Source organism: Marisediminicola sp. LYQ85, assembly GCF_046600695.1.
Classification (GTDB): domain Bacteria; phylum Actinomycetota; class Actinomycetes; order Actinomycetales; family Microbacteriaceae; genus Marisediminicola.
Map to the genome: position 1 here is coordinate 1,709,110 of NZ_JBKIWO010000001.1, position 46,084 is coordinate 1,755,193.

General features: G+C 68.2%; 40 protein-coding genes (1 of these 40 cut by a window edge). 25 read left to right on the forward strand and 15 right to left on the reverse strand.

The genetic code is table 11. The features are described 5' to 3' along the window. Together ACLHG5_RS08070 and ACLHG5_RS08075 are read right to left on the reverse strand one after the other, a co-directional pair. Positions 1-626, reverse strand: the start of a protein-coding gene (locus ACLHG5_RS08070; protein ID WP_411318367.1) for a dihydroxyacetone kinase family protein. The gene continues 1,147 nt to the left of window position 1, outside the view; 626 of the gene's 1,773 nt are visible here — the first part of the coding sequence; it begins with the start codon at positions 624-626; its stop codon lies beyond the left edge, outside the window. Positions 627-713: 87 nt separating this feature from the next. After that, the gene (locus ACLHG5_RS08075) at positions 714-2,102 is read right to left on the reverse strand and encodes an MFS transporter (RefSeq protein ID WP_411314698.1); all 1,389 of its coding nucleotides are present in this window, start codon (positions 2,100-2,102) and stop codon (positions 714-716) included. Positions 2,103-2,281: 179 nt separating this feature from the next. On the opposite strand from ACLHG5_RS08075, the gene ACLHG5_RS08080 reads away from it, so the two are divergent. Then, positions 2,282-3,034 carry a FadR/GntR family transcriptional regulator gene (locus ACLHG5_RS08080; protein WP_411318368.1) on the forward strand — a complete coding sequence of 251 codons (753 nt, stop codon included), beginning with the start codon at positions 2,282-2,284 and terminating at the stop codon, positions 3,032-3,034. A gap of 119 nt (positions 3,035-3,153) precedes the next feature. Here ACLHG5_RS08080 and ACLHG5_RS08085 read toward each other — a convergent pair whose 3' ends face one another. Together ACLHG5_RS08085 and ACLHG5_RS08090 are read right to left on the reverse strand one after the other, a co-directional pair. Further along, positions 3,154-4,038 carry an NAD-dependent epimerase/dehydratase family protein gene (locus tag ACLHG5_RS08085; RefSeq protein ID WP_411314696.1) on the reverse strand — a complete coding sequence of 295 codons (885 nt, stop codon included), beginning with the start codon at positions 4,036-4,038 and terminating at the stop codon, positions 3,154-3,156. Positions 4,039-4,096: 58 nt separating this feature from the next. Further along, the gene (locus tag ACLHG5_RS08090; RefSeq protein ID WP_411314695.1) at positions 4,097-5,755 is read right to left on the reverse strand and encodes a dipeptide ABC transporter ATP-binding protein; all 1,659 of its coding nucleotides are present in this window, start codon (positions 5,753-5,755) and stop codon (positions 4,097-4,099) included. Between the two features lie 175 nt (positions 5,756-5,930). Between ACLHG5_RS08090 and ACLHG5_RS08095 the strand changes: the two genes are divergently transcribed. The 7 genes from ACLHG5_RS08095 to ACLHG5_RS08125 are packed head-to-tail and all read left to right on the forward strand — an operon-like array spanning position 5,931 to position 13,793. After that, positions 5,931-7,139 (forward strand): dipeptidase, encoded by a 1,209-nt coding sequence (locus ACLHG5_RS08095; RefSeq protein ID WP_411314694.1) that lies wholly within the window; start codon positions 5,931-5,933, stop codon positions 7,137-7,139. Then, complete coding sequence (locus ACLHG5_RS08100; RefSeq protein ID WP_411314693.1) at positions 7,139-8,758, forward strand: ABC transporter substrate-binding protein; 1,620 nt, start codon at positions 7,139-7,141, stop codon at positions 8,756-8,758. Before ACLHG5_RS08095 ends, ACLHG5_RS08100 begins: the two co-directional genes overlap by 1 nt. A 33-nt stretch (positions 8,759-8,791) precedes the next feature. Next, positions 8,792-9,754: an ABC transporter permease gene (locus ACLHG5_RS08105; RefSeq protein ID WP_411314692.1), complete on the forward strand. Its 963-nt coding sequence runs from the start codon at positions 8,792-8,794 to the stop codon at positions 9,752-9,754. Continuing rightward, positions 9,751-10,653, forward strand: coding sequence for an ABC transporter permease (locus ACLHG5_RS08110; protein ID WP_411314691.1), 903 nt, complete (start codon positions 9,751-9,753; stop codon positions 10,651-10,653). The genes ACLHG5_RS08105 and ACLHG5_RS08110 overlap by 4 nt, the downstream gene beginning before the upstream one ends. Then, a complete protein-coding gene (locus ACLHG5_RS08115; protein ID WP_411314690.1) occupies positions 10,643-11,845 on the forward strand; it encodes a M24 family metallopeptidase in 1,203 nt (400 codons plus the stop codon). The genes ACLHG5_RS08110 and ACLHG5_RS08115 overlap by 11 nt, the downstream gene beginning before the upstream one ends. A gap of 44 nt (positions 11,846-11,889) precedes the next feature. Beyond that, positions 11,890-12,783: an alpha/beta fold hydrolase gene (locus tag ACLHG5_RS08120; protein ID WP_411314689.1), complete on the forward strand. Its 894-nt coding sequence runs from the start codon at positions 11,890-11,892 to the stop codon at positions 12,781-12,783. Beyond that, positions 12,732-13,793, forward strand: a complete 1,062-nt coding sequence (locus ACLHG5_RS08125) for an Lrp/AsnC family transcriptional regulator (RefSeq protein WP_411318369.1) — start codon at positions 12,732-12,734, stop codon at positions 13,791-13,793. The genes ACLHG5_RS08120 and ACLHG5_RS08125 overlap by 52 nt, the downstream gene beginning before the upstream one ends. Here the strand turns inward: ACLHG5_RS08125 and ACLHG5_RS08130 are convergent. Continuing rightward, on the reverse strand, positions 13,784-15,058 hold the full coding sequence (locus ACLHG5_RS08130; protein WP_411314687.1) for an ABC transporter permease: 1,275 nt from the start codon (positions 15,056-15,058) through the stop codon (positions 13,784-13,786). The two genes, ACLHG5_RS08125 and ACLHG5_RS08130, sit on opposite strands and share 10 nt — an antisense overlap. A gap of 26 nt (positions 15,059-15,084) precedes the next feature. Beyond that, on the reverse strand, positions 15,085-15,786 hold the full coding sequence (locus tag ACLHG5_RS08135; RefSeq protein WP_411318370.1) for an ABC transporter ATP-binding protein: 702 nt from the start codon (positions 15,784-15,786) through the stop codon (positions 15,085-15,087). Between the two features lie 199 nt (positions 15,787-15,985). Between ACLHG5_RS08135 and ACLHG5_RS08140 the strand changes: the two genes are divergently transcribed. Together ACLHG5_RS08140 and ACLHG5_RS08145 are read left to right on the forward strand one after the other, a co-directional pair. Next, the gene (locus ACLHG5_RS08140; protein WP_411318371.1) at positions 15,986-17,176 is read left to right on the forward strand and encodes a sensor histidine kinase; all 1,191 of its coding nucleotides are present in this window, start codon (positions 15,986-15,988) and stop codon (positions 17,174-17,176) included. Further along, positions 17,173-17,838: a response regulator transcription factor gene (locus ACLHG5_RS08145; RefSeq protein ID WP_411318372.1), complete on the forward strand. Its 666-nt coding sequence runs from the start codon at positions 17,173-17,175 to the stop codon at positions 17,836-17,838. The genes ACLHG5_RS08140 and ACLHG5_RS08145 overlap by 4 nt, the downstream gene beginning before the upstream one ends. Here ACLHG5_RS08145 and ACLHG5_RS08150 read toward each other — a convergent pair. The 6 genes from ACLHG5_RS08150 to ACLHG5_RS08175 are packed head-to-tail and all read right to left on the reverse strand — an operon-like array spanning position 17,805 to position 25,586. Further along, complete coding sequence (locus ACLHG5_RS08150; protein WP_411318373.1) at positions 17,805-18,539, reverse strand: response regulator; 735 nt, start codon at positions 18,537-18,539, stop codon at positions 17,805-17,807. The two genes, ACLHG5_RS08145 and ACLHG5_RS08150, sit on opposite strands and share 34 nt — an antisense overlap. Beyond that, positions 18,539-21,079, reverse strand: coding sequence for an ATP-binding protein (locus ACLHG5_RS08155; RefSeq protein ID WP_411318374.1), 2,541 nt, complete (start codon positions 21,077-21,079; stop codon positions 18,539-18,541). Before ACLHG5_RS08155 ends, ACLHG5_RS08150 begins: the two co-directional genes overlap by 1 nt. A gap of 8 nt (positions 21,080-21,087) precedes the next feature. Beyond that, on the reverse strand, positions 21,088-21,690 hold the full coding sequence (gene kdpC / locus ACLHG5_RS08160) for a potassium-transporting ATPase subunit KdpC (protein ID WP_411318375.1): 603 nt from the start codon (positions 21,688-21,690) through the stop codon (positions 21,088-21,090). A 31-nt stretch (positions 21,691-21,721) separates the two neighbouring features. Then, on the reverse strand, positions 21,722-23,818 hold the full coding sequence (gene kdpB, locus ACLHG5_RS08165) for a potassium-transporting ATPase subunit KdpB (RefSeq protein ID WP_411318376.1): 2,097 nt from the start codon (positions 23,816-23,818) through the stop codon (positions 21,722-21,724). A 3-nt stretch (positions 23,819-23,821) separates the two neighbouring features. Beyond that, positions 23,822-25,495 carry a potassium-transporting ATPase subunit KdpA gene (gene kdpA / locus ACLHG5_RS08170; protein WP_411318377.1) on the reverse strand — a complete coding sequence of 558 codons (1,674 nt, stop codon included), beginning with the start codon at positions 25,493-25,495 and terminating at the stop codon, positions 23,822-23,824. Between the two features lies 1 nt (position 25,496). Next, positions 25,497-25,586 (reverse strand): potassium-transporting ATPase subunit F, encoded by a 90-nt coding sequence (locus ACLHG5_RS08175; RefSeq protein ID WP_411314679.1) that lies wholly within the window; start codon positions 25,584-25,586, stop codon positions 25,497-25,499. A gap of 288 nt (positions 25,587-25,874) precedes the next feature. Here ACLHG5_RS08175 and ACLHG5_RS08180 point away from each other — a divergent pair, with 288 nt between their 5' ends. The 6 genes from ACLHG5_RS08180 to ACLHG5_RS08205 all read left to right on the forward strand — a co-directional run bounded on the left by ACLHG5_RS08180 (position 25,875) and on the right by ACLHG5_RS08205 (position 32,648). Then, complete coding sequence (locus tag ACLHG5_RS08180; RefSeq protein ID WP_411318378.1) at positions 25,875-26,177, forward strand: putative quinol monooxygenase; 303 nt, start codon at positions 25,875-25,877, stop codon at positions 26,175-26,177. A 61-nt stretch (positions 26,178-26,238) separates the two neighbouring features. Beyond that, positions 26,239-28,515 carry a 4-alpha-glucanotransferase gene (gene malQ / locus ACLHG5_RS08185; protein ID WP_411318379.1) on the forward strand — a complete coding sequence of 759 codons (2,277 nt, stop codon included), beginning with the start codon at positions 26,239-26,241 and terminating at the stop codon, positions 28,513-28,515. Positions 28,516-28,699: 184 nt separating this feature from the next. Next, positions 28,700-29,917, forward strand: coding sequence for a hypothetical protein (locus ACLHG5_RS08190; RefSeq protein ID WP_411318380.1), 1,218 nt, complete (start codon positions 28,700-28,702; stop codon positions 29,915-29,917). A 125-nt stretch (positions 29,918-30,042) separates the two neighbouring features. Next, positions 30,043-30,936 carry a DUF808 domain-containing protein gene (locus tag ACLHG5_RS08195; RefSeq protein WP_411318381.1) on the forward strand — a complete coding sequence of 298 codons (894 nt, stop codon included), beginning with the start codon at positions 30,043-30,045 and terminating at the stop codon, positions 30,934-30,936. A 30-nt stretch (positions 30,937-30,966) separates the two neighbouring features. Beyond that, entirely contained in the window at positions 30,967-31,836 is an 870-nt protein-coding gene (locus ACLHG5_RS08200; RefSeq protein WP_411318382.1) for a potassium channel family protein, read from the forward strand. After that, the gene (locus ACLHG5_RS08205; protein WP_411318383.1) at positions 31,833-32,648 is read left to right on the forward strand and encodes a hypothetical protein; all 816 of its coding nucleotides are present in this window, start codon (positions 31,833-31,835) and stop codon (positions 32,646-32,648) included. The genes ACLHG5_RS08200 and ACLHG5_RS08205 overlap by 4 nt, the downstream gene beginning before the upstream one ends. A gap of 19 nt (positions 32,649-32,667) precedes the next feature. Here the strand turns inward: ACLHG5_RS08205 and ACLHG5_RS08210 are convergent, their stop codons facing one another. Next, a complete protein-coding gene (locus tag ACLHG5_RS08210; RefSeq protein ID WP_411318384.1) occupies positions 32,668-33,984 on the reverse strand; it encodes a DUF222 domain-containing protein in 1,317 nt (438 codons plus the stop codon). A 300-nt stretch (positions 33,985-34,284) separates the two neighbouring features. Between ACLHG5_RS08210 and ACLHG5_RS08215 the strand changes: the two genes are divergently transcribed. The 7 genes from ACLHG5_RS08215 to ACLHG5_RS08245 all read left to right on the forward strand — a co-directional run bounded on the left by ACLHG5_RS08215 (position 34,285) and on the right by ACLHG5_RS08245 (position 42,457). Continuing rightward, positions 34,285-36,303: a glycoside hydrolase family 127 protein gene (locus ACLHG5_RS08215; RefSeq protein ID WP_411318385.1), complete on the forward strand. Its 2,019-nt coding sequence runs from the start codon at positions 34,285-34,287 to the stop codon at positions 36,301-36,303. Between the two features lie 32 nt (positions 36,304-36,335). Continuing rightward, a complete protein-coding gene (locus ACLHG5_RS08220; RefSeq protein ID WP_411318386.1) occupies positions 36,336-37,622 on the forward strand; it encodes an ABC transporter substrate-binding protein in 1,287 nt (428 codons plus the stop codon). Further along, positions 37,619-38,569: a carbohydrate ABC transporter permease gene (locus ACLHG5_RS08225; RefSeq protein WP_411317481.1), complete on the forward strand. Its 951-nt coding sequence runs from the start codon at positions 37,619-37,621 to the stop codon at positions 38,567-38,569. The genes ACLHG5_RS08220 and ACLHG5_RS08225 overlap by 4 nt, the downstream gene beginning before the upstream one ends. Continuing rightward, positions 38,566-39,465 (forward strand): carbohydrate ABC transporter permease, encoded by a 900-nt coding sequence (locus ACLHG5_RS08230; protein WP_411317480.1) that lies wholly within the window; start codon positions 38,566-38,568, stop codon positions 39,463-39,465. The genes ACLHG5_RS08225 and ACLHG5_RS08230 overlap by 4 nt, the downstream gene beginning before the upstream one ends. A gap of 156 nt (positions 39,466-39,621) precedes the next feature. Next, positions 39,622-40,662, forward strand: coding sequence for a LacI family DNA-binding transcriptional regulator (locus ACLHG5_RS08235; protein ID WP_411318387.1), 1,041 nt, complete (start codon positions 39,622-39,624; stop codon positions 40,660-40,662). Positions 40,663-40,697: 35 nt separating this feature from the next. Further along, positions 40,698-41,459: an SDR family NAD(P)-dependent oxidoreductase gene (locus ACLHG5_RS08240; RefSeq protein ID WP_411318388.1), complete on the forward strand. Its 762-nt coding sequence runs from the start codon at positions 40,698-40,700 to the stop codon at positions 41,457-41,459. Continuing rightward, on the forward strand, positions 41,459-42,457 hold the full coding sequence (locus ACLHG5_RS08245) for an acetamidase/formamidase family protein (protein ID WP_411317477.1): 999 nt from the start codon (positions 41,459-41,461) through the stop codon (positions 42,455-42,457). Before ACLHG5_RS08240 ends, ACLHG5_RS08245 begins: the two co-directional genes overlap by 1 nt. Here the strand turns inward: ACLHG5_RS08245 and ACLHG5_RS08250 are convergent. Continuing rightward, positions 42,454-43,074, reverse strand: coding sequence for a TetR/AcrR family transcriptional regulator (locus tag ACLHG5_RS08250; protein ID WP_411318389.1), 621 nt, complete (start codon positions 43,072-43,074; stop codon positions 42,454-42,456). The two genes, ACLHG5_RS08245 and ACLHG5_RS08250, sit on opposite strands and share 4 nt — an antisense overlap. Positions 43,075-43,154: 80 nt before the next feature. On the opposite strand from ACLHG5_RS08250, the gene ACLHG5_RS08255 reads away from it, so the two are divergent. Continuing rightward, a complete protein-coding gene (locus ACLHG5_RS08255; RefSeq protein WP_411317475.1) occupies positions 43,155-43,559 on the forward strand; it encodes a DUF1304 domain-containing protein in 405 nt (134 codons plus the stop codon). A gap of 60 nt (positions 43,560-43,619) precedes the next feature. Further along, positions 43,620-44,597 carry a zinc-binding dehydrogenase gene (locus ACLHG5_RS08260; protein ID WP_411318390.1) on the forward strand — a complete coding sequence of 326 codons (978 nt, stop codon included), beginning with the start codon at positions 43,620-43,622 and terminating at the stop codon, positions 44,595-44,597. Positions 44,598-44,787: 190 nt separating this feature from the next. Here ACLHG5_RS08260 and ACLHG5_RS08265 read toward each other — a convergent pair. Next, a partial coding sequence (locus tag ACLHG5_RS08265; RefSeq protein ID WP_411318391.1) for a DUF222 domain-containing protein occupies positions 44,788-46,084 on the reverse strand: 1,297 nt, incomplete at its 5' end.

A 46,084-nucleotide genomic window follows, 5' to 3' on the forward strand; every position in this document is an offset into this window, starting at 1 on the left:
CGCCCCTCAGGCACCGTGAAAAGCGGTTCGCTCGAGCCGGGGAGCGAACACCCGGAGAACGCGACGCCGAAACTGCGGGTGTGCTCGTTGGCCTTGGCCGCGACGCGTGCGACCTCGTCGAGCGACCAGCCCGCCTCGGAGGCGGCCGCGGCGACCTTGAAGACGGTGAGGTCACCGGCGATCCCGCGACGCTTGTGCTTCTCCTCTGCGGGAGCGCTCGAGATGTCGTCGGTCACAACGACCGTGCGGGTCTCGATGCCCTCGGCGACGAGCCGCGCCTGGGCCGCGTCGAAGTTGAGCACGTCGCCCGCGTAGTTGCCGTAGCTCAGAAGCACACCGGCGCCGTTGTGCGCCGACTTGGCGACCGATCGCACCTGCTGCCACGACGGAGACGCGAAGAGGTTGCCGAGAGCGGCGCCGTGGGCGAGCCCCTGGCCGACGAGCCCCCCGAATGCCGGGTAGTGACCCGACCCGCCTCCGATCACGAGCGCGACGGTGTTCGGCGTCGACCGCGTCGCGCGGACCACACCGCCGTGCACGCGGCGCACCCAGCGCGCGCTCGCGGCGACGAAGCCGTCGATCATCTCGTCGGCGAAGTCGTTCGGATCGTTGTAGAGGCGTGTCATGAGGTCTCCTGAGGGGCGAAGTGGTCGGTGTCAGCCACAGCTCGGGGGCGCAGGCGCTGCGCCCCCCGGCCGCGTGGTTCGGCTGACTCAGTCGAGCCCGGCGCTCGCCGTGAGGGTTTTCGCCTCGGCGCTGTCGACGAAGCCCTCGGGCTTCTTCATGCGGCTGAGCACGACCATGAGCACCGCGGACAGGAGCATGAAGAAGCCGACGATGAACATCGGCACCTCGTAGTTGCCCGTCCAGTCGGTCACCGCGCCCGTGATGTACGGCGCACTGAATCCGGCGAGGTTGCCGATCGTGTTGATGAGCGCGATGCCCGCGGCTGCGGCCGCTCCCGTGAGGAACTGGGTCGGGAGCGTCCAGAAGTTGGGCAGCGCGGCGAAGATCGCCATGGCCGTGATCGCGATGACGGCGATCGTGGCGGCCGGGGATCCCGCGAAGAGAGCGAGAGGGATGCTGAGCCCACCGACGACGGCCGGCCCGACGATGTGCCAGGTCTTGAGTCCGCGTCGGGTGGCGTCGCGCGACCAGAAGTAGAGCGCGATCGCGGCGGGCACGTAGGGGATCGCCGTGATGAAGCCGCGCTCGATGACGGTGAACTCGGTGCCGTACTGCTCCTGGAACCCCCCGATGATCGTGGGGAGGAAGAACGCGAGAGCGTAGAGGCCGTAGACGAAGCCGAAGTAGATGAGGCTGAGCATCCAGACCCGGCCGTTGCCGAAGACCTTCCACACGCTCGGGTGCTTGCCGTTGACAGCCGACCCCGTCTTCGTCGCCGCTTCGCGCTGCAGCGCTCCCGTGAGCCAGACCTGTTCCTCGTGGGTGAGCCACTTGGCGTCTGCGGGCTTGTCTTTCAGGTAGAACCACGCGATGACACCCACGACGATCGCGGGGATCGCGACTCCGGCGAACATGAAGCGCCAGCCCGCGAGGCCGAAGATGCCGTCGAAGCTGATGAGCCAGCCGGCGAGGGGCGCACCGATCACGGTCGTGAGCGGCTGTGCCAGGTAGAAGAGGGCCAGGATCTTGCTGCGGTGCGCCGCGGGAACCCAGAGGCTCAAGAAGAGGATGGCGCCGGGGAAGAAGCCGGCCTCCATGACGCCGAGCAGGAAGCGCAGGGCGACGAGCTGCTCGAAGTTCTGCACCCACGTGAAGAGCAGCGCGACGATGCCCCACGAGACCATGATGCGGGCGAGCCACTTGCGCGCACCGAAGCGGTGCAGGGCGAGGTTCGACGGCACCTCGAGCAGGATGTAGCCGATGAAGAAGACGCCGGATGCGAAACCGAACTGCGCGGCCGACAGGGCGAGGTCGGCCTCCATGCCGTTGGGGGCGGCGAACCCGATCGCGGTGCGATCGAGGTAGTTGATGAAGAACATGAGTGCCACGAACGGCACGAGGCGGATGGCGACCTTGCGGATCGCGGATTTCTCGACGGCGCTCTGCGCCTCCGCCGAACGGGGTGGGGTGTCCACATCGACTCCTAGGTGATCTAACGACGTTGTTGGATGGCGCCCCGCCGACGATGCGGTGGAGTGCGCGAGATTCATCGTGCCGACTTCGTTAGCGGTTGTCAACCGGTTGACCAGTACTGGCGACGCTTGGGCGCCCCGTGCCGCGCGGCCGATGCGCACCGCCTCGTTAGGCTGGGTGCGTGCCCGCCTACCCCGACGACGATCCGATGAACCTGCGGCTCGAGCTCGAGGTCGTCCCCCAGGGGACCGCCGTCGGCGAAGTCGTCAAACAGCTCATCGGCCTCCTGACCGCCGGCGAACTGACCCCGGGCTCGAGACTCCCCCCGGAACGCCTCCTCGCCGAGCAGCTCGGCGTCGGCCGTTCGGCCGTCCGGGAGGCCCTCGCGGCCCTCGAGATCCTCGGCATCGTGTCGGTGCGCCCCGGCTCGGGCACCTACCTGCGCGACAACACCTCGGAGCTGCTCCCGACCACCCTGAGCTGGGGCATGATGCTCAACGCCGCGCGCACGCGAGAGCTCATCGAGGTGCGCAGCGGTCTCGAGATGCACGCGGCGACTTTCGCCGCCGAACGAGCCGGAGACGACGACATCGCGAAGATGCGCGGATTCGTCGAGGTCATGCGCGACAGCATCGACGACATCGACACCTTTCTCCAGGCCGACATCCGCTTCCACCTGCAGATCGCCATCAGCGCCGACAACGTGGTGCTGCGCGACCTGCTGCAGAGCACGCGGTCTCTGCTGCGACTGTGGGTCGAGCGCGGACTGAGCGAACGGGATCAGGCCGAAGCCGCCTATCGCGAGCACCTCGCGGTGTTCGAGGCGATCGAAGCGCGCGACCCCGCGGCGGCGTTCACCGCGATGCGCGACCACATGGCCACCGCGGGGCACCGACTCGAGAGCGCGAGCGCCGCACCGCAGACTCCGCGCTAGCGCGGAGTGGGAGCTCCCCCGGCGCCGGTCGAGCCGCCCGACTTGCCGTACCTCTTGCGCACGAAGGGCAGGACCTTGCGGATGACCATCCAGGCGATCGGAATGAATCGGAACATCGTTTACTCTCCCAGAGTCTTGCCGTCGGCGCCGAGATAGTCGCGCCACGAGCGTTTCGGAGTCCAGCCGAGCAGTCGCCGGGCTTTCGCGGTGGAGATGCCCGAGGCATCCGGTCGGTCGATCTCGCGCAACTCGATCTGGTCGCCGTAGTTCTTGGCGAGCATCTCGGCGAAGTCGTGCCCGCCGACATTGTCGGGCGACGCGATGTAGAAGAGTTCGTGGCCCGCGAGGTCGGACTCGGTCGCGAGCACGATGGCGTCGGCGAGGTCGTAGACGTCGATGTAGCTCCAGAGTCCGGGGCTCGGCTTCGACTCCTCGGTGATCTGCGGGCCGAGGTTGTGCTCGTAGTTGCCCTCGAACTGCACCCAGCTCGGGCGGATCGAGATCGTGCGCATGTCCGACCTCTCGGTCGCGGCGACCATGAGCTGCTCGCCGAAGTGCTTCGAGAGGGCGTAGGGGTCTTGCGGGTGCACGGGGTGGTTCTCGTCGATCGGGGCGTACTCGGGCAAGAAGTCGCGCTCGGCGAAGAAGAAACCGGGCACGGTCTCGCTCGAGATGTAGACGAATCGTGAGACGCCCGCACGCACGGCGGCCTCGAGAACGTTGAAGGTCGCCATGAGGTTGGTCTGGAACACGACGTGGGGCGCGTTGCCGGTGGGCTCGGGGATCGCGGCGATGTGCACGACGGCGTCGACGTCGCGCACGACCGCGTAGGCCTGGCCCGCGTCGGTGAGGTCGGCTTGCGTGTACTTCGGGTCGCTCGCGGGTTTGCGGTCGAAGTTGGGGCGCGAGAGGTCGGTCGTGCGCACCTCGTGGCCCGCGTCGACCATCGCCAGGGTCACGGCACGACCGACCTTGCCGTGGGCGCCGGTGATGAGGACCTTCATTGTGTCTCCTAGGGATCGTGGCACCCGCCGACGGATCCGATCGGAGTCGAAGGATCGGTCAGGCCGCGGTGACCCCAGTCAACTTACCCCGCTCCGCCCGGGTCATCGGGGGGATCGACGACAACAGCTCGCGCGTGTATGCGTGATTCGGCCTTTCGAAGATCTGCTCGACGTCGCCGACCTCCACGGCCGACCCGTGGTACATGACCATCACGCGATGGGCGAGGTTGCGCACGACCGAAAGATCGTGCGAGATGAAGAGGATGCTGAGCCCGAGACGCTCCTGGATGCCGACGAGGAGGTCGATGACCTGGGCCTGAATGGTGACGTCGAGCGCGGAGACGGGCTCGTCGCACACGAGCACGTCGGGGTCTCGCATGAGCGACCGTGCGATCCCGATGCGCTGGCGCTGACCACCGGAGAACTGGTGGGGGAAGCGGTCCATCATGTCGGGCTGCAACCCGACGAGCTCGAGCAGTTCGGCGACCCGGTCGCGACGGGATGCCGCCGTGCCGACCCGTCCGACGGCGTGGGGCTCGGCGATGACATCCTTGACCCGCATTCGCGGATCGAGCGACGTGTAGGGGTCTTGGAACACCATCTGCACTCCCGCTTGAGCGCTCGGGCGCCGCCCGCGGGTGCGGCGCGTGACGTCGCGCCCCCGATACATCACGGTGCCCTCGTCGGCGGACTCGAGGCCCACGATCATGCGCGCGAGCGTGGACTTCCCGCTGCCCGACTCCCCCACGATCCCCACCGTCTCCCCGCGCTTGAGGGTCAGGTCGACCCCGTCGACGGCGCGCACGGCGTTGCGGCGCAGGAGCGGGCCGGTCGTGAAGACGCGAGTGAGCCCCGTGACGTCGAGAACCGGGGCATCCGCGTCGAGCTCGGGAGGGAGCACTCGCGCACGTTCGGGCTTCGGGGCCGAACCGAGCAATTGTTGGGTGTAGGGCTGGGTGGGGAAGGCGAAGATCTGGTCGGCGTCGCCGTGCTCGACGACGCGCCCGCGATGCATGACCACGAGTCGGTCGGCGACCTCGGTCACGACCCCGATGTCGTGGGTGATGAGGAGCACTCCCATGTCGAGACGCTGCCTGAGGTCGTGCAGCAACCGGAGGATCTGCGCTTGCACGGTCACGTCGAGCGCCGTCGTCGGCTCGTCGGCGATGAGGAGTCTCGGTTGCAGTGCGATGGCCATGGCGATGAGGATGCGCTGACGCATCCCGCCCGAGAACTGGTGCGGGTAGTCGTCGACGCGCGCGGCCGGTGACGCGATGCCGACGAGGTCGAGCAGTTCGATGGCCGACGCTCGCGCACTCTTGCGGCTCGCACCGCGGTGCACACGGAAGATCTCGCCGATCTGATCTCCGATGGTGAGCACGGGGTTGAGCGACGAGAGCGCGTCTTGCAGCACCATGCTCATGCTGTCGCCGCGGAGCCTGCGCCGCTCTTCGGCGTTGAGGGAGAGCAGCGACACGTCACCGAGGTCGAGTCGATCCGCTGTCACGATCGCGGCGTCGTCCTGGATTCCCATGATGGCGCGCGCCGTCACGGTCTTGCCCGAGCCCGATTCGCCGAGCAGGGCGACGAGCTCTCCGGCCCGCACGTCGAGGTCGAGACCGGAGACGGTTGCGAGGGGGCCGGAGGTGCTCTCGAAGGCGATGTCGAGACCACGCACGGTCAATACGCGTGCGGACTCGGGGGTTGATGCGTCCATGCGTCCATCTTGCCGCCTCCATCGCGCCGGAATGTTTCATGCAAATAAACTTTGTGCCGAATTGACCCATTCTGATTGACATATCTGCCGAACAAAGAGGATTCTCAGTTCAGCAAGAGGATCCGGCGGGCGCCTGCCCGCCGCCCCACACGTGCATGACTGAACGGAGAACCCCGTGCTCGAACCAGCGGAGCGCTACACCGGCTACACGGCATACGACTACTTGGAGAAAGGCACCGACTACCGCGCCTTCGAGTACGCGAAACAACTCGGCAGAGTTCCGGAGTACTCCGGACTCGATTTGACCCCCGAGCAGGCCGAGAGGTCGGCGCGACTGCTCGAGAACGAGACCGTGATCTCGCTGCACGAGCACGTGCAGGTGTTCCCCCAAGACATGGGTCAGCTGCGCGACCACATCCGCCAGGGTCGCGAACCCACCGGATACGAGGGGCTGTCGCGGTCGGGCCTCACCGCGGTCTTCGACAACGGGATGGACGGCACGTGCTGCATCTCGAGCGACGCGGGCTGGAAGTACCAGGACGTGCTCCACGACCTCGGCGTGCGCATGGCCGACCTCGCCCACCAGGACTTCGTCATCAAAGGCGAGACGCTCAAAGACATCGAGTACGCCAAAGAGACGGGTCGCATCGCCCACGTCTTCGCACTCGAGGCCGCGACCCCCATCGAGAACGAGGTCGACCGCCTCGACGTTCTCTACGGGTTCGGCGTGCGTCAGATGGGCATCGCCTACTCCGAGGCCAACTACCTCGGGAGCGGGCTCAAGGAGCGCGGCGACGGCGGCCTCACCTACTTCGGCGAGCGCGCTGTCGCCCGCATGAACAAGCTCGGAATCGCGATCGACATCTCGCACTCGGGCGACCGCACGTGTGTCGACGTCATCAAGGCGTCGAAGAAGCCCGTCTTCATCACGCACGCCGGCGCCCGCGGGCTGTGGCCGACCAATCGCATGAAGACCGACGAGACGATCATCGAGTGCGCCAAGCGCGGAGGGGTCATCGGCATCGAAGCCGCGCCCCACACGACGCTCTCGCCCGCGCACCCCAAGCACTCGCTCGAGTCGGTCATGGACCACTTCTCGTACTGCGTCGACCTCGTCGGCATCGAGCACGTGAGCTTCGGGCCCGACACCCTCTACGGAGACCACGTCGGCCTGCACCACGCTTTCTCGGCGCAACTCTCGATCGGCCAGGCCCACGGCCACGTCGACTACGAGGAGGTCGACTACGTCGACGGCGTCGAGAACCCCACCGAAGCCATGGGGAACATCATCAGCTGGCTCGTCAAGCACGACTATTCCGACGACGAAATCCGCGCCGTCGTCGGTGGCAACACGGTGCGGGTCCTAGAGGAGGTTTGGGTCTGATGCGTCAGAGAAGAGTCATCGTCGCCGGCATGGCGACAGCAGCAGTACTGGCATTGAGCGCGTGCGCTCCGCAAGCGCCGGAGAGGTCGGGTGAGTCGACCCCCGAGGCGGGGAACGACACCCTCACGATCGCGACGACGACGGATGTCGTGAACTACAACCCGCTCATCGGCAACAGCCGGAGCGACTACTGGATCACCAACCTCATGTACCCCCACCTGCTGAGCATCGGCGACGACGGCTCGAAGGAGCCGGAGCTCGCGACCGAGTGGGGTTACGTCGACGACACGACGGGGTACTACGAGATCCGCGACGACATGACCTGGAGCGACGGTGAGGCTCTCGACGCCGACGACGTCGCCTACACGATGAACGCCGTCAAGCAGGATGCCCCCGCCGGAACGTTCTACGGGCAGATGGCCAACTTCGAGTCCGCCGAAGCCGTCTCCGACACGCGCATCGAGATCGAGCTCACGCAACCGGATTCGTCGATCGTCGAGGAGATCGGCTTCTGGGGCAACGTCGTGCCGCAGCACGTCTTCGAACCCGGTGGTTCTGTCGCCGAGTTCGCCAACGACGGGTCGGACGGCGGCTGGGTCAGCGCCGGACCGTTCCTCCTGACAGACGCACAAGCGGGCCAGTCGTACACTCTCGAGCGCACCGAGGACTATCCACTCGTCGAGGGCGGAACCCCGATACCCGCTCAAGTGGTCTATCGAGTGTTCCCCGACGTCAACACCGAGATCCTCGCGTTGCAGAGCGGCGAGGTCGACGCGATCGCCAACTCGCTCCCGCCCGCCCAGGTCGAGCAGCTCGAGAACACCGACGGCATCGAGATCGTCGAGGTCACCGGACTCGGGTACGCCCACATGACCTACAACATGACCAATCCCGACCTCGCGAAGACGGATGTGCGCCGGGCTCTCGCCCACGCCGCCGACTACGAGGCCATCCGCAACGTCGTATTGCAGGGCCAGGCCGTGTCGACGGGGTCGAGCCCCCTCATGCCGGTGCTCGCCGACTACTACGACGAGTCCATCACCGAGTACGAGTACGACCCCGAGATGTCACGCGAGCTCATGGAGTCCGCGGGATACGAGGCCGACTCGAGCGGCATGTTCCCTGTGTCGTTCCGACTCATCTACTCGTTGCAGGACCCCGTGACGAGCCAGTGGGCTCAGCTCGTGCAAGACGGCGCCGCCGAAGCCGGGATCACGATCGAGTTGCAGGGCACGGAGCGCAACACCTACCTGGCTCAGACCAACGAGGGTGACTACGACATCTACGCCGGCAACTTCGCGATCATGGACGACCCGGTGACGAACTTCGCGCTGTCCTACCTCCCCGACGGGGCGATCAACTACACCTACGTCGACGACGATGAGCTCAATGCTCTCATCGCCGAGGCGGCGGAGACGTTCGACGAGGAGGAGAAGATCGCGATCATGCGCGAGGCCGCCGCGATCGTGCACGAGGAGGTCTACGACAACATCATGTACACGCAGAACCTCTACGTGGCGCACAGTTCGGAGTGGGCCGGATTCATCTCCAAGCCGAGCGAACTGCTGTCGATCGTCAACCCCGTGTCGCTCGCGAACGCCTACCGCGTCGCCGAGTAGCCGGTCGCCGAGAGATAGAGAGAGGCCGCCCGCGTGTCTATAGCCCTGTTCGTTCTCCGCCGTCTCGGCAGGGGGGTGTTCACGATCCTCTTCGCAGTGACCGTGACCTTCCTCCTGCTGCGGCTCCTCCCCGGAGACCCCGCCCTGGCCATCGCGAGCCCGAGCATGACAGACGAGACGCGGGCGGCCATTCTCACCCAGTACGGCCTCGACCAGCCGATCATCGTGCAATACGGCCTCTACCTGTGGCAACTGCTGCAGGGCAACCTCGGAACATCGTTCACCCAGTCGATTCCCGTCGTCGACGTGCTGCTGCAGAGACTGCCCTGGACCCTCCTGCTCACGGTGAGCGCACTCGTGCTGACCGTCGTCATCGGCATCCCCCTCGGCGTGATCGCGGCCTCCCACAAGAACCGCTTCCTCGACCGCTTCGTGCAGGTGTTCGGAGTCACGGGGCAATCGCTCTTCGTTCCGAGCGTCGGTGTGGTGCTCCTGCTCGTCTTCGGTCTCAACCTCGGGTGGTTTCCGATCGGCGGAGCCTTCAGCGACGGGGTCTACGGAATGGAGTGGTACGCCTCCGTGCTCTCCCACCTCGTGCTCCCCGCGCTCTCCCTCACCCTCATCCAGCTCGGGAGCTATGTGCTCACGATGCGCGGCACCCTCATCGACGCTCTCGGTGACGACTACGTCACCCTCGCGAAAGCGAACGGGCTCTCGCCCCGCCGCATCCTCTGGAAGCACGCCCTGCGCAACGCCCTCCTCCCCGCGACGACCCTCATCGGACTCCAGCTCGGTTTCGTCGTCGGCGGGGCCGTGCTCACCGAGACGGTGTTCGCCTACCCGGGCATCGGTCGCGGCATCTACGAAGCGGTGACGCAACTCGACTTCCCCGTGCTCCAGGGCGCGTTCCTCCTCCTCGCCATCACCGTCGTGATCGTCAACATGCTCACCGACATCGCCTACGGATTCCTCGACCCGAGAGTCAAGACCTCATGACCGCTCCCCTGCCCGAGTCCGAGCTCAACCCGACCTTCGTCGAGTCCGCGGGAACGAACGGTCGGCGGGCGAGCCGCGCCACGTGGCACGCGTTCCGCAAACAGCCGCTCGGCATGATCTCGCTCGTCATCCTCGGGGCGCTCGTGCTCGTCGCGATCTTCGCGCCGCTGCTCGCGCCCTACCCCGCGAGCTACGGCACCGAGGTGCTGCGGCCCCCGTCGTTCGACAACATCTTCGGCACCGACTCGCTCGGCCGCGACGTGTACGCCGAAGTCGTCTGGGGCACGCAGCAGTCCGTGCTCGTCGCCGCGGCGGCGTCGGCGATCGCGATCGTCTTCGGCACCCTCGTGGCCGTGATCGGCGCCTACGTCTCCCGCCTCGATACCGTCATCAGCGTCATCGTCGACCTCACGCTCTCGCTCCCGGTTCTGCCGCTCATGATCCTCGTCGCGGCCCTCGCCGGACCGAGCACGTCGACGATCATCCTCGTCGTCGCGGCGTTCTCCTGGCCCGAGGTCACGAGGCTCGTGCGCTCTCAAGCCCTCACGGTCGTCAAACTCCCCTACATCGACGCCGCGCGACTCATGACGCGCAATCACGCCTGGATCCTCGGCCGCCACGTGATCCCCGCGGTCACGCCCGTGATCGTCGTCTCCGTCGTCGTGACCGCCTCGCGCGCCGTGCTCTCCGCGGCGGGCCTCGCCTTCCTCGGGCTCGGCGACCCGACGACGTGGTCGTGGGGTCGCATCCTCTACGAAGCGCAGACCTCCGGGGCGATGGTCTCGGCGTGGTGGCTCACCCTCTTCCCCTCGCTCGCGATCCTCGCCCTCGTGCTCTCGGCGACCCTCCTCTCGATCAGCTACAACGACGCCAGAAACCCGCGGAACCATGACCGCTGATGCCCTCACCGAGGCGCCGTTCGACCCGCGACTCTCGGTCGCGACCTACGACGCGATCCAGCGCCGCGTGATCGACCGTCTGGGCGACGAGAGCCTCCCCGCGATCGTGACCGACGACCCCGAAGACGTCTCCTACCTCACGGGCTTCTTCCACCACCCCGGCGAACGCCCCGTCGCCGTGCTGCAGACCGCCGACGGGCGCACGATCCTCCTCGTTCCCGAGCTCGAACGCCAGCACGCCGAGGAGCAGCATTCGCGCGCCGAGATCGTCGCGTTCGCCGAGTACCCCGGTCTGGAGAACCCTTTCGCACCCCTCGCCCGAGCGTCGACGGCGCTGCGCGGACGGGTCGGTGTGACGACATCCATCACCCTCCACCGCCTCGCGATGCTGCGCTCCGCGTTCCCCGACGTGGAGTGGGTGCCGACCGACCTGATCGGACGAGCGCGCCATGTGAAGTTCGCCGAGGAGGTCGCCCAGCATCGCGAGGCCGCGCGCATCACCGACCTCATGCTCACCTCGGGAGTCGAACTCGTGGCCGACGCGGTGTCGGCGGGAGGCGCTCTTCCGTCGGAGGCCGAACTCGCGAGCCATGTCGGCCGCATCGGTGTCGGCACGATGTATTCCGAGCACGCGGATGTCGTCGTCATCTCGTTTCTCGCGGGCGGCCTCGTCTACGCCGGGGCGAACTCGGCGATCCCGCACGGCCTCCCGTCGGGATACCGTCTTCGCGACGGCGACACCTTCATGCTGTCGCTCGGCGCCGCGGTCGGCGGACGTTTCGTGGAGGGCGAGCGCACGTTCGTGCTCGGTGAGCCGACCCCCGACCAGCGCCGCTACCACGACACCGTGCGGCTCGCGCAAGCCGAAGGGTCTCGCGCGATCGCCCCGGGAGTCGCGTGCGCGGCGAGCAACGAGAGGTGCCTCGACGTCATCCGTGACGCCGGGCTCGCGCAGTATCTGCGACACCGTCAGGGGCACGGCATCGGTCTCGGGATGCACGAGCCCCCGTGGCTCGAAGCCGGCGACCCGACCCCGCTCGAGGCGGGGATGATCGTGTCGAACGAGCCGGGCATCTACATCCCGGGGCACGCGGGCTACCGCATCAGCGACAGCATGCTCGTGACCGACGAGGGCTCCGAGCCCCTCACGTCCTACCCGCGATCGCTCGAGGATTGCGTCATCCCCCTCTGATCGACGATCACTCTCCCGTTCGAACCGCGACACGAAGGAACACCATGACCGACGAGACCGTCTCCCCCGAATTCGCCGCCGCGACCACCACGGCCCAGCGCGTCACCATCAACGGCAACGAGCTCGCGGTCGAGGTGCTCGGCCCCGAGGGTGCGCCCGTGATCCTCACGCACCACGGGGCGCCGGGCCTCGGATCGCGAGCGGAACCGCGCGCGAGCTTCGGCCGCCTCGCCGACCAGTACCGCGTCGTCGTCTTCGACGCGCGCGGGAGCGGTGCGAGCGAGGGGTCGGGCGTCTTCAGCCACGAGCAGTGGGCCGCCGACATCGACGGTCTCCGCGAGTGGATCGGTGCCGAGACGGTCATCATGGCCGGCGGGTCTTACGGCGGCTTCATGGCCATGGAATACGCGATCCGCTACCCGGATCGCGTGAGCGCTGTCGTCTTGCGCGACACCTCGGCCGACAACGGCAACGCGCATCTCGCGCGGGAGAACGCTCTCGCGAGTGACCGCGTGACGATCGACATGGAGAAGTTCGACCGCATCGACGAGGGTCGGGTGCGTGACGACGCCGACCTCGAGGACTGCTGGCGGGAGATCCTGCCGCTCTACGACTTCCACTACGACCCCGAGGCGACCGAGCGCAAGGTCAAGGCGACCCCCTACCGGTTCGAGGCGCACAACTACGCCTTCTCGGTGAACCTCCCCGCCTACGACCTCAAGCCGCAGTTGCCGAGCATCACGGTGCCGACGCTCATCACTGTCGGACGCACCGACTGGATCACGCCGGTATCGTGCAGTCAGACCATTGCGGACCTCATCCCCGACTCGCAGCTCGTCATCTTCGAGGAGTCGGGGCACTCTCCGCAGATCGAGGAGGCCGAGAAGTGGACAGCGACGGTTCGGTCGTTCCTGAACACGGTGGTTCCCCCGCGGTGAATCCCGCCATCCTCGAGAGGCTCTCCGACCTCGACAAGCGCATCGTCGTCGCCCTGCAGGGCGACGGTCGGGCGAGCTGGCGCGCCGTCGCCGACACGGTCGGTGCTCCGGTGACCACGGTCGTGCGCCGCGGCCAACAACTCCTCGCCGATGGGGTCGTGCGTGTCGCCGTCGTTCCGGCTCTCGCCGCCGACGGCCGCTACGACTCGTTCCTCGTGCGCATCAACACCAAGCCCGGCGAGCACATCGCGGTCGCCGCGGCCCTCGTCGACAACCCCGACGTGCGATTCGTGACCCTCGTCACGGGTTCCTACGACGTCATCGCCGAGCTCATCGTGCGCGGCGGTGCCACGCGATATCCGCGCATCATCGGCGAACTGCAGTCCATCCAGGGAGTCGAGCGATGGCGCAGCGACCTCATCCTGCACGTCTACAAGGTGAGCTTCGACTGGGGGCGCCAGCTCTACGGCGGGCACTTCGAGGTCGATGCCGACCGCGAGGTGGGCACCGCGGCCGAACTCGAGGATTGCGCGCCCGAGCACTTCGATGAGGCCGACCGCAGCATCCTCTCGGCGCTTCGCGACGACGGTCGGGAGACCTTCCAGAACATCGCCGACCGGGTGGGCTTGAACGAGTCGAGCGTGCGCAGGCGATACGACCGGATGAGGGCCGCACGCTGCGTCGACGTGCTGACCCTCATCCCCTCCGCCGCGCTCGGTATGGAAGCCGAGACCCTCCTCACCGTGACCGTGCACCCGTCGCGGCTCGAGGAGGTAGCCCGCGAGCTCGCGCGATATCCGGCGGTGCGATACCTCGCCGCCCTGCTCGATGAGAACGCCCTGCTGTGCGAGGTCATCGCGCCCTCGGCGACGGAGCTGCACACCTTCATCACCGAGTCGCTCGCCCACCTCGACGGCGTCTCGGGATGGACCGCGAGCATGGAACTGCTCTACCTCAAGCGTGGCTTCGTCGAGACGCCGTGGTGGCGGTCACAGCTCGGCTACTCGTAGCGCAGCGACTCCACGGGGTCGGCTTTCGCGGCCCGCGCCGCAGGCAGGGTGCCCGCGATGAACGCGATCGCCATGACGAGCAGGATGATCGCGGCGATCGACACGGGGTCGAACGCGATGAGCGTGAGCCCCGGCAGGTCGGCGAGGAGGGTGTCGGCGAGCGCGGCACTGATGCCGGAGCCCGCGAGCATCGCGAGACCGATGCCGATGGCACTGCCGAGGAACCCGAGGAACGCGGCTTCGAGGCTGAATAGCGCGAACACCCTCCCTGACCCCATCCCCATCGCCTTCATGAGTCCGATCTCTCGCGTGCGCTCCTGCACCGACATGTAGAGGGTATTGACGATGCCGAAAGCCGCGGCGAGCAGGGCGATGATGGCGAACGCGTTGAGCACGAGCACGATGCCGTCGATCACGGTCGTGACGATGCCGAGCTGGTCGGCGATCGTCGTGCCGGTGTAGCCCTCGTCGGCGAGGCGGTCCTGAAGTGCCTCGACCTCGGTTTCGGTCGCGTCGGGGTCGAGCCACACGGTCGCCGAGGAGTAGCGGTCGGCCTGGTCTGTCGTGAGCCCGGTGCTCTGCGCGTCGAAGAGGGCGTCGGTCAACGCGTCGTTGGTGAGGATGCTCGACCCCGTCGGGCTCACGAGAGCCTCCTCGGTGACGCCGACGACGGTGGCCTCGAGAGTGTGCCGGGTGCGTTCGGCATCCGTTATCGCGACGGACACGGTCTCCCCGAGCGCGGCGTCGGCGGAGTCGAACCCGAGCGGCTCGACGTAGGCGACGGGGAGCGCGACCTCGAAGTCGGTCGCTGCACTATCGGGTTCGTCGCCCGCGGCGAAGACCGCGGTCTGGCCGGGGATGAGACTGCCGACACTCGCCTCGTATGCCGTGCCGTCGCCGAAGCGGATGTAGTCGGGCGTGATGGTGCGCGCCGCGTCGACGTCGAGCACCCCCTCGATGCCCTCGAGTTCGTCGATGTCGTCGGATGTCAGGGCGATCACGGTCTGACCACCGACCCCGGTTGCGACGGCGTCGGGGTCGTACTCGACGGGCCCCGAGTCCCCCGTGCCGGGGAGGCCGGCACCGTCGTCGTTCGGCTTGGTGACCGACATCGCGTCGGATGCTCCGACCCCCGAGACGGTGTCGTCGATGTAGGCGTTGATCCCCGTTCCCAGTCCGCTCGTGAGGGCGAGGGTGAAGGCGCCGACGAAGATCGCGAGGATCGTGAGAATGGTGCGGGTCTTGGATCGGAAGGTGTTCGCCACGGCCGATCCGACGAGCGCCGAGGTTTTCACTCGGCGACCTCCCGAGCCGAATCCTCGACGATGAGCCCGTCGCGAATGAGGATGCGGCGATCGCACCGCGCCGCGAGGTCTTCGTCGTGGGTCACGACGATGAGCGTGATGCCGTGCTCCCGATTGAGCCCGAAGAGGATGTCTTCGACCACGGCGCCCGTGGCGGTGTCGAGGTTTCCCGTGGGCTCGTCGGCGAAGATGATGCGCGGGTTGTTGACGAGGGCGCGCGCGATGACGGCGCGCTGTTTCTGACCGCCCGACAGGTTGGCGGCCTTGTTGCCCGCCTTGTCGGCGAGTTCGAGCTGCTCGAGGGCGGCGAGCCCGCGTCGTTTGCGCTCGCTCGACCCCACACCGGCGATCGTGAGCGGGAGCACGACGTTGTCGAGCACCGAGGTGTTGCCGGTGAGGAAGAACTGCTGGAAGACGAAGCCGGAGGTCTTGTTGCGCGTCTTGTTGAGGCGTGACCCGCGCAGGGTCGCCGCGTCGGTGCCTTCGAGGGCGATCGAGCCCGAACCGGGAACGTCGAGCAGGGCGAGCAAGTGCATGAGGGTGGATTTGCCCGACCCGCTCTTGCCGACGATCGCGACGCTCTCGCCCTCGCGGATGTCGAAACTCACCCCCTTGAGCGCGTCGAAACGGTTCTGGCCGGTGCCGTACGACTTGCGCACGTCTCTCACCGAGAGGATCGGGGTGGTCATGGTGCTCCTGGGTCGGGGTTGCTGAACGGGGTCGCTCACGGGGCTCGCTGCCGGGGTGGCTGAGCGACTCCTCCAGCGTCGCCGCGACGTCGGTCGCAGACATCCCCCATCGGCAGACACCCGACTACCGCGGTTGCGGTACATCGGATTGCCGCGCTGGGGTGACCCGCGGGCGCGCGCGAGCCGACAGACTGGAAATGTGATCCGTCCGCCCTCCGAGACCGCCGCCCCGGCGAGCACGCACCACCGCGTTCCCCGGTGGCTGCCCGACCTCGTGCTCGGCGTCGTGATCGTCGCGACGGCGTTCCTCCCCGCGCCGGTGCTCGAGTTCCGCACGAACGGCGCGACCGTCGCGCTCGTGCTGTCATCCGTTCTGCTGCTGCCGTGGCGCACGCGGTGGCCGGTGCCCGTGCTCGCCGTCCTCCTCGCGCTCTTCGCGGTCACCGCGATGCTCGGCACCCTCTCACCGGGGATCGGTCTCGCGATCGCCGCCGCCGTCTTCCGCCTCGCCGATCGCGGTCCGCGTCGCCGCGCGTTCATCGCCGCGGGCTTCGTCGTCGTCTCGGTCATTCTGCTGAGCCTCCCGTCGTCGATCAGCAGCGTCTTCGAACCGAGGGTGCTGCAGTTCGGTCTCGTGGTCGCCCTCGCCGCCGTCGCGGGCGACGGTGCGCGATCGCGGCGCGACTACATCACGGCCATCACGGAGCGCGCCGAACGCGCTGAACGCACGAGGGAAGCCGAGGCGCAGCGCCGCGTCAGCGAGGAGCGCTTGCGCATCGCGCGAGACCTGCACGACGCCGTCGCGCACCAGATCGCGGTCATCAGTTTGAACGCCGGCGTCGCGTCGTCGAGCATCGACAGCCGGCCGGAGAAGGCCAAGGAGGCCCTCGTCACGATCCGCGGGGCAGCGCGCACCGTTCTCGGGGAGATAGGCGACCTCCTCGGGGTGCTCCGCACCGACGACACGACGAGCGGTGGCGACGCGTCTCCGCAACCGGGCCTCGACCGACTCGACGACCTCGTCGAGCAGTTCGCGCGCGTGGGCCTCGACGTGCACACGCGCACCGAGGGTGACCTCTCGGCGGTGTCGGGCACCCCGGCATCCGTCGGCTACCGGGTGCTGCAGGAGGCCCTCACGAACGCCCACAAGCACGGCTCCGAGCACCGCGCCCACGTGCTCGTCGAGGTGACCGACGCTGCCCTCGCCCTCACGGTGACCAACCCGAGCGACGCGTCGACGTCACGGGAGAGCGTCGAGAGCTCGGGGCTCGGGCTTGTCGGCCTCCGCGAGCGTGTCGCCGCGGCGAGGGGAACCGTCGACGCCGCGCCCTCGGCCGGCGGATGGAAGCTCGCCGCCCGGATACCCCTCGGCCCGGGTGGGGAACGATGACGCGCGTGCTCGTGGTCGACGATCAGGCCCTCATCCGGCAGGCGGTGACCGACATCCTCTCCGGCGAAGCCGACATCGAGGTCGTCGGCGACGCCGTGAACGGGCGCCGAGCTGTCGAGCTCGCGACCGAACTGCGTCCCGACGTCGTCGTCATGGACATCCGCATGCCCGATCTCGACGGCATCGCGGCGACCGCCGAGATCTGCGCCGACCCCGCGCTCGGCGACGTGCGCGTGCTCATCCTCACGACCTTCGAAGAAGACGAGTATCTCGTCGGCGCCCTGCGCGCCGGGGCGAGCGGGTTCGTCGGAAAGGGTGCCGAGCCCGATGAGATAGTGCGGGCCGTGCGCGCCGTGCACGCGGGAGAGGCACTGCTCTCGCCGGTTGCGACGCGCGCGCTCATCGACCGTTTCGTGCAGACGAGGCCCGACGCCGTGGCGATGGACAGCCCCGGGCTCGCTTCCCTCACCGATCGCGAGCGCGAGGTGCTCCTCCTCGTCGCGCGCGGTCGCTCCAACGCCTACATCGCGAGCGACCTCGTCATCTCCCCGCACACGGCGAAGACGCACGTGAATCGCATCATGACGAAGCTCCACGCCCACGACCGGGCCCAGCTCGTCATCGTGGCCTACGAGTCGGGACTACTGACCCCCGGGGCCTGACCGTCGACGACCGCCGGCTCGAGCTGGAAGCGGTACCCCATCCCCGACTCGGTGAGGAGGTAGCGCGGGTTCGCCGGGTCGGGTTCGATCTTCTTGCGCAATTGCGCGATGTAGAGGCGCAGGTAGCCCGTGTCGGTGATGTGCTCCGACCCCCAGATGTCCGTGAGAAGCGTCTGCCGGGTCACGAGCCTGCCGGCGTTGCGGACGAGGATGTCGAGCACCTCCCACTCGGTGGGGGTGAGCCTCACGAGCTCCGGTCCACTCGGTGCCGCCCGCGTGATACTCCGTGCGGCGAGGTCGATCGTGATGTCGGAGATGCGGATGACCGGCGACTCCTCCTGGCTCGCGATGCGCCTCGTGAGGGCCCGGATGCGCGCGAGGAGTTCGTCGATCGAGAACGGCTTGGTCACGTAGTCGTCGGCACCCGCGTCGAGGGCGTCGACTTTGTCTGCCGCCCCCGTGCGCCCCGACACGACGAGGATCGGCGCCGTCGACCACCCGCGCACCCCCTCGATGACCTCGATGCCGCTGAGCTCGGGCATCCCGAGGTCGAGCACGAGGACGTCGGGGTGATGCTCGATCGCGGCGTTGACGGCTTCGACCCCGTTGGTGGCCGTGACGACCTCGTATCCGCGCGCGCCGAGGGTGACGCGCAGGGCGCGGAGCATCTGGGGGTCGTCATCGGCGACGAGGATCCTCATCACGAGCGCGGCACCGCTCGCGCGTCAGCGCCGGGCATGTCAGCGACCCGACCCTCGGCCTTCGCAACCTCGGCCATCGGCAGCGCGACGACCATAGTGAGCCCACCGCCCGGGGTGTCTTCGGCCTCGAGGGTGCCGCCCATCCCCTCGGTGAAACCCTTCGCGATCGCGAGCCCGAGGCCGAGACCCGTGAGGTTGTCGGTGTCGCCGAGTCTCTGGAAGGCCGCGAAGATCTCGTCGCGGCGTTCGGGGGCGACGCCGGGGCCGTGGTCGGCGATGCGGATCTCGACGATGCCCCCGAACGCGCTCGTCGAGATGCGCACGCGGGTTCCGGGCGGGGCGTAGCGGCGGGCGTTGTCGAGCAGGTTCACCACCACGCGCGTGAGCAGACCGGGGTCGGCGAGCATCGGCGGGAGGTCTGCTCCGAGGTGCAGCGCGACATCCGCCGGCCCGATTCCGAGCTCGTCGAACGCGGGCAGAATGACGTCTTCAGCGTCGATCGCGGTCACGGCGACCGCGAGCACGCCCGCCTCCACGCGACTCACGTCGAGCAGGTCGGTGATGAGCGACGCGAGGGTGGCGAGGCTCTCTTCGGCCGTGGCGAGCAGTTCTTCGCGGTCGGCGTCCGACCAGCGGATGTCGGGCGACCGCACCCCGCTCACGGCCGCGGTCGCGGCGGCGAGCGGCCTCCGCAGGTCGTGGCTCAGCGCCGACAGGAGGGCACTGCGCATGCGGTCGGTCTTGGTGAGCGGTCCCACTTCGCGCGCGGTCTGCAGGAGGTAACCGTGCTCGATGGCCGCCTCGATCTGCGTCGCGATCACGGTGAGCAAGCGCCGTTCGGATGCCGCGAGGTCGGCGCCGTGCAGTTCGAGAACCGCCCGCTCGCCCACGGGCACGGCCGTCGCGGTGTCGTCGGGCGTCGGCTCCCCGTCTTTGTGCGTCGTGGTGCCGTCGACGACGAGCCGCACCCCGGTGAGTCCGAACGCTTCGCGCGTGCGGCTCACGAGCGCCTGCAGCGCCCCCTCGCCGCGCAGCACGCTCCCCGACACGGTCGCGAGCAGCTCCGACTCGGCGGCGGCACGTCTGGCGGTGCGCGAGCGCCGCGCCGCCTGGTCGACGACGTAACTGACGAGCACGGCGTTGACGAGGTAGAGCCCGAGCGCGAACAGGTGCAGAGGGTCGGCGATCGTCACCGTGTAGAGCGGTGCGACGAAGAAGAAGTCGAGGGTGAGACCCGAGAGCAGGGCAGCGAAGAGCGCGGGCCAGATGCCCCCGACGAGGGCGACGATGATCACGAGCAACTGGTAGCTCAGCACGTCGCTCGTGATCGTCTCCTCGCTCCGCAGCGCGGTGAGCGCGAGCGTGACGAGGGGGCCTCCGACGAGGGCGAGCACGAAGCCCGCGATGCGCCGCTTCATCGTGAGCGCGCCGCCCAGGCGAGGCAGCGAGAACCGCCCTCCCGCCGCCTCGTGATTGACGATGTGCACGTCGATCGAGCCGGCCTCGCGCGTGACGGTCGACCCGATTCCGGGGCCTGTGAGGGCGGCCACGAGTCGGCTGCGCCTGCTCACGCCGATCACGAGCTGAGTCGCGTCGACGCTGCGCGCGAAGTCGACGAGGGCGCGCGGAACGTCGCTCCCGACCACCTGGTGAAAGCTCCCGCCGAGTTTCTCGACGAGCGCGCGCTGCTGGGCGAGGGCTTCGGGTCGCGCGACGCGCAAGCCGTCCTGGCTCGTCACGTGCACCGCGAGCAGCTCGCCGCCGCCCGATCGCGCGGCGATGCGGGCACCTCGGCGCAGGAGCGTCTCACCCTCCGGACCACCGGTGAGCGTCACGACGACTCTCTCGCGGGCCTCCCACGCGCTGTCGATGCCGTGGTCGGTGCGGTAGACCTTGAGGGCGCTGTCGACCTCGTCGGCGAGCCACAGCAGCGCGAGTTCGCGCAGCGCAGTCAGATTGCCGAGCCTGAAGTAGTTCGAGAGCGCCGCGTCGATGCGCTCGGCGGGGTAGACCCGGCCGCCCGCGAGCCGGTCGCGCAACGCTTCGGGAGCGAGGTCGACGACCTCGATCTGTTCGGCCGACCTCAGCACGTGGTCGGGGATCGTCTCCCGCTGCGGCGCCCCCGTGATCTTCTGCACGACGTCGTTGAGCGACTCGATGTGCTGGATGTTGACGGTCGAGATCACGTCGATGCCGGCATCCAGGATCGTCTGCACGTCTTGCCAGCGCTTCTCGTGCGCGGTGCCCGGAGCGTTCGTGTGGGCGAGCTCGTCGACGAGCGCGAGGTCGGGGCGACGTGCGAGCACGGCGTCGACATCCATCTCGGTGAGCTCGACACCGCGGTGGGTCACGACCGCGCGCGGCACGATCTCGAGACCCTCCGTCATCGCGGTCGTGGCGGCGCGACCGTGGGTCTCCACGACCGCGACAACGACGTCGGTGCCCTCATCGCGAAGGCGCCCACCCTCTTCGAGCATCGTGTAGGTCTTGCCCACACCGGGTGCCGCCCCCAGAAGCACCCGCAAGCGCCCACGTTTCATCGTTCAACTCACAACTCGTCGAGAGCGACATTCAGCAGCAGCACGTTCACCCGCGCCTCGCCCAGAAGCCCCAGGTCTCTGTTCTGGATGTTATCGCTCACCAGTTCGCGAACGCTCTCCTCGGGCAGCCCGCGCTCGGTCGCGACCCGCGGCACCTGCTGCAGCGCGTATTCCGGGCTGATGTGCGGGTCGAGCCCCGAGGCGGAGGCGGTGACGGCGTCGGCGGGGATCTCGTCGGGCTCGACGCCGTCGAACTCCGAGATCTGCGCCTGACGTTCGCCGATGGCCGAGACGAGGTCGTCGTTCTCGGGCCCCCAGTTCGAGCCGCTCGAGGCGGCACCGTCGTACCCGTCGCCCGCCGCCGAGGGCCGCGGTTGGAACCACTCGGGCAGCGGATCGCCGTCGGCGTCGCTGAAGCTCTGGCCGATGAGGGCCGAGCCGACGGTCTCGCCGTCGACGGTCACGAGCGAGCCGTTCGCCCGAGTGGCGAAGGCGAGCTGCCCGACGCCCGTGACGACGAGCGGATAGCCGACCCCGAGCACGACGGTGAAGACGAGGAGGGCGCGGATGGCGACGCCTGCGGTGCGCAGGCCGGTGCGAGGTGCACTCATGGTGGTGTTCTTCTCTCTTGAACGGTGCCGGTCAGAAACCGGGGATGAGGGTCACGGCGAGGTCGATGATCTTGATGCCGACGAACGGCGCGATCACTCCCCCGAGGCCGTAGACGAGGAGGTTGCGGCCGAGCACCTTCGACGCGGTGAGCGGGCGGTACTTCACGCCGCGCAACGCGAGCGGGATGAGCGCGATGATCACGATCGCGTTGAAGATGATCGCCGAGAGCACGGCAGACGCGGGCGAGTGCAGGCCCATGATGTTGAGCACCGCGAGGCCCGGGAAGACCCCGGTGAACATCGCGGGGATGATCGCGAAGTACTTCGCGATGTCGTTCGCGATCGAGAACGTCGTGAGTGCGCCGCGCGTGATGAGCAGTTGCTTGCCGATCGCGACGATGTCGATGAGCTTCGTCGGGTCGGAGTCGAGGTCGACCATGTTGCCGGCCTCCTTCGCTGCGGAGGTTCCCGTGTTCATCGCGACCCCGACATCCGCTTGCGCGAGCGCCGGGGCGTCGTTGGTGCCGTCACCGGTCATCGCCACGAGGTGGCCGCCCGCCTGCTCCTTCTTGATGAGCTCCATCTTCTGCTCGGGTGTCGCCTCCGCGAGGAAGTCGTCGACTCCCGCCTCCGCGGCGATCGCCTTGGCGGTGAGGGGGTTGTCTCCCGTGATCATGACGGTGCGGATGCCCATCGAGCGCAACTCGGCGAAGCGCTCCCTGAGGCCGGTCTTGACGACATCCTTCAAGTGCACGACGCCGAGGATGCGGCCGACACCCGCGTCGCTGATCGTCGCGACGACGAGCGGCGTGCCTCCGCTGTTCGACACGCGTTCGACCTGCGCCTGGAGCTCGGAGCGCACCGACGGCGACGCCCCCTCGCCGATCCACGCGAGCACCGCCGACCCTGCACCCTTGCGGATGCGGGTGCCGTCGGGCCGGTCGAGCCCCGACATGCGGGTCTGCGCCGTGAACGGCGCGAACTCGCCCGCAGCAGAATCACCATCGACGTGCACGCCCTGTTCGGCGGCGAGGTCGACGATCGACTTGCCCTCGGGGGTCGGGTCGGCGAGCGACGAGAGCGCTGCGGCGCGGATGAGCTGCTCGGGGTTCACCCCGACGAGCGGCACGAACTCCGAGGCCTGGCGGTTGCCGTAGGTGATGGTGCCCGTCTTGTCGAGCAGCAGCGTTGTGACATCCCCCGCGGCCTCGACCGCGCGACCCGACATCGCGAGCACGTTGCGCTGGACGAGGCGGTCCATCCCGGCGATGCCGATGGCCGAGAGCAGCGCGCCGATGGTGGTCGGGATGAGGCACACGAGCAGGGCGATGAGCACGGGAACGCTCGCGCTCGCGTCGAGGTACGACGCGATCGGGTTGATCGTGAGCGTCACGATGACGAAGACGATCGAGAGGCTCGAGAGCAGCACCGTCAGGGCGATCTCATTGGGCGTCTTCTGCCTCGCAGCCCCCTCGACGAGGGCGATCATCCGGTCGACGAATGTCTCGCCGGGCTTCGAGGTGATGCGCACGACGATGCGGTCGGAGAGCACGCGCGTGCCACCGGTGACGGCGCTGCGGTCACCGCCCGATTCGCGCACGACGGGGGCGGACTCGCCCGTGATCGCCGACTCGTCGATCGAGGCGATGCCCCACACGATGTCGCCGTCACCGGGAACGAGCTCGCCCGCTGTCACGACCACGACGTCGCCGAGGCCGAGGTCGGCAGACGAGACATCGCGGATGTCTGCGGCCTGAGCCCCGGCGTCACCACTCCCGTCGTAGGCGCTCACGAGCCGTGCCGTTGTGCTCGTGCGGGTCTTGCGCAGGCTGTCGGCCTGGGCTTTGCCTCGCCCCTCCGCGACGGCCTCGGCGAGGTTGGCGAAGATCACGGTGAGCCACAACCAGACGGCGATGCCCGCCGTGAAGGTCACGGGGATCGTCGAGCCGCCCGACGACTCGGGGCCGCCCAGGAACGGCTCGGCGATCGCTATCGCGGTGGTGAGAACGGCTCCGACCTCGACGATGAACATCACGGGATTGCGCCACATGAGCCGCGGGTCGAGCTTGCGGATGGCGCCGGGCACGGCGGCGACGACAGCGTCGGAACTGATGGTCGTGGTGGTCATGGCTTAGAGCAGTCCTTCTGCGAGAGGTCCGAGGGTGAGCACGGGAAAGAAGGTGAGGGCGGTCACGATGACCGTCACACCGACGAGGAGGCCGACGAAGAGCGGCCGGTGGGTGGGGAGGGTTCCCGAGGTCGCGGGCACCCTGTCGCCGGCGGCGAGCGAGCCGGCGAGCGCGAGAACGAGCACGATCGGCACGAAGCGCCCGAGCAGCATCACGACGCCGAGCGCCGTGTTGAGCCACGGGGTGTTCGCCGTGAGCCCCGCGAAGGCGGATCCGTTGTTGTTCGCCGCCGAGGTGAAGGCGTAGAGCACTTCGGAGAGCCCGTGGTTTCCGGGGTTCCAGATCGACGTGTTCAGCACGTCGTCACGGATGCCCGGGATCGCGAAGCTCAGCGCCGTGCCGACGAGCACGAGGGTCGGCATCACGAGGATGTAGAGGCTCGCGAGTGTGATCTGCCTGGGGCCGATCTTCTTGCCGAGGTACTCCGGTGTGCGGCCGACGAGCAGCCCCGCGACGAACACGGCGATGATCGCGAGGATGAGCACCCCGTAGAGGCCCGCTCCGACACCGCCGGGGGCGACCTCGCCGAGCATCATGTTGAGCATCGGCATCATGCCGCCGACCGCCGTGTACGAGTCGTGCATCGAGTTGACCGCACCGGTCGAGGTGAGCGTGCTCGAGGTGCCGAAGAGGGTCGACCCGTCGATACCGAATCGCACCTCTTTGCCCTCCATCGCGCCTCCCGCGAGCTCGGGCGCGGTGCCGAACCCTGCCCGCTCGAGGAGCGTGACGATCGTGAGAGACGCGATGTAGAAGAACGCCATGAACGCGAGGATCGCGGTGCCCTGTCGGCGGTCGCCGACCATCCGTCCGAAGGTGCGCGGGAGCGAGAACGGGATCATGAGCATGAGCACGATCTGCAGCACGCTCGTCCACGGGCTCGGGTTCTCGAACGGGTGGGCCGCGTTGGCGTTGAAGAACCCGCCGCCGTTGGTGCCGAGGTTCTTGATCGCCTCCTGGGAGGCGACAGGGCCGCCCGGAAGCGTCTGCGTGGCACCGCTGAGTGTCGGCACGTCGGTGAACCCGGTGAGGTTCTGGATCACCCCGCCCGCCATGAGGATGATCGCGGCGAGCACCGAGATCGGCAGCAGCAGCCGGAGGGTTCCGCGGGTGAGGTCGACCCAGAAGTTGCCGAGGGTGCCCGTGCGAGTGCGGGCGAAGCCGCGCACGAGGGCGACGGCGACGGCGATGCCGACGGCGGCCGACACGAAGTTCTGCACGGCGAGGCCCGCCATCTGCACGGTGTAGCCGAGGGTCACGTCGGGCGAGTAGGACTGCCAGTTGGTGTTGGTGACGAACGACGCTGCGGTGTTGAACGACAGCCCCTCGGGCACCGCGGGGAGCCCGAGCGAGTAGGGCAGCACGGACTGGAAGCGCTGCAGGAGGTAGACGAGGAGAACGCCGATTGCGGAGAACCACAGCACCCCGCGCAGGTAGGCCTGCCAGGTCTGTTCCGACGACGAGTCGACGCCGATGAGGCGGTAGAGGCCGCGCTCGATCGTCAGGTCTTTCTTCGACTCGTAGATGCTGGCCATGTAGTCGCCGAGCGGGCGGTAGAGCACCGCGAGAACGAGGGCGACCGTGGCCACTTGGAGGATGGGGAGCAGCACGTCCATGTCAGAACCGCTCCGGTCTCACGAGGGCGTACACGAGGTAGACGATGGCGGCGACGCCGAGGCCCGCCGCGAGAAAGGAGAAGACGATCACAGCTTCTCGACCCCCTTCGCGACGAGGCCGACGAGCACGAACGCGGCGATGATGCCGAGCACGTAGGCAAGATCGAGCGGGGTGAGAAGGTCGAGCACTGTGGTGTCCTTCAGCAGAAGTGAACGCGCGGCACGGTGAACGCGCCGGCGGGTGCCCGGTGGGGCACGACATCCGATACAACTCCCGAGCGGGCGGCCGTCGACGCGTCCTAACGGAATCCACACGGGTGCGCGGCGAAACCTAACGGCGCCCTAACGCGAGGGCCGCTCACCGCGCTAGCGTGCTGCCATGACCTTCGCGAACGTGGGAACCCTCGGTGCTGTGGCCGGCAAGCGCGACGAGCTCGTGGCGCACCTCGTCGGCCGCAACGACGCTCTGCGCGAGGTCGGATGCCTCGCCTACGAGGTGGGGGTGAGCGACGACCAACCCGACACCGTGTTCGTCGTCGAGCTGTGGACTTCCGCCGAGGCGCACCAGGCCTCGCTCGCCCTCCCCGAGGTGCAGCAGGTCATCGCCGCGGCGCGGCCGCTGCTCTCGGGCGAGTTCGGCGGCTTCCGCTTCGACGTGGTCGGGTCGCCGCTGCGACAGTGAGGTGGGTCGGGCTCAGCGCACCCCGTTCGCGTCGGCCGCCCTCCTGCACCAGACTCGGGGGATGACTTCACCCGCGTCAGCGTCCGCCTCCGCCGCGCCAGCCACCCCCTCTCCCCTGCACGAGCTCGCGGCCGCCCACGGCGTCTCCACGTCGTTCACCGATTGGCGCGACACTGTCGTCGACGTTCCCGACGAGGCCATCCGCGAGGTGCTCGCCGCGATGGGAGTGGATGCCGCAGACCCCGCCGCCGCGCTCGCCGAGCACGCGATGGCACCGTGGCGCCGTCTCCTGCCGCCGTCGCTCGTCGTGCGCGAAGGTGACGACATCCGCCTTCTCGCCCACGTCGGCGAGCGCGACGAACTCGAGTTGACGCTGACCCTCGAGAGCGGGATCGAGCAGTCGCTCGGTGGTCACGATGGCACCGCGCAGCTCGTCGACACCGAGACGCGGGATGTCGACGGTGTCACCGTCTCGGCCATCCCCGTGCCGCTGCCCACCGACCTGCCGCTCGGTTACCACACCGTGCGCGCGAGCTCGGGTGACCGCTCGGCCGAGTGTGTGCTCGTGGTCACGCCGCGCTGGCTCGGCCTGCCCGACTCGTTCGGCGAGGGCAGCTCGTGGGGGTTCGCGACGCAGCTCTACAGCGTGCGCTCGCGCGGCTCGTGGGGTGTCGGAGACCTCGCCGACCTCACCGACCTCGCCGTCTGGTCGGGTGCCGAGCTCGGCGCCGACTACCTGCTCATCAACCCTCTGCACGCGGCCGAGCCTGTCGCGCCGCTCGAACCGTCACCCTACTTGCCGTCGTCGCGTCGCTTCTTCAACCCGCTCTATCTGCGGGTCGAGGAGGTTCCGGAGTTCGCGCAGCTGAACGCCGACGACCGCGCCACCGTCGACGGGATCGCCGCGCGCGTGCACCGCGAGCTCGACGAGAAAGACGCGATCGACCGCGACACCTCGTGGACGGCCAAGCGCGACGCGCTCAAACTCATCTTCGCCCTCCCGCGCCGCGCCGGTCGCGAACTCGACTACCAGGCGTTCACGCAGCGCGAGGGCGAGAGCCTCGAGCAGTTCGCCACCTGGAGCGTGCTCGCGATCGAGCACGGCAATGACGCCCGCGAGTGGCCCGAGGCGCTGCAGGGTGCGACGACCATCGCCGTGTCCGACTTCGCGCGCGCCCACACCGACGACATCGAGTTCGAGATGTGGCTGCAGTGGCTGCTCGACGAGCAGTTGCAGCGCGCTCAGGGCAAAGCGGTGAACGCCGGAATGTCTCTCGGCATCATGCACGACCTCGCGGTGGGAGTGCACCCGGGTGGAGCGGATGCGTGGCGCCTGCGTGACGCGTATGCCACCGGCATCCGCGTGGGTGCACCGCCGGACGCCTTCAATCAGGTCGGTCAGGACTGGCAGCAGCCGCCGTGGCGCCCCGATCGCCTCGCCGAGCTCGCCTACGCGCCGTTCCGCGACCTCATCGCCGGTGTGCTGCGCCACGCGGGCGGGGTGCGCATCGACCACATCATCGGGTTGTTCCGCCTGTGGTGGACTCCCGAAGGCCGCACCCCCGCCGAGGGCACCTACGTGCGCTACGACCACGAGGCCATGATCGGGGTGCTCGCCCTCGAGGCGCAGCGTGCCGGAGCGGTCGTGGTCGGGGAGGATCTCGGGGTCGTCGAGCAGTCTGCGCGCGACTACCTCCTGGAACGCGGCATCCTCGGCACGTCGATCCTCTGGTTCGAGCGCGACGAGAACGGCGACCCTCTGCCCGCCGAGAGGTGGCGCGAACTGTGCCTCGCCTCGGTCACCACGCACGACCTGCCGCCGAATGCCGGTTACCTGCAGGGCGAGCACGTGAAGCTGCGCGACAAGCTCGGCGTGCTCACGCGTCCCGTCGAGGAGGAGGCGGCCGCCGACGAGGCCGAGCGCGGCAGTTGGCTCGATGAGATCCGCAGCCGGGGGTTGCTCGCACCCGAGTCGGGGAGCTCGAGCCCCTCGATCGCCGACACCATCACCGCGCTGCACCGCTACCTGGCGCTCGCGCCGTCGCGACTGCTCAACGTCGCGCTGACGGATGCGGTCGGCGACCGCCGCACGCAGAACCAGCCGGGCACGATCGACGAGTACCCGAACTGGCGCGTGCCGCTCTCCGGCCCCGACGGTTCGCCCCTGTGGCTCGAAGACGTGGTCGAGTCGGAGAGCGCCGCAGCCCTCGCGCGAGCGGTCTCTCATCCGGCACCCGCCGCCGACGCGCAGGACGACACCGTCGCCCCGCGCCCGGAGGAGCAGATCGCCGACGTCGCTCGGTCGACGCCCGATGTGGCAGACCACGGCGAGGTCTAAGCACCCTTCCCCCGCGAAGTGGGGGCGGACCCGGCCGTCCGACCGCACCAAACAGCCGTTTTAAGCAAGATTTTCTCGATATATTCATCCCTGAACCGACCGCCGAGCACTCGCTCGGGAGGGCATGTCGTGTGAGTCTGCGCGCGCCCGGCGTGGTCGCCGCCCGTCAGAGGAGATCGACATCGTGACCGACACCACCGGCCCCACCGGGCACGACCCGCAGAACCCCGACGGAACGACCCCGCCGCCCGCTCCCGAGCCCGCGCCCGCGACGCCCCCAGTCCCGGCCCCGGACGCGGCTCCGGCCCCCGGCGCCGCAGGTGGTCTCCCGACCGGGAACCCGCCCCAGCAGCCCTCGCCGTCCGGCGACCAGGCGCCGAAGAAGCTCGGAACGGGTGCCATCATCGGCATCGTCGCCGGTGGCGTCGTTCTCCTCCTCGTGCTCGCGGTCGTCGTAGTCACGTTCGCCGTGCGCAGCGCGAACAGCTCCGCGTCTGGCGACGGCGACGGCGCACCTGCGGCCGCGACATCCACCCCCGACGGCGCTGTGCGCGGCTATCTCGAGGCTCTCGCCGCCTCGGACGCCGAGACCGCGCTGTCGTTCGTCGGTGACGCGCCCGCGGCATCCGGTTTCCTCTCCGATGAGGCGCTCGAGGCCTCCAACGCGATCGCACCGATCACCGCCATCGAGGTGACCGAGCCTGCCGAAGCCGACTTCTCGACGACCGTCACGGCGACCTACTCGCTCGGCGATGTGCCCGTGTCGGCCGAGTTCTCGGTCAACGAGTACGACACCGAGGGCTCGTGGCAGATGTCGGCGGCCACCGCCGAGCTCGACTTCGGTTCGCGGTTCGAGGGCCTCGATCTGACCCTCAACGGTGCGCCGCTCGAGTCGACGACCGTCGAGGTCTTCCCCGGCAGCTACGAGCTCGCCACGACGACCCCGAACTTCACGATCGAGGGCGAGACCGTTCTGACGGTGCGCGAACCGTTCGACTACCCGAGCCAGAGCGACATCAACGCGGCCCTGACGGATGAGGGTCTCGCCGTGTTCCGCGCTGCGGTGCGCGACGAGGTGGAGGAGTGCCTCGCCTCCAAGAACTTCGAGGCCGGTTGCGGACTCGACCTCCCCGAGGTTCTCGACGACGGCTCGCGTCTCGTCGAAGGTTCGCTCACGCGCACCCTCCTCGCCGAGACGCAGGCCACGCTCGACAATCTGCAGCCACAGGAGCTCGTCACCGACCCGCTCGTCGTGAGCAGCGAGTTCATCGGCGGCGTCAACGTGGAGGCCGACGTGGCGCAGAACGGTTCGACCGGTCGCGGCGACGTGCTCTTCGCCCCGAGCCTCGCCGCCCCCGTCGTCGACTTCACGTCGGGCACGCCCGTCGTGCGCTGGGACTGACGCTCGAGCTTTCGCGTGAGGTGGCGTCGCCGCGCTAGGCACGCCACCTCACGTCGTCGCGCGCAGGCCCTCCTCGCGCACTCTTTCAGGCTACGGTTGAGCGCCCCCAGTTCAAGGAGATTCGTATGTCTGTCGGTCTGCTCGCTGTCGTCGATGACATCCTCACCGCCGCCCTCAAGGCGAGTGCGAAATCCGCGGGGGTCGTCATCGACGATGCCGCCGTCACGCCGCAGTATGTTCACGGCCTCACGCCGGCTCGGGAGTTGCCGGTCGTCTGGCGCATCGCCCTCGGCAGCATCTTCAACAAGTTCGTCATCATCATCCCGCTCGCCCTGCTCCTGTCGGCGTTCGCCCCCTGGGTGCTGCCGTGGCTGCTCATCATCGGGGGCACCTACCTGTGCTTCGAGGGTGCGGAGAAGGTCACCGAGTGGTTCGGCGTGCATCACGCCGCCAAAGACGACGGGCCGCGCGACGAGAAGAAGCTCGTCGCGGGCGCGGTGCGAACCGACCTCATCCTCAGCGCGGAGATCATGCTCATCTCCCTCGCGAACCTCGACCCCGATTTCGGTCTCTGGCCCACGCTCGGGGCGCTGATCGTCATCGGCTTCGGCATGACCGTCATCGTCTACGGCTCGGTCGCGCTGCTCGTGAAGATCGACGACATCGGGTTGCGTCTCATGAAGAGCCCCAGCCGCCAGGTGCGTCGCTCGGGGGCGCGCATCGTCATGTCGATGCCCGCGGTGTTCCGCTTCATCAGCATCGTCGGAACGGTCGCCATGCTGTGGGTCGGTGGCCACCTCGTGATCGCGAACCTCGCCGAGACGTTCTGGCACGCCCCCTACGATCTGGTGCACGCCGCGACCGAGGCGGTGGCCGCGGCCGGACCCGTGGTCGTGTGGCTCACCGACACCGCCATCTCGGCGGTGTTCGGAATCATCCTCGGGCTGATCGTCGTGGCCGTCGTGACCGCGGTGTCGCGCTTGCGCACGCGTGATCGGTCGAAGGTCGACGCGCACTGACGGTGACCCTCCGCGGTTAGGGTTGCTGCGGTGGATCTGTTATTTACGTCGGCCGGAGCTGTGCTCGTCGTTCTCGGACTTCTGGAGGTGTTCCGCACCCTCCTCCACCCCGAGGGGCGCGGGCGGCTCTCCCGTCGGGTGGCGAGCGGGGTCTGGCGCGTCGTCGTCTCGTTCGGTCGGCCGGCGCGCGCGGTCGCCGGACCGATCGCGATCGTCGCGGTGTTCGTCTTCTGGTCGCTTCTGCAGGTCGTCGGCTGGGCGCTCATCTACCTGCCGCACGTGCCCGAGGGTTTCTCCTACGACCCGGGCCTCGATCCCGCCGCCTATCCGCCGTTCCTCGAGGCGGTCTACTTCTCGTCCGTCGCCCTCGCGACCCTCGGGCTCGGGGATGTCATCGCCGCCGACCCGTGGATCCGCTACTTCGCCCCGGCGCAGGCCATCATCGGGTTCGCGCTCATCACCGCGATCGTGTCGTGGCTCATGCAGCTCTACCCCGCCCTCCTGCAGCGCCGCTCCCTCGCGCTGCAGCTCACCGTGCTCAAGCGCAGCGACCTCGCGGGTGAGCTGAGGCGGATGCATCCGGCCACGGCCTCCTCGAATCTCGACTCGATCACCTCCGCCCTCACCTCCGTGACCATCGACCTCGTGCAGGCCACGGAGAGTTTCTTCTTCTCGGAACGCTCCCCCGCCATGTCGCTGCCCGCACGCCTGCCGTACGTGCGCACGCTCACGGCCGAGGCGAAACGCTCCCGGCACCGCGCCGTGCGGTCGAGTGGCGCCGCCCTCGACCAAGCGGTCGCCGCGTTCGCGGAGGAGCTGGGCGACACCCTCGGGTTCGCGAGCACGCGGACCGACGACATTCTCGACGAGTATTCGAGACGGCACGGCGGCGGGATGTGAGCGCCGACGAGCGTCGCGCCAGCGGCAGCGGCAGCGTCAGCGTCGACGGCAGTGTCGACGGCAATGTCGACGGCAGCATGGACGGCAAGGAGCGCGCTTCCGAGGCTCTCGCTGCGCGCCTCGACAGGCCCATGGGAGTGCTCGGGCTCATCTTCTTGTTCGTCGTGCTGGGTCAGAACCTCGCGCAGGAAGCGTGGCTCGTCACCACGCTGAGCGTGCTCGGGTGGCTGTTCTGGGTGGTGTTCGTGGCGGAGTTTCTGTTGCGGGCCTACGTCGCCGGGTTCAGCGCGACGTTCTGGCGCAAGCACTGGTGGCAAGTGCTGTTTCTGGTGCTGCCGTTTCTTCGCTTCTTCCGGGCGCTCACCGTGTTCCGTTTCGCCCGTGTCGCCCGCGTGGCTCGGCTCGGTGGTGTGCTCTCGGCGGGCGTGCGCGGTTCTCGCTCCGCCGGCCGCCTGCTGTCGAACCGCATCGCGTGGCTCGCTGCGGTCACCGCCGTGGTCATCCTCGGGTCGAGCCAGTTGCTCTACGTCGTCGACGGCACGATCACTTACGGCGATGCCCTGTTCCAGACGGCGATGGCGACCATCACGGGCGCGGGGCTCGAGGGGGACGACACTTTCGTGCGTCTCCTGCAGGTGACTCTCGCGGTCTACTCGGTCGTCGTGTTCGCAACCCTCGCGGGATCGTTCGGGGCGTTCTTCCTACGGCAGCCTGCGGCAGAAGCGACCGCCGTTCCGGGGCCTGAGCCAACGACTACGGCTGCGGCTGCGGCTGCGGCTGCGAAGAGCAGCGATCGGAATCCGCCGACCTAGCCGCGTGCCACGACGCCAGCTACGGCCCGGCCCGACCACCGATCGGATGCACCGCCTCGGTCGCATACGCGCGGCCCATCGGGCTCGTCCACGTCAAACTGCCGGAACCATCACGTGCTTGAGTCACACCCCATCCCGCATCCTTCGTTTTGTGGTGCCCGCGACACAGGTGGGCGAGGTTGTCGTGAACCGTGAGTCCGTCACCGTTCCAGGGGATGGTGTGGTCGATGTCGCAGAATCGGGCTCGCCGCGAGCATCCGATGAACCTACAGGTCTCGTCCCGATAGCGGAGATAGCGTTTCAGCTCGGATGGCACCGTGTAGCGGTCTTTGCCGAACGACAGCACTACCCCGGTCTCAGGGTGGGTGAGTATCCGCGTGAACCCCGTCGCGGATGCCGCGAGTTCCCGCGCGGTCTCGGGGTCAATCGGCGTAACACCCTCGAGCATGCCCGGCGTGGCTGCCTTACCCATCACGGTGAGTGCAGGAACGACGATCGACACCTCGGAGCGGATGCCGCGAAGCACCGTCGGCGACCGAAGCCCCGTCTCGGGATCCCCTGGCGCCAGCAGCGCACCCTCGTCAGTGAGCGCATCGACGAGGACATCGGCCTTCAACTGCGTGAGCGTGCGATCCTCGTCGTCCACCTGCAGCGATCGCCCGGCGGCGGTGATGCGATTGTCGATCGCGAACAGCGCCTCGTTGGGCAGGTGCGCGGAGAGCCATCCCATCCCGTCTCTTCCGGGTTCGATCAAGACCTCGCGGCGCTCGCGAGCCGTCTCGTGCCTCTCCGCGAGGCCAGCGCCGTGGACGAGTTCACGGATCTGCCGGGCTTTCTTCTCGAACAGCCCCGCACGCATCCGCTCCGCCAACGGCAACACCTGCGCCTCGAACTCCGCCCGCTCGGCGGCATCGAGCGTCATCGACTCGTCGGCGATGATGACCGCGTGACGTTCGGAGAACCGTCCGTCGCGGAGTCGCGCCAGCGTGGTCGGCAAGTCATCGACGAGAGCGCGGGCTCTCGCCATGAGAGTTTCGGCGGTGCGCTCGGGCAGCGACAGTGCCGCGGCGACCTCCGCCCGGAGCGCACGGCCGAACATCCCGGACCGGTCGCGCGCCGCCGCGAGGCTCAGCTCGCGGTGCCGACGGAACTCGTCGACCCGCGTGAAGCGGTTCGCGGCCAGCCGGGCCTCGTCGCGGTGCACGAGCTGGAGGTCGTCGAGGAGTGCGTCGCCGCGCTCGATCTCCGCAAGCGCAGGGTCGAGTTCGACGTGCAGCATGTGACTGTCGTCGGAGGGTGAAACCTCCCGCTGAACAGTCAGTTCCTCGAACTTCATGCTCTGAGACAACACCGCACCACCGACATTCGACGTCCCGCTGACGGCACCGCACGTGGCACCGATCCGCCCTCGTTGTACAACCGTTATCAGCCTCGATCTCGCGGTGCGCACCAGCCCCGCTAACCCCATGGCTGAGCTCACAATCGCGCCGAAGAGCCATGATCGACGCGGTCGCACAGATCCGACGACCGCGCCGCATCGACAAAATCCGCCTATTGACGATTTAGTACATCGATGTAGATACTCGTAGTACAACGATGCACACGCGGCCCGACGAGGGGCTCGAGGAGGACGACGATGACCTTTGCACCCACGGCCGATCACGCGGCCCGGCCCGCCGCCGGCACCGGCACCGGCACCAACACCGGCACCAAAACCGACGCCAAAACACCCACGGCGACCGACGGCCCCGTGTCGCCGACCCGTCGCGACTCGACCGTGTTCCGTCCCCTGGGCCACAGCGCGGTGAGTCTCACGAACGGGTTTCTCTCCGACTGGCAGCGCACCAATCGCGTCGGCACCATTCCCCACGCGATCGACCAGCTCGAGGTCTCGCAAGCACTCAACAACATCCGTCGCGTCACCGGCGAGCACGACGGCGAGTTCGTCGGCTTCCAGTTCGCCGACTCCGACGTCTACAAAACCCTCGAGGCGATCGGCTGGGAGGCGGGGCGATCGGATGTGACCGAGCTCATGCCGTTCGTCGAAAGCACGATCGACCTCCTCACCCGCGCACAACAGCCCGACGGCTACCTGAACTCGCACTACCAGGTCGACAAAGCCGACCTCGAGCTCGCCCCCGGCGAGCTGCGCTGGGGCCACGAGCTCTACTGCCTCGGACACCTCCTGCAGGCGGGCGTCGCGTGGGCTCGCACGACGGGCCGTCGTGATCTTCTCGACATCGGGTTGCGCTTCGCCGCCCTCGTCGACGAGCGTTACGGCCCCGAGGGTGAGCGCGGCGTCGACGGGCACGCCGAGATCGAGACGGCTCTCGTCGAGACCTACCGCGTGACCGGAGACGAGCGCTGGCTCACCCTGGCGAGGCGTTTCATCGACCTCCGCGGCCACCAGCTCGTGGGCCCCGACCCGCTGGGGTACCCCTACTTCCAGGAGCACGAGCCGATCCGTTCGGTGACGGAGGCGACCGGCCACGCGGTGCGGCAGCTCTACCTCGCTGCCGGCGCCGCCGACGTCGTCACCGAGACGGGAGACGCCGACCTCGAGGCGGCCCTCGAACGCATCTGGTCGAGCGTGCACGAGCACAAAATGTACATCTCGGGCGGCACGGGCTCCCGCCACCGCGACGAGGCGTTCGGGGACGCCTACGAGCTGCCGCCCGACCGCAGCTACAGCGAGACGTGCGCCGCGATCGCGAACTTCCAGTGGAACTGGCGCATGCTCCTCCTCACCGGTCAGTCCCGGTTCGCCGACGAGATGGAGCGCGGGCTCTTCAACGCGATCGCCGTCTCGACGGCCACCGACGGTTGCTCGTTCACCTACGCCAACCCGTTGCAGTTGCGCACCGCGGCTTCCGGCGGCGGCGAGAACGCGCCGGCACGTCGTCAACCCTGGTTCCGGTGCGCGTGCTGCCCGCCGAACCTGGCGAGGCTCGTGAGTTCGCTGCACGACTACGTGGCGACGACGAGCGAACACGACCTGCAGATCCACCTCTTCACCGCGGGCACGATCGCGCTCGGCGAGGTGGGTGGGGCAGCCACGACCGCGACTGTGAGCACCGACTATCCGTCGCACGGCACCGTGACGATCGACTTCGATGCGCCCTTCGACGGCGGTTCGGTTCTGCTGCGCCAGCCCGGTTGGGCGACCGACACCGCAGGCGACATCACCGTGACCGTCGACGGTCGGGATGTCTCACCGCTCGTTCGCGACGGATACCTCGTGATCGAGGCACGCGACGCCCCCATCTCCTCGATCCGGTTGAGCCTCCCCCTTGAGCCGGTGGTTCGACGACCACACCCGTTCGTCGACGCGTCCCGAGGCACGATCGCCGTCACCCGCGGCCCGATCCTCTTCGCGATCGAACAGGCCGACCTGCCCGAGGGTGTGACGCCCGAGGAGGTCGTGGTCCCCGAGCATCCGACCGTCACCGTGGCCGAGCCCGACCCGGTGCTGGGCACCCGGATCAGCATCGCGAGCGCGCGACAACGCCCCGGCGCGGGGGTTCCGCTCTACAGCACGTCGCTCGACGTCGACAGCCTCGTCGATCCGACAGAGTTCGACCTCATCGCCATCCCCTACCACCGCTGGGGCAACCGCTCCGAGGGCGGCATGCGGGTGTGGCTGCCCACCAGCTGACCGACTCCCCTCTTCCCTGAGAAAGGCACGCAATGACGCGAACCACTATCAAGGCCCTCGCTCTCACGACGATCGCGGCCACCGCATTGACACTGTCGGGGTGTTCTCCGGCGAACTCCTCAGACGGCGACACCGTCACGCTCTGGATCCGTGACTACCAGCGCGAGCTCGTCGAGCCGCTCGCCGAGGCATACAACGCGAACAACGAGACGCAGGTCGAGATCACTCTCGTGCCCACACCCACCTTCGTGCAGAAGCTCGCGACCGCGGTCGCGGGAGGCAATCCGCCAGACATGGCTTCGCTCGACCTCGTCTTCACCCCCTACTTCTCGCAAGCCGGGGCGATGGTCGACATCACCGACCGCGTCGAGGCTCTGCCCTACGCCGACGACCTCAGCCCGGCACACGTCGCGCAAGCGCAGTTCGACGACCGCGTCTACGGCGTGCCGTTCACCGGCGACGCGAGTGTGCTGTTCTACAACAAGACCCTCTTCGCCGAGGCGGGTCTCGATCCCGAAGACCCGCCGTCGACGCACGCCGAGATACTCGAGGCGGCGACGGCGATTCGTGTGCTCGGCGGTTCGAACTACGGCTTCGCCTTCTCGGGAGCGTGCGGAGGCTGCAACATCTTCAGTTTTACTCCGCTCATCTGGGCGAGTGACGGCAGGGTGCTCTCTGACGACGGCCGCGATGCCGAACTCGACTCGCCGGAGGTCACCGATGCCCTCGAGCTCTACCGCGACCTGTGGGAGGCCGACACGATGCCGTCGCTCGTGCGCACCGACAACGGCCCGAACGCGGCGACGGCCTTTCTCGAAGGAGTGGTCGGCATGCGTGGGGATGGCACGTCGTTCCTCGGCACACTGGCCGCCGAAGACCAGATCGACTTCGGCGTCGCGCCCCTGCCGGGCAAAGACGGCGGGTCGGCCTCGTTCGCCGGCGGAGACAACCTGTCGATCATGGCCGGGTCGGAGAACCCCGACGGCGCGTGGGACTTCTTGCAGTGGGCCACCGATGTCGAGGCGCAGACGATCCTCGCCGACCAGTCGGTGCTTCCCATCCGACTCGACCTTCTCGACTCGATCTACATCCCGGGCGACCCGCGACGACAGGTGTTCGCCGACGCTCTCGCGGTCGGTCAGGTTCCGTACAGCCCGGTCGAGAACGAGATATTCAACGACAACAACGGCGTCTGGGCGACCATGATCTCGCGCGCGGTGTTCGACGGCGACATCGATGCCGCGCAGCGCGAGGCGCAGGTGTCGGCCCAATCGATACTCGACGAGGTCGTGTACGACGACGAGGAGCTGAACCGATGACCGCCCCCGTGATCACCAGGGCCACCACCTCCCTGCACAACCCGACCGGTCGGGTGCGGCGCCGCGCCGGCTCGGTCCAGCGCAACCGCCGCATCACCGGCGTTCTCCTCGTGCTGCCGGCGCTGCTGTTGCTCGCGACCTTCTTCATCTACCCGCTCATCCGCACGGTCGTCATATCGACGTTCACGTGGCCGTTGCTCGGCAACCGGGCCTTCATCGGTCTCGACAACTACGTCACCGCCTTCGGTGACTCCGCGTTCCTCGGCGCCGTCGGGTTCACGCTCGTCTACACGCTCATCCTCACCCCCGTTCTGCTGATCGTCGGGCTGGCCCTCGCCTCCCTCGTTCAGCGGCGAACCCGGGCAGCTCGCATCTTCCAGACGATCTACTTCCTGCCGGTCGTCATCGGGCTCGCGAGTGCGAGCTACCTGTTCCTGTTCATGTGGCAGCCCGTCATCGGGCCGACCACGAACCTGCTCGCGAGCATCGGCGTGCTCGACGTCACCACGAACCTGTTCGGCGAGACCTCGGGTGCGTTCCTGGTGATCTTGCTCATGGTGACGTGGAAGACGGCTGGCCTGCAGATGCTCCTCCTGCTGTCGGGATTCCAGTCGATCCCCGGCGAAGTCAACGAGGCCGCCGCCGTCGACGGCGCCACAGGGTGGCAGCGTTTCGTGCACATCACCCTGCCGCTGCTGCGCCCCACGCTCGCCCTCGTGCTCGTGTTCTCGGTCGCGGGGTCGCTGCTCGCGTTCGACCAGTTCTACATCCTCACGGCCGGCGGGCCCGACAACAGCACGATCACGGCGGTCTACCAGATCTTCCGCTCGTCGTTCATTCAGCTCGACCTCGGTTACGGCGCCGCGCTGTCCCTCCTCCTCATGCTCATCCTCGGCCTAGTGAGCGCCGCGCAACTGTTGCTGCTCAGAAACTCGGATCACTCATGACCACTGCTACCGCTCCGTCCACAACCGCCACTGTCGGCACCCCACCCGCTGCACCCGCGACGCGACGTCGACAGGGTCGCATCGCCGAAGTGCGCAGCTCGATGCCTCGCGCCGCGTGGGCGATCATCTGCACCGCTCTCGCCGTGCTCGTGCTCTACCCTCTCGCGGTGCTCGTCGTCACGGCGCTCACGGGGCCTGACGGCAGTCTGAGCCTGTCGAACTTCGCCGGGCTCGCATCGCCCACAGCGGGCATCAGTTTGCTGACAGGCCTCGGCAACAGCATCTTCGTCTCGCTCACCGTGACTGCCGTCACCGTTTTCGTGTCGACGCTCGCGGGCTACGCGTTCGCGCGCCTCCCGTTTCCGGGGAGCAACATCGTGTTCTTCGTGGTGCTCGTGACCTTCATGATCCCGTTCCAGGCGATCATCACACCGCTGTTCCTGACACTCATCCAGGTCGGGCTCCACGACAGCCTTTTCGGCCTCGCGCTCGTGCTCGCGACATTCAACCTGCCCTTCGGCATATTCCTCATGCGCAACTCCTTCGCCGCGATCCCGCTCACCCTCGAAGATGCCGCACTGCTCGACGGCAACACCCCCCTCCAGGCCGCGCGCCGCATCATGCTGCCACTCGCGGTGCCCGGGCTCGTGTCGACCGCACTTCTCACCTTCTTCGCGGCGTGGAACGACTTCTTCGCCACCCTCATCCTCATCAACGATCAGTCGAAGTACACCTTGCCCGTGAGCTTGAGCATCCTGTCGGCGGGGCAGAACAATGCCGTCGACTGGGGGCTCATGCAAGCCGGTGTCGCCGTCACCGTCGTGCCGTGCATCGTCATCTACCTCCTGCTGCAGAAGTACTACGTCGCGGGCCTCATCAGTGGAGCGGTCAAATGACCCCAGCATCCACAGAATCACCCGACCCGTGCGCGCGCCCGTGTCGTGGAACACCGAGCGCCTCGCGAAGGGCTGATTCGAGCTAGGCGGCCCGAGGCGGCGGCTCCGGAGCTCCCGGTGCTGTGTCACAGTGGCTGGTGTGACACGAAAGACGCCATGGCCGCGACGATGACCGATGTGGCCGCGCGTGCTGGCGTGTCGGTGAAGACGGTGTCGAACTTCTTCAACGGCTACCAGTACATGCGGCCAGACACCCGTGCGCGCATCGAGGCCGCAGTGGCCGAGCTCGACTACCGCATCAACCGGTCGGCGCGGGCGTTGCGCTCCGGTCGAACGCGGATGATCGCGCTCGTGCTGCCCGAGCTCGACCACTCGTATTTCGCCCAGCTCGCTCAAGAGATCATCGATGCCGCAGACGAGCGCGGCCTTACCGTGATCGTCGAAACCACCCGGGGTCGCCGCGACCGTGAGCTCGCCGCGGTCACCGGCATCGCGGGTCAAGTGGTCGACGGAGCCATCTACGGCCCGGTGGCGCTCGGGCCCCACGACGCTCGACACATCGACGAGGCTTTTCCGCTCGTCGTCATCGGCGAACGCCTCGTCGAGGGTCTCGGCGACCACGTGCTCATCGCCGACCTCGAGGTCGCGCGAACCGCCGTGACGCACCTCACTGCGCTGGGGCGCAAACGCGTCGTTCTGCTCGGCGTCAACGACTCGCCGCTACCGCGAGGGTCGGCCTTGAGACGGCTCGGGGCTGAGCAGGCTCTCACCGAGGCGGGCCTCGCCGTCGACCCCGAGCTCGCGCTGCCCGTCACCGAGTGGCACCGGCAGGAGGGCGCCGAGGCGATCTCCGGCCTGCTCGACCGCGGTGTCGCCTTCGACGCGGTGTTCGGGTTCAACGACGCGCTGGCCCTCGGCGCCCAGTGGGAGCTGCAGCGACGCGGACTCACCGTGCCCGACGACGTGGCCGTGATCGGCGTCGACGACACCGAAGACGGCCGCTTCGCCCAGCCGCCACTCACCACGGTCTCCGCCGGACGCCAGTCGATCGCGCATCTGACAGTCGAGTTGCTCGTGCGCCGCATCGAGCACGGGCGCCCCGCGGCCGGCTTCTCCACCCACCTCATGCCGCACGAGCTCGTGGTGCGCGGGTCGACCGTGACGCTGTCCTCCGCACCGAACACCCCGGCACACTAAACATCCCGGCAACACAACGCTGGCATGATCTGGTCATGGACCTCGATCTCACAGGCAAAACAGCTCTCGTCACCGGCGGAACGAAGGGCATCGGGCGCGCGATCGTCGATGCCTTCGTGGCGGAGGGCGCCAATGTGGCGTTCTGCGCGCGCGACACAGACGAGGTCGCGGCCGTGCAGGCTCTCTACGCCGATGCCGCACCGACGGTGGTCGGCTCGGTGCTCAACGTGCGCGACGCCGAAGCCCTCACCGCGTGGGTCGACGACACCGCCGTGAGCCTCGGCGGTATCGACATGGTCGTGGCCAACGTGAGCGCCCTCGCGATTCCCGACACCACCGAGAACTGGGTCGAATCGTTCGAGGTCGACCTCATGGGCACCGTCAACCTCGTGAAGGCGTCGCTGCCCTACCTCGAGAACAGCCTGGCGCCGTCGATCGTCGCGATCTCGAGTGTCTCCGGTCGCGAAGCCGATTTCGCGTCGGGACCCTACGGCACCACCAAGTCGGCGATCATCGGCTACATCTCCGGTCTCGCCCTCCAGCTCGCGGAGAAGGGCGTGCGCGCCAACGTCGTCTCGCCCGGAAACACCTACGAGCCTGGCGGCGTGTGGGCGGGCATCGAGACCGGCGACCCCGCTCTCTACTCGATGGCGATGGGCCTCAACCCGACCGGACGCATGGGAACCCCGCGCGAGGTCGCCGACAGTGTGGTCTTCCTCTCCAGCCCACGATCGAGTCGCACGAGCGGAACCAACCTCGTGGTCGACGGTGCCCTCACCCGGGGCATGCAGTTCTGATGGAGCTCATCGAGTTCACCCCCGAGCGGTCGCAATACGTCTACACGTTCGGCGGCGCCGAGCCGGTGATGCGGGTTCAGCCCGGCACCGCGCTCGGCCTCTGGTCTGAGGATGCCTACAACCACGCGCTCCGCTCCGTCGACGACCTTCCGAGCGCGAACCTCGACGTGCGCTACCTCAACCCTCAGACGGGGCCCTTCTACATCGTCGGCGCCGAACCGGGTGACACCCTCGCGGTGCACATCGTGAGCCTCACACCGGCACGAAGCTGGGGTGCATCCGCGACCATCCCGTTCTTCGGTGGCATGACGAGCACCGATCGCACCGCCTTTCTGCAGCCCGCGCTACCCGAAGCCACCTGGATCTATGAGGTCGACACGGATGCCGGCACCGTCGGGTTCCAGTCACGCTTCGGTGATTTCGAGGTCGCGCTCCCTCTCGCACCCATGCTCGGCACGGTCGGCGTCGCCCCCGCGGGCAGCGAGGTGCGGTCCTCGCTCGTGCCCGAGCGCTTCGGCGGCAACATGGACACCCCCGAGATGAGGGCGGGCACGACCGCCTACCTCGGCGTCAACGTCGAGGGGGCGTTGCTGTCGATCGGCGACGGCCACTACCGGCAGGGCGAGGGTGAGGCGTGCGGCACCGCGGTCGAGGGCGCAATGGATTCGGTCATCATCGTTGAGCTCATCAAGGGCGGCGGGCCGCTGTGGCCACGGCTCGAGACCGACGAGCACTGGATGGTCGTCGGCTCGTCACGCCCGATGGAGGACTCTTGGCGCATCGCCCAGCTGGAGATGATCCGTTGGATGTCGGAGATGTTCGACCTCCACGAGATGGACGCCTACCAGCTGCTCAGCCAGATCACCGAGGCGCCGATCGCCAACGTCGTCGACACCAACTACAGCGTGGTCGTGAAGGTGCCGAAGGTGTTCTTCGCCCGCACGGAGGCGTTCGAGGGAATGCACCGCGAGTTGCGGGGGCGGGCTCGGCGCATCTAGCTGCGGAGCTGGGCAGCGGTAGCAGGGCCGGCACCGGCACCGGCCCTGACAGCCGCACGCGCCGCGTCGATCATCCCGCCCGCAGCCTCCCGGTCGACCCGCACGATCGCCATCGCCGCGAACACGAGCCCGGTGCACGTCGTCACCCGCAGTTCGCGTTCCGCCGCCTCGAGTTCCGGGCGCGCCGCAGCGACCCCGGCATCGACCGCCGCCCGCAGGTCGGCGAGATAGCGCGAGATCACTGCTTGTAGGCCGGCCTCGTGACCGAGGGCCGACCCTGTGGCGTTGAGCAGCAGACATCCGTTCTGCGAGAGGGCGGTGGGCTCGTCGACCAGCGCTCGGCGGAGACCCTGAAGGTAGGTGTCGAGAGCGGATGGCGCGACCTCGGCCAGCAGGAGGGGGGCGAGCCGCGGGCGGATCATGTCGTCGAGATAGGACTCGACCGCGGCGTCGAAGAGCCCGCGCTTGCTGTCGAAGTGGTGGTAGATGCTCGAGCGGTTGAGGCCCGTGGCGGCCTCGAGGTCGGGCACCGCGGTGGCCTCGTAGCCGAGCTCCCAGAACACCTGCCGCGCCGAGCGCACGACCTCGGTCTCGTCGAACAGTCGCGATCGACCCATGCCGTGCCCGCCTTCATCCGTTTGTGAACTGACCGTTTCAGTATATAGTGAAACGATCAGTTCAGAATGAGGAGGATGGCATGGTCATCGTGTCGCTCGTGCTCGCCGGTCTCGCCGCCGCCCTGCACGTCTACATCTTCTGGATGGAGTCGCTCGCGTGGTCGGGCCGCGCCGCGAGAAAGACCTTCGGGCCCGCGACCGCGGCCGAAATCGAGACGACCAGGGCACTCGCCTTCAATCAGGGCTTCTACAACCTCTTTCTCGCGGTCGTCACCGCGATCGGCATCGTCGTCACTGCGGTGAGCGGGTCTCCCGTCGGCCCCGCCCTCGTGCTCGTCGGCACCGGGTCGATGCTCGCCGCCGCGACCGTGCTGTTCGTCTTCTTCGCCGACAAGCGGTCTGCGGCGATTCGCCAGGGGCTGTTTCCGCTGCTCGCGGTCACCGCGACGATCATCGCGGTAGCCCTCGACCAGCTCGCGCTCTGATCGCCACTCCCTCGAAGCCCACTCTGAAATTCCACCCCCGAAACGAAAGCCGGTAACCCCATGCGCGCTGTCATCCACCACCAGTTCGGTGAGCCCGAAGACGTTCTGACCGTCGAAACGGTCGACACCCCGGAGCCCGGGGAGGGCGAAGTGCGCGTGCGCACCGTGCTGAGCCCCATCCACAACCACGACCTGTGGACGATCCGCGGCACCTACGGTTTCAAGCCGGAGCTCCCCGCGCGGGCGGGCACCGAAGCGGTCGGCGTCGTCGACGCTCTCGGCGACGGGGTCACCTCGCTCCAGGTCGGCCAGCGTGTCGCCACCGGTGGCACGTTCGGTGTCTGGGCGGAGTTCTTCACCGCGAAAGCCGCGACCCTCATCCCCGTGCCCGACGGCATCACCGACGAGGTCGCCTCCCAGCTCGTGTCGATGCCGTTCAGCGCCCTCAGCCTGCTCGACACCATCGACCTCGCTCCCGGCGACTGGCTCGTGCAGAACGCCGCCAACGGTGCGGTCGGCCGTCTCGTGGCGCAGCTCGCCGCCGCGCGCGGCCTCAACGTCGTCGGGCTCGTGCGCCGCGAGGCGGGCGTCGCCGAGCTGAGTGTGCAAGGCATCGGCAACATCGTCGCCACGGATCAAGACGGATGGCGCGACCGCGTGGCCGACATCACCGCGGGCGCCCCGATCACGACCGCCGTCGACTCGGTCGGGGGCGAAGCATCCGGTGACATCGCCTCACTGCTCGCGAACAACGGCACCCTCGTGGTGTTCGGCGCCATGGACTCCCCCACGATGCGGATCTCGTCGGGCACGGTCATCTTCAACAACGTGACCGTCACCGGTTTCTGGGGCAGCACGGTCATGGGATCGATGAGCGCTGACAAGCGCGCCGCCCTCCTCGGCGAGCTCGTGACCCGCGTGAGCGAAGGCTCCCTCACCCTTCCCGTCGAAGCCACCTACAGCTTCGACGAATCTCGAGCAGCGAGTGCCGCGAACTTCGCCCCCGGGCGTGCGGGCAAGGTGCTGCTGCGCCCCTGAGCAGAGGCGGTTCGCGGGCGGGCGGCCGCGCGAGGTGCGGCTGCTCCCTTGAACTGAAGCGGTTCGCGGAGGGAGGGGGTGACGGCGCGAGGTCGCTTCCCGGTGGGGATGTGACGCGGCGACTGAAGGCGGGTTGTCGAAGGTCGTCATTCGCACGCCGCAGCTTCGGCCGGAGCGCAGAGACTGATGTCTAGAGAGTCGCCAGTTGCGGCGAGGCCCTGCCGCCCATCGGATGCACCGCTTCGGTCGCATAGCTCCGGCCCATCGGGCTCGTCCACGTGAGAGTGCCCGACCCGTCCCGCGCTTGAGTGACACCCCACCCGGCATCCTTCGTCTTATGGTGTCCGCGGCAGAGGTGGGCGAGGTTGTCGTGAACCGTCTGACCGTCACCGTTCCACGGGATCGTGTGATCGATGTCGCAGAATCGGGCTCGCCGCGAACATCCGATGAACCGACAGGTCTCGTCCCGATAGCGCAGATAGCGTCTCAGTTCGGATGGCACCGCGTAACGGTCTTTGCCGAACGACAGCATCGCCCCGGTCTCAGGGTGCGTGAGTATCCGCGTGAACCCCGTCGCCGTCGCCGCGAGTTCGCGCGCTGTCACCGGGTCGATCGGCGTGACGCCCTCGAGCATCCCCGGGGTGGCTGCCTTGCCCATCACAGTGAGTGCAGGAACCACGACCGACACCTCCGAGCGGATGCCGCGAAGCACCGTCGGCGACCGCAGCCCCGTCTCGCCATCCCCTGCCGGCAGTAGTGCTCCCTCGTCGGTGAGCGCGTCGATGAGAACGTCGGCCTTCAACTGCGTGAGCGTGCGATCTTCGCCGCCGACCTGCAACGAGCGGCCGGCGGCGGTGATGCGGTTGTCGATCGCGAACAGCGCCTCGTTGGGCAGATACGCCGAAAGCCACCCCATCCCGTCTCTGCCGGGTTCGATGATCACCTCTCGCCGCTCGCGGGCGCTCTCGTGTCGTTCGGCGAGGTCGGCACCGTGCACGAGCTCGCGAATCTGCCTCGCTTTCTTCTCGAACAGCCCCGAACGCATCCGCTCTGCCAACGGCAACACCTGCGCTTCGAACTCCGCCCGCTCCGCGGCATCGAGGGTCATCGACTCGTCGGCGATGATGACCGCGTGCCGTTCGGAGAACCGTCCCTCGCGCAGCCGCGCAAGCGTCGTCGGGAGATCATCGACGAGAGCGCGGGCTCTGGCCATGAGGGTTTCGGCGGTGCGCTCGGGCAGCGACAGCGCTGCGGCGATTTCTGCCCGGAGTGCTCGGCCGAACATCCCGGATCGATCCCGCGCCGCGGCACGAGATAGTTCGCGGTGCCGACGGAATTCGTCGACCCGCACGAAACGGTTCGCGGCGAGCCTCGCTTCGTCGCGTTGCACGAGTTGAAGGTCATCCAGGAGCGCGTCGCCGCGCTCGATCTCGGCCATGGCAGGGTCGAGCTCGACGTGCAGCAGGTGACTGTCGCCGGATAGCGAA

Bases quoted from the DNA above. Each gene is read 5' to 3' on its own strand.
- ACLHG5_RS08085 (WP_411314696.1), bottom strand. From the start codon at position 4,038: ATGAAGGTCCTCATCACCGGCGCCCACGGCAAGGTCGGTCGTGCCGTG.
- ACLHG5_RS08090 (WP_411314695.1), bottom strand. From the start codon at position 5,755: ATGGACGCATCAACCCCCGAGTCCGCACGCGTATTGACCGTGCGTGGT.
- ACLHG5_RS08100 (WP_411314693.1), top strand. From the start codon at position 7,139: ATGCGTCAGAGAAGAGTCATCGTCGCCGGCATGGCGACAGCAGCAGTA.
- ACLHG5_RS08110 (WP_411314691.1), top strand. From the start codon at position 9,751: ATGACCGCTCCCCTGCCCGAGTCCGAGCTCAACCCGACCTTCGTCGAG.
- ACLHG5_RS08115 (WP_411314690.1), top strand. From the start codon at position 10,643: ATGACCGCTGATGCCCTCACCGAGGCGCCGTTCGACCCGCGACTCTCG.
- ACLHG5_RS08120 (WP_411314689.1), top strand. From the start codon at position 11,890: ATGACCGACGAGACCGTCTCCCCCGAATTCGCCGCCGCGACCACCACG.
- ACLHG5_RS08135 (WP_411318370.1), bottom strand. From the start codon at position 15,786: ATGACCACCCCGATCCTCTCGGTGAGAGACGTGCGCAAGTCGTACGGC.
- ACLHG5_RS08145 (WP_411318372.1), top strand. From the start codon at position 17,173: ATGACGCGCGTGCTCGTGGTCGACGATCAGGCCCTCATCCGGCAGGCG.
- ACLHG5_RS08150 (WP_411318373.1), bottom strand. From the start codon at position 18,539: ATGAGGATCCTCGTCGCCGATGACGACCCCCAGATGCTCCGCGCCCTG.
- ACLHG5_RS08155 (WP_411318374.1), bottom strand. From the start codon at position 21,079: ATGAAACGTGGGCGCTTGCGGGTGCTTCTGGGGGCGGCACCCGGTGTG.
- kdpC (WP_411318375.1), bottom strand. From the start codon at position 21,690: ATGAGTGCACCTCGCACCGGCCTGCGCACCGCAGGCGTCGCCATCCGC.
- kdpB (WP_411318376.1), bottom strand. From the start codon at position 23,818: ATGACCACCACGACCATCAGTTCCGACGCTGTCGTCGCCGCCGTGCCC.
- kdpA (WP_411318377.1), bottom strand. From the start codon at position 25,495: ATGGACGTGCTGCTCCCCATCCTCCAAGTGGCCACGGTCGCCCTCGTT.
- ACLHG5_RS08180 (WP_411318378.1), top strand. From the start codon at position 25,875: ATGACCTTCGCGAACGTGGGAACCCTCGGTGCTGTGGCCGGCAAGCGC.
- malQ (WP_411318379.1), top strand. From the start codon at position 26,239: ATGACTTCACCCGCGTCAGCGTCCGCCTCCGCCGCGCCAGCCACCCCC.
- ACLHG5_RS08195 (WP_411318381.1), top strand. From the start codon at position 30,043: ATGTCTGTCGGTCTGCTCGCTGTCGTCGATGACATCCTCACCGCCGCC.
- ACLHG5_RS08210 (WP_411318384.1), bottom strand. From the start codon at position 33,984: ATGAAGTTCGAGGAACTGACTGTTCAGCGGGAGGTTTCACCCTCCGAC.
- ACLHG5_RS08215 (WP_411318385.1), top strand. From the start codon at position 34,285: ATGACCTTTGCACCCACGGCCGATCACGCGGCCCGGCCCGCCGCCGGC.
- ACLHG5_RS08220 (WP_411318386.1), top strand. From the start codon at position 36,336: ATGACGCGAACCACTATCAAGGCCCTCGCTCTCACGACGATCGCGGCC.
- ACLHG5_RS08225 (WP_411317481.1), top strand. From the start codon at position 37,619: ATGACCGCCCCCGTGATCACCAGGGCCACCACCTCCCTGCACAACCCG.
- ACLHG5_RS08230 (WP_411317480.1), top strand. From the start codon at position 38,566: ATGACCACTGCTACCGCTCCGTCCACAACCGCCACTGTCGGCACCCCA.
- ACLHG5_RS08235 (WP_411318387.1), top strand. From the start codon at position 39,622: ATGGCCGCGACGATGACCGATGTGGCCGCGCGTGCTGGCGTGTCGGTG.
- ACLHG5_RS08240 (WP_411318388.1), top strand. From the start codon at position 40,698: ATGGACCTCGATCTCACAGGCAAAACAGCTCTCGTCACCGGCGGAACG.
- ACLHG5_RS08245 (WP_411317477.1), top strand. From the start codon at position 41,459: ATGGAGCTCATCGAGTTCACCCCCGAGCGGTCGCAATACGTCTACACG.
- ACLHG5_RS08250 (WP_411318389.1), bottom strand. From the start codon at position 43,074: ATGGGTCGATCGCGACTGTTCGACGAGACCGAGGTCGTGCGCTCGGCG.
- ACLHG5_RS08255 (WP_411317475.1), top strand. From the start codon at position 43,155: ATGGTCATCGTGTCGCTCGTGCTCGCCGGTCTCGCCGCCGCCCTGCAC.
- ACLHG5_RS08260 (WP_411318390.1), top strand. From the start codon at position 43,620: ATGCGCGCTGTCATCCACCACCAGTTCGGTGAGCCCGAAGACGTTCTG.